This is a genomic window from Mucilaginibacter sp. 5C4 (genome assembly GCF_034345625.1).
Lineage (GTDB): Bacteria > Bacteroidota > Bacteroidia > Sphingobacteriales > Sphingobacteriaceae > Mucilaginibacter > Mucilaginibacter aurantiaciroseus.
Window position 1 is genome coordinate 3739541 of the sequence record NZ_CP133775.1, and the last position, 57671, is coordinate 3797211.

The 57671-nt window shown below is 43.9% G+C and carries 55 protein-coding genes (1 of these 55 cut by a window edge); 29 read left to right on the forward strand and 26 right to left on the reverse strand.

Going from position 1 to position 57671, the window contains the following annotated elements; all coding sequences use genetic code 11:
* The 5 genes from eno to RHM67_RS17590 all read right to left on the reverse strand — a co-directional run.
* Positions 1-468: the beginning of a phosphopyruvate hydratase gene (gene eno, locus RHM67_RS17570; protein WP_322228376.1), read on the reverse strand. It extends 831 nt beyond the left edge of the window; only the first 468 of its 1299 coding nucleotides appear in the window; the start codon lies at positions 466-468; its stop codon lies off the left edge, out of view.
* Positions 469-663: 195 nt separating this feature from the next.
* Entirely contained in the window at positions 664-1401 is a 738-nt protein-coding gene (locus RHM67_RS17575) for a DUF2490 domain-containing protein (protein WP_322228378.1), read from the reverse strand.
* 208 nt (positions 1402-1609) lie between these two features.
* Positions 1610-2728, reverse strand: coding sequence for an ABC transporter permease (locus tag RHM67_RS17580; protein ID WP_322228379.1), 1119 nt, complete (start codon positions 2726-2728; stop codon positions 1610-1612).
* Between the two features lie 116 nt (positions 2729-2844).
* Positions 2845-3609 carry an ABC transporter ATP-binding protein gene (locus RHM67_RS17585; protein ID WP_322228380.1) on the reverse strand — a complete coding sequence of 255 codons (765 nt, stop codon included), beginning with the start codon at positions 3607-3609 and terminating at the stop codon, positions 2845-2847.
* Positions 3610-4000: 391 nt separating this feature from the next.
* Positions 4001-5839, reverse strand: coding sequence for a MutS-related protein (locus RHM67_RS17590; RefSeq protein ID WP_322228382.1), 1839 nt, complete (start codon positions 5837-5839; stop codon positions 4001-4003).
* Positions 5840-5896: 57 nt separating this feature from the next.
* Here RHM67_RS17590 and rlmH point away from each other — a divergent pair, with 57 nt between their 5' ends.
* The 3 genes from rlmH to RHM67_RS17605 all read left to right on the forward strand — a co-directional run bounded on the left by rlmH (position 5897) and on the right by RHM67_RS17605 (position 7850).
* Positions 5897-6370: a 23S rRNA (pseudouridine(1915)-N(3))-methyltransferase RlmH gene (gene rlmH / locus RHM67_RS17595; protein WP_322228383.1), complete on the forward strand. Its 474-nt coding sequence runs from the start codon at positions 5897-5899 to the stop codon at positions 6368-6370.
* 128 nt (positions 6371-6498) lie between these two features.
* Positions 6499-7410, forward strand: coding sequence for a cation diffusion facilitator family transporter (locus RHM67_RS17600; RefSeq protein WP_322228385.1), 912 nt, complete (start codon positions 6499-6501; stop codon positions 7408-7410).
* A gap of 17 nt (positions 7411-7427) precedes the next feature.
* Positions 7428-7850: a Dabb family protein gene (locus RHM67_RS17605; protein WP_322228386.1), complete on the forward strand. Its 423-nt coding sequence runs from the start codon at positions 7428-7430 to the stop codon at positions 7848-7850.
* A 243-nt stretch (positions 7851-8093) separates the two neighbouring features.
* Here the strand turns inward: RHM67_RS17605 and RHM67_RS17610 are convergent, their stop codons facing one another.
* The 3 genes from RHM67_RS17610 to RHM67_RS17620 all read right to left on the reverse strand — a co-directional run bounded on the left by RHM67_RS17610 (position 8094) and on the right by RHM67_RS17620 (position 9701).
* A complete protein-coding gene (locus RHM67_RS17610) occupies positions 8094-8591 on the reverse strand; it encodes a DUF5606 domain-containing protein (RefSeq protein ID WP_322228387.1) in 498 nt (165 codons plus the stop codon).
* 3 nt (positions 8592-8594) lie between these two features.
* Positions 8595-9032 (reverse strand): peptidylprolyl isomerase, encoded by a 438-nt coding sequence (locus tag RHM67_RS17615; RefSeq protein WP_322228388.1) that lies wholly within the window; start codon positions 9030-9032, stop codon positions 8595-8597.
* 159 nt (positions 9033-9191) lie between these two features.
* Entirely contained in the window at positions 9192-9701 is a 510-nt protein-coding gene (locus RHM67_RS17620) for a hypothetical protein (RefSeq protein WP_322228390.1), read from the reverse strand.
* A gap of 70 nt (positions 9702-9771) precedes the next feature.
* On the opposite strand from RHM67_RS17620, the gene RHM67_RS17625 reads away from it, so the two are divergent.
* The 3 genes from RHM67_RS17625 to RHM67_RS17635 all read left to right on the forward strand — a co-directional run bounded on the left by RHM67_RS17625 (position 9772) and on the right by RHM67_RS17635 (position 12339).
* A complete protein-coding gene (locus RHM67_RS17625; protein ID WP_416182861.1) occupies positions 9772-11037 on the forward strand; it encodes an asparagine synthetase B in 1266 nt (421 codons plus the stop codon).
* A gap of 176 nt (positions 11038-11213) precedes the next feature.
* On the forward strand, positions 11214-11723 hold the full coding sequence (locus tag RHM67_RS17630; RefSeq protein ID WP_322228391.1) for a sigma-70 family RNA polymerase sigma factor: 510 nt from the start codon (positions 11214-11216) through the stop codon (positions 11721-11723).
* A complete protein-coding gene (locus RHM67_RS17635; protein ID WP_322228393.1) occupies positions 11710-12339 on the forward strand; it encodes a hypothetical protein in 630 nt (209 codons plus the stop codon). Before RHM67_RS17630 ends, RHM67_RS17635 begins: the two co-directional genes overlap by 14 nt.
* Before the next feature lie 106 nt (positions 12340-12445).
* On the opposite strand, the gene RHM67_RS17640 is transcribed toward RHM67_RS17635, so the two are convergent.
* From RHM67_RS17640 to RHM67_RS17655, 5 genes are all read right to left on the reverse strand, one after another.
* Entirely contained in the window at positions 12446-14554 is a 2109-nt protein-coding gene (locus RHM67_RS17640) for a putative porin (protein WP_322228396.1), read from the reverse strand.
* Positions 14554-15369 (reverse strand): purine-nucleoside phosphorylase, encoded by an 816-nt coding sequence (locus RHM67_RS17645; RefSeq protein WP_322228397.1) that lies wholly within the window; start codon positions 15367-15369, stop codon positions 14554-14556. Before RHM67_RS17645 ends, RHM67_RS17640 begins: the two co-directional genes overlap by 1 nt.
* Complete coding sequence (gene lpxK, locus RHM67_RS17650) at positions 15341-16396, reverse strand: tetraacyldisaccharide 4'-kinase (protein ID WP_322228399.1); 1056 nt, start codon at positions 16394-16396, stop codon at positions 15341-15343. Before lpxK ends, RHM67_RS17645 begins: the two co-directional genes overlap by 29 nt.
* 43 nt (positions 16397-16439) lie before the next feature.
* Positions 16440-16715 (reverse strand): type II toxin-antitoxin system VapC family toxin, encoded by a 276-nt coding sequence (locus tag RHM67_RS20695; RefSeq protein WP_323519435.1) that lies wholly within the window; start codon positions 16713-16715, stop codon positions 16440-16442.
* 98 nt (positions 16716-16813) lie between these two features.
* Positions 16814-17044 carry a hypothetical protein gene (locus RHM67_RS17655; RefSeq protein WP_322228402.1) on the reverse strand — a complete coding sequence of 77 codons (231 nt, stop codon included), beginning with the start codon at positions 17042-17044 and terminating at the stop codon, positions 16814-16816.
* Between the two features lie 48 nt (positions 17045-17092).
* On the opposite strand from RHM67_RS17655, the gene RHM67_RS17660 reads away from it, so the two are divergent.
* Complete coding sequence (locus tag RHM67_RS17660) at positions 17093-18001, forward strand: serine hydrolase (RefSeq protein WP_322228404.1); 909 nt, start codon at positions 17093-17095, stop codon at positions 17999-18001.
* 2 nt (positions 18002-18003) lie between these two features.
* On the opposite strand, the gene RHM67_RS17665 is transcribed toward RHM67_RS17660, so the two are convergent.
* On the reverse strand, positions 18004-18492 hold the full coding sequence (locus RHM67_RS17665) for a VOC family protein (protein WP_322228407.1): 489 nt from the start codon (positions 18490-18492) through the stop codon (positions 18004-18006).
* A gap of 147 nt (positions 18493-18639) precedes the next feature.
* On the opposite strand from RHM67_RS17665, the gene yihA reads away from it, so the two are divergent.
* From yihA to RHM67_RS17695, 6 genes are all read left to right on the forward strand, one after another.
* Complete coding sequence (gene yihA, locus RHM67_RS17670; protein ID WP_322228409.1) at positions 18640-19269, forward strand: ribosome biogenesis GTP-binding protein YihA/YsxC; 630 nt, start codon at positions 18640-18642, stop codon at positions 19267-19269.
* Between the two features lie 131 nt (positions 19270-19400).
* Entirely contained in the window at positions 19401-20255 is an 855-nt protein-coding gene (locus tag RHM67_RS17675; protein WP_322228410.1) for a UbiA-like polyprenyltransferase, read from the forward strand.
* Positions 20243-20851, forward strand: a complete 609-nt coding sequence (locus RHM67_RS17680; protein ID WP_322228412.1) for a Crp/Fnr family transcriptional regulator — start codon at positions 20243-20245, stop codon at positions 20849-20851. The genes RHM67_RS17675 and RHM67_RS17680 overlap by 13 nt, the downstream gene beginning before the upstream one ends.
* Before the next feature lie 159 nt (positions 20852-21010).
* Entirely contained in the window at positions 21011-21940 is a 930-nt protein-coding gene (locus RHM67_RS17685) for an NAD-dependent epimerase/dehydratase family protein (protein ID WP_322228415.1), read from the forward strand.
* Positions 21941-22093: 153 nt separating this feature from the next.
* Positions 22094-23794, forward strand: a complete 1701-nt coding sequence (locus tag RHM67_RS17690) for a M3 family oligoendopeptidase (RefSeq protein WP_322228418.1) — start codon at positions 22094-22096, stop codon at positions 23792-23794.
* Between the two features lie 272 nt (positions 23795-24066).
* Complete coding sequence (locus RHM67_RS17695) at positions 24067-24723, forward strand: GGIII-like transmembrane region-containing protein (protein ID WP_322228419.1); 657 nt, start codon at positions 24067-24069, stop codon at positions 24721-24723.
* 1 nt (position 24724) lies between these two features.
* Here RHM67_RS17695 and RHM67_RS17700 read toward each other — a convergent pair whose 3' ends face one another.
* Positions 24725-25414: a phosphatase PAP2 family protein gene (locus RHM67_RS17700; protein ID WP_322228421.1), complete on the reverse strand. Its 690-nt coding sequence runs from the start codon at positions 25412-25414 to the stop codon at positions 24725-24727.
* 51 nt (positions 25415-25465) lie between these two features.
* Between RHM67_RS17700 and RHM67_RS17705 the strand changes: the two genes are divergently transcribed.
* Positions 25466-27184, forward strand: coding sequence for an amino acid permease (locus RHM67_RS17705; protein WP_322228423.1), 1719 nt, complete (start codon positions 25466-25468; stop codon positions 27182-27184).
* Positions 27185-27552: 368 nt separating this feature from the next.
* On the opposite strand, the gene RHM67_RS17710 is transcribed toward RHM67_RS17705, so the two are convergent.
* On the reverse strand, positions 27553-29520 hold the full coding sequence (locus tag RHM67_RS17710) for a KUP/HAK/KT family potassium transporter (protein WP_322228424.1): 1968 nt from the start codon (positions 29518-29520) through the stop codon (positions 27553-27555).
* 191 nt (positions 29521-29711) lie between these two features.
* Between RHM67_RS17710 and RHM67_RS17715 the strand changes: the two genes are divergently transcribed.
* The 10 genes from RHM67_RS17715 to RHM67_RS17760 all read left to right on the forward strand — a co-directional run bounded on the left by RHM67_RS17715 (position 29712) and on the right by RHM67_RS17760 (position 40485).
* Complete coding sequence (locus RHM67_RS17715) at positions 29712-30215, forward strand: T9SS type A sorting domain-containing protein (protein ID WP_322228426.1); 504 nt, start codon at positions 29712-29714, stop codon at positions 30213-30215.
* 302 nt (positions 30216-30517) lie between these two features.
* The gene (locus RHM67_RS17720) at positions 30518-31129 is read left to right on the forward strand and encodes a fumarylacetoacetate hydrolase family protein (protein ID WP_322228428.1); all 612 of its coding nucleotides are present in this window, start codon (positions 30518-30520) and stop codon (positions 31127-31129) included.
* Between the two features lie 16 nt (positions 31130-31145).
* Entirely contained in the window at positions 31146-32864 is a 1719-nt protein-coding gene (locus RHM67_RS17725; protein ID WP_322228430.1) for a M23 family metallopeptidase, read from the forward strand.
* Positions 32864-33325 carry a thioredoxin-dependent thiol peroxidase gene (gene bcp / locus RHM67_RS17730; RefSeq protein WP_322228432.1) on the forward strand — a complete coding sequence of 154 codons (462 nt, stop codon included), beginning with the start codon at positions 32864-32866 and terminating at the stop codon, positions 33323-33325. The genes RHM67_RS17725 and bcp overlap by 1 nt, the downstream gene beginning before the upstream one ends.
* 122 nt (positions 33326-33447) lie before the next feature.
* On the forward strand, positions 33448-34002 hold the full coding sequence (locus RHM67_RS17735) for an RNA polymerase sigma factor (protein WP_322228434.1): 555 nt from the start codon (positions 33448-33450) through the stop codon (positions 34000-34002).
* 61 nt (positions 34003-34063) lie between these two features.
* Positions 34064-34882, forward strand: a complete 819-nt coding sequence (locus RHM67_RS17740; RefSeq protein ID WP_322228436.1) for a hypothetical protein — start codon at positions 34064-34066, stop codon at positions 34880-34882.
* A gap of 11 nt (positions 34883-34893) precedes the next feature.
* Positions 34894-35367: a hypothetical protein gene (locus tag RHM67_RS17745; RefSeq protein ID WP_322228439.1), complete on the forward strand. Its 474-nt coding sequence runs from the start codon at positions 34894-34896 to the stop codon at positions 35365-35367.
* A gap of 379 nt (positions 35368-35746) precedes the next feature.
* Positions 35747-36946, forward strand: coding sequence for an aspartate aminotransferase family protein (locus tag RHM67_RS17750; protein ID WP_322228442.1), 1200 nt, complete (start codon positions 35747-35749; stop codon positions 36944-36946).
* Between the two features lie 249 nt (positions 36947-37195).
* Positions 37196-39478: a glycosyltransferase family 4 protein gene (locus RHM67_RS17755; RefSeq protein WP_322228443.1), complete on the forward strand. Its 2283-nt coding sequence runs from the start codon at positions 37196-37198 to the stop codon at positions 39476-39478.
* A 2-nt stretch (positions 39479-39480) separates the two neighbouring features.
* Positions 39481-40485, forward strand: coding sequence for a glycosyltransferase family 4 protein (locus RHM67_RS17760; RefSeq protein WP_322228444.1), 1005 nt, complete (start codon positions 39481-39483; stop codon positions 40483-40485).
* A gap of 173 nt (positions 40486-40658) precedes the next feature.
* Here the strand turns inward: RHM67_RS17760 and RHM67_RS17765 are convergent, their stop codons facing one another.
* The 5 genes from RHM67_RS17765 to RHM67_RS17785 all read right to left on the reverse strand — a co-directional run bounded on the left by RHM67_RS17765 (position 40659) and on the right by RHM67_RS17785 (position 46951).
* Entirely contained in the window at positions 40659-42128 is a 1470-nt protein-coding gene (locus RHM67_RS17765) for a glycoside hydrolase family 130 protein (RefSeq protein WP_322228446.1), read from the reverse strand.
* Positions 42129-42309: 181 nt separating this feature from the next.
* Positions 42310-43230 (reverse strand): DUF58 domain-containing protein, encoded by a 921-nt coding sequence (locus RHM67_RS17770; RefSeq protein ID WP_322228448.1) that lies wholly within the window; start codon positions 43228-43230, stop codon positions 42310-42312.
* Between the two features lie 129 nt (positions 43231-43359).
* Positions 43360-44070 (reverse strand): DUF2490 domain-containing protein, encoded by a 711-nt coding sequence (locus RHM67_RS17775; RefSeq protein WP_322228450.1) that lies wholly within the window; start codon positions 44068-44070, stop codon positions 43360-43362.
* 127 nt (positions 44071-44197) lie between these two features.
* Positions 44198-45220, reverse strand: coding sequence for a hypothetical protein (locus RHM67_RS17780; RefSeq protein ID WP_322228453.1), 1023 nt, complete (start codon positions 45218-45220; stop codon positions 44198-44200).
* A 12-nt stretch (positions 45221-45232) separates the two neighbouring features.
* Positions 45233-46951: an ArnT family glycosyltransferase gene (locus RHM67_RS17785; RefSeq protein ID WP_322228456.1), complete on the reverse strand. Its 1719-nt coding sequence runs from the start codon at positions 46949-46951 to the stop codon at positions 45233-45235.
* 91 nt (positions 46952-47042) lie between these two features.
* Between RHM67_RS17785 and RHM67_RS17790 the strand changes: the two genes are divergently transcribed.
* Positions 47043-47495 carry a DinB family protein gene (locus RHM67_RS17790; protein WP_322228458.1) on the forward strand — a complete coding sequence of 151 codons (453 nt, stop codon included), beginning with the start codon at positions 47043-47045 and terminating at the stop codon, positions 47493-47495.
* A 159-nt stretch (positions 47496-47654) separates the two neighbouring features.
* On the opposite strand, the gene odhB is transcribed toward RHM67_RS17790, so the two are convergent.
* The 5 genes from odhB to RHM67_RS17815 form a co-directional block, all read right to left on the reverse strand.
* Positions 47655-49250, reverse strand: a complete 1596-nt coding sequence (odhB, locus tag RHM67_RS17795) for a 2-oxoglutarate dehydrogenase complex dihydrolipoyllysine-residue succinyltransferase (RefSeq protein WP_322228459.1) — start codon at positions 49248-49250, stop codon at positions 47655-47657.
* A 97-nt stretch (positions 49251-49347) separates the two neighbouring features.
* Positions 49348-52152 (reverse strand): 2-oxoglutarate dehydrogenase E1 component, encoded by a 2805-nt coding sequence (locus RHM67_RS17800; RefSeq protein ID WP_322228461.1) that lies wholly within the window; start codon positions 52150-52152, stop codon positions 49348-49350.
* Between the two features lie 98 nt (positions 52153-52250).
* The gene (locus RHM67_RS17805) at positions 52251-52373 is read right to left on the reverse strand and encodes a hypothetical protein (RefSeq protein ID WP_322228462.1); all 123 of its coding nucleotides are present in this window, start codon (positions 52371-52373) and stop codon (positions 52251-52253) included.
* A 54-nt stretch (positions 52374-52427) separates the two neighbouring features.
* Positions 52428-53732, reverse strand: coding sequence for a DASH family cryptochrome (locus RHM67_RS17810; protein WP_322228463.1), 1305 nt, complete (start codon positions 53730-53732; stop codon positions 52428-52430).
* A 47-nt stretch (positions 53733-53779) separates the two neighbouring features.
* Positions 53780-53917: a DUF2256 domain-containing protein gene (locus RHM67_RS17815; RefSeq protein ID WP_322228466.1), complete on the reverse strand. Its 138-nt coding sequence runs from the start codon at positions 53915-53917 to the stop codon at positions 53780-53782.
* A gap of 44 nt (positions 53918-53961) precedes the next feature.
* Between RHM67_RS17815 and RHM67_RS17820 the strand changes: the two genes are divergently transcribed.
* The 4 genes from RHM67_RS17820 to RHM67_RS17835 all read left to right on the forward strand — a co-directional run bounded on the left by RHM67_RS17820 (position 53962) and on the right by RHM67_RS17835 (position 57525).
* A complete protein-coding gene (locus RHM67_RS17820; protein WP_322228469.1) occupies positions 53962-54678 on the forward strand; it encodes an SDR family oxidoreductase in 717 nt (238 codons plus the stop codon).
* A 92-nt stretch (positions 54679-54770) separates the two neighbouring features.
* On the forward strand, positions 54771-55421 hold the full coding sequence (locus RHM67_RS17825; RefSeq protein ID WP_322228470.1) for a TetR family transcriptional regulator C-terminal domain-containing protein: 651 nt from the start codon (positions 54771-54773) through the stop codon (positions 55419-55421).
* 48 nt (positions 55422-55469) lie between these two features.
* On the forward strand, positions 55470-56192 hold the full coding sequence (locus RHM67_RS17830) for an HAD family phosphatase (protein WP_322228472.1): 723 nt from the start codon (positions 55470-55472) through the stop codon (positions 56190-56192).
* 4 nt (positions 56193-56196) lie between these two features.
* Complete coding sequence (locus RHM67_RS17835) at positions 56197-57525, forward strand: AarF/ABC1/UbiB kinase family protein (RefSeq protein ID WP_322228474.1); 1329 nt, start codon at positions 56197-56199, stop codon at positions 57523-57525.
* Positions 57526-57671: the final 146 nt, after the last annotated feature.

Below are 57671 nucleotides of genomic sequence, written 5' to 3' on the forward strand. Positions count from 1 at the left end.
AGAGTGAGAACCACCGTTAACAATATTCATCATTGGGATAGGTAAAGTGTTAGCGTTAACACCACCTATGTAGCGGTATAAAGGCTGGCGGCTTTCTTGCGCTGCTGCTTTAGCAACCGCTAAAGAAACACCAAGGATAGCGTTAGCACCCAGTTTGCTTTTATTTTCGGTACCGTCAAGCGCTATCATAATAGCATCAACAGCATTTTGTTCAAATACATCAACACCTTTTAATTCGTCGGCTATAATGTTGTTTACATTATCAACGGCTTTTAATACGCCTTTGCCCATGTAAACGGCTTTGTCGTTATCGCGAAGCTCAACAGCCTCGTGGATCCCGGTTGAAGCACCAGATGGTACTGCAGCGCGGCCAAGCACACCGTTTTCTGTAATTACGTCTACCTCGATTGTTGGGTTACCGCGCGAATCAAGTATCTGGCGCGCATGAACAGCAATTATTAAGCTCATAGTTTTTTATTGTCGAATTTTGAGTGATATACTATACTAATTTGGTGGGCTAAGTTAAGTGCAAAAACAGGAAATAGCAACGCAAATTTTGCATTTGTAATGATTATTAATGGTTTATTAACATACCGTTGTTTTTAAAACCATCCATTTTTGCTTCAAATTATGAAATTGCACCGTCAGAACTTCGGTATCAGATCAATCGCTTGTGGTTGGCACACGCTCGCCCTCGGCGCTATTTTTTCGGTTTATACGGTACATCAGCGTCAGCATCATGTTGTTTTTGGCGCTACTATTAACTGCGATGTAGTTACGCTGGTTGATCCACCCTGCCTGCAGTATCCACTTTTTATCAAACTGGTAACCCAATGCTGCCGATACCCGGTTGCGCTCGAAGTTTGGCGCTTTGTTATTAAAGAAGATCTCGTCAAACATCGATATAAACCAGGTTTTAGCTACGATCTTTTTATTATTCAGCGGGATAAACATATTTAAACGATAACGGAAGCGGTTGCGGTAGTCGCCGTTTACCCAGCGTTGCTCTACCCTATAACGGTGCTCAAATTTTAACGAGGTGAGGAACTGGTTAATGGTCATCTGCTCCCAAACGCGAAACTCATTGATAAGCGGGCCTTTAGCTACATCAAAATAATCGTAGGTGTGGTAAGTGCCCGTACCTAACAAGGCAGTAAAATTCTTGTCGATATCGTAGCTTACGCCGGCCTTGGCTTCGTAATATTGAAACTGGCTGAAACCCGCGCCGTTTGTACGTGCCTGGAACTCGGTATAACCGCCCCATCTATGAGCGCTGTCGCCGGCCATTACAACGGTTACGATGCCCCATGTACCGGTTTTAGAATCCTGCGCGTTAACTTTAAATGAACACACCGTAAAAACAACAAGCAGTAGTACTAAGCCTGAGGTGTTTTTTAACATTTGTTTAATATTAATTTAATGCAAATGTATTTCCTCATTGTTACCTGCGTGTTAACCACACAAGTGTTAATATTATTAATATGTTAAGGATTGATGCTTATGTTAATTTAATGTTAAGTAAATTTAAAACGAGACGCGAAGTATCGCATCTCTACATATATTCTTTTGTCTTGTCTCTTGATTCTAAAACCCCTGCTTCCATTCTCCCCTATTCCCATTTGAACGTTTTTACCGCTACGGCATAAATAATTACACCCCATATTAACAGGATAAAAAGTTGGTGGGTAACATCGCCAAGGCCGGCACCTTCAAAGGCTACTTTGCGCATGGCATTGTTAAGGTGTGTAAGCGGCAGGGCATTGCTTAAATGCTGCAGCCAGGTTGGGAATGCGGTTACCGAGAAGAACGTGCCCGACAATAAAAACTGCGGCAGCGTAATAATATTAGATAACGGCGGTACCGTGCTTTCATTTTTGGCGATGCCCGATATGGTAAAGCCAAAGCCCATAAATATGATGAGCCCGATGGCACACAGCACCAACATATTCAGCACCGTAACCACGCCATGGATCAGCGTAAAGCCGAACGCGTAATGCCCAACCATAATAATAAACAGCGCGCCTAATAACGAGAAAACGATCCTCGCCAAAGCTTCGCCCAGTACAATGCTGTAGCGTTTAACCGGCGTTGCAAAAAAACGTTTGATAACCAGCGTTAACCGCAAACTGATAAATACGAAAGCTGTACCGAACACCCCGCTGCTTAGCAACGAGAAGCCCAACTGACCAGGCAATATAAAATCAATATACTTATACTCGCGACCGGTAACTACGGTTTCTTTCAGGTTTACGGCATCGGGTATTTTGATGCCTGAGTACGATTGCATTTTGCTTAATTGTACGGACTGTATCCTATAGAAAATATTGTTCAATGCCGATTTTAATATCGACCCTTTATCGCCCGAGGCGTGGCTGTATTGCACGCTCATATCAATGGGTTTCATCGGCGTAAACGGCCCAACATTAATAATAGCGTCTATACTACCTTTCGCCAGGTTTTTGCCCATCTCATTTGCGCTTTGGTCTTTTATCAGATGGACGATCTTGTTTTGGGCAAGCGCTTTGTAAACCGGGTTCAGCGTATCGCAGCCTTTGGCAACACCTACATCTATAGACATACCGCCGCCGCCAATATTGGCAAACACCAGTATAAATATCAGCGGGAAAGCCAAACTAAACACCACCGCCGACGGGCTGCGTAAAATAGAACGGAAGCTGGCTTTGGCAATGGCCAGGGTTGCGCGGGTATTGCTATAATTTTGGTTCATTGGTTCAATAGTTCATTAAGCCTCACCCCAAACCACTCTCCGAAAGAGAGGGGCTTTAAATGAGAAAGTCGTTAATTCATTTTAAAGTCTCCCCTACCGGGGGAGATTTAGAGTGGCTAACTCTCCCGCCACTCCTTGCCTGTCATGTTAATAAAAACATCCTCCAGGTTAGCGCCTTTAGTTTGTTTGGAACGTTCAAAGCCGCTTGCCACCAGTTGGTCAATAAAATGATCGGGGGTATCTATGCCGATGATGTGGCCGCCATCAACAAAGGCTACACGGTCACACAGTACTTCGGCTTCGTCCATATAATGCGTGGTGATCACCACAGTAGTGCCCGCATCGCGGATCTCGCGTATCAGGTCCCATAGGTTACGGCGTGCCTGTGGGTCGAGGCCGGTGGTTGGCTCATCCAGGAAAATAATGCGTGGATTGTTAATGAGTGTTGTGGCGATAGAAAAGCGCTGCTTTTGCCCACCGCTAAGGTCTTTGTATTTGGCTTTTGCTTTATCAGTTAGGGCTACCTTCTCCAGCATTTCTGTAGGAGTTTTGTTTACACCGTATAGGCCCGAGAATAATACGATCAATTCCGACAGGTTCAAATTCGGGTAATATCCCGCAGCCTGCAGCTGCACGCCAATGCGTTTTTTGATATTATCGGCATCAGTTTCGATGTTGAAACCATCTACCGTTATCTCACCGGATGTTTTATCGCGCAGGGTTTCTATCACTTCGAGTGTGGTGGTTTTGCCGGCACCATTGGGGCCAAGCAGGCCGAAGATCTCGCCTTCGTAAACCTCAAAGCTGATGCCTTTTACCGCCTCAAAATCGCCATAGTTTTTAACCAGGTTTTTAACCGTGATAATAGGTTTGTTTGCCATACCGTAAATATGCGTTGTATTTGTTTAATAACCAAAGCCCCCCCAAACGGCGCAGTCCTCATGAACACCATAAAGCAAACAACTGTGAATAATCTCCCCCGGTCGGGGAGACTTTAAGCCCTCTCCTCCGGGGAGGGTTTGCGTGGGGCTTTTAAAAAATCAAATGGCCTAACAAACTAATGAGAACAATAGCTTTTGTAAGCAAAGCCACAATGGTGATGAGTACAGGAAGTGTGAGTAAAGTTGTCATGATGTTTAGTGTTTTAACACTACAAAAGTGTATCAAAACCAAACTTTTTAACAGCATTATTAGGTGAACGGATGCAAAATGTCGGTAAATGTACTCCTATAAGGAATGAGCATCGGTAAATTGGCGGTTGCCTTGTACCGACTACTCCTCCCCCACATTTATCCCTATTTGCTTCAGCAGCAACGACGCGTTAAAGGTTTTACATTCGCCGTGTTTTATCTTGTAATCAAATAGCATTTCGCCATCAATCACCTGTATATCGAAGTAATAATTGCGTACATAATCGGGATACTTATCTTCCAGGCGGGCAATCTGCAGATCGTGGGTGGCAACCATGCCTACCCCTTTTTTGCTGATGAGTTGTTCTATTACCGCTTTGCTGCCCAGGTATTTATCTACCGAGTTTGTTCCGCGCAGCATCTCGTCAATCAAAAAGAAAACACGGTGCTCGTTTTCTACCGCAGCCAATAGCATTTGCAGGCGGTCCAGTTCGGCTTTAAAGGTGGATGTACTTTCGTTCAGCGAATCTTTTATCCGCATGTAACTTACTATCGTGATAACAGAAACCTCCATAGCTGCCGCACACACCGGCGCACCTGCCAGCGCCATTACGGTATTGATACCAATGGTACGCAGGAATGTACTTTTGCCGGCCATGTTACTGCCGGTAATAATGTCGATACTGTAAGCATCCTTCAAATCATAATCATTGTCAACCCGCTTACCGCGAATAAGCGGATGGGCAATATTTTTAGCGGTAACGGTATAACCTTCGGTATCGGCAATAACGGGGTATACCCACTCGGGGTAATTAATAGCCGGGACCGCAATGCTTATCAGCGCTTCAAACTCGGCTATGACATCAAAGGCCTCCTCAAAATTTTGGTGATTGTCGCGCTTCCATTTTTCTATCTGGATGATCTGCTTAAGCGCCCATAAAAAGAATAGGTTCAGCACAAATCCAACTATCATAATAAGGCTGTAACCAAGCTTATTGATGAGTTTTGATAGTTCACCTATGTTTTTTGAAGTTTGGTTCACCCGGAGTTTTTCGTTCAGTTCGGTACACTTATCCGATTGCCATTGTTGGCCTTCTATGGCCTTAAATACCACGGCATAGCTGGCCAGCACACTTCCTATAGAATCGGCAATGGCACCTGCTTTTAGTATGTAGCTACTTTTGGATATTAATATAAACGAATTAAAAACAGCTATCGCTATAGCAACAAGCTTGAAGACCGGATATAAAAATACACCGGCCAACAAAATACCAAATAACAAAAAAGGCGCTATTTTGATATAGGTTTTCAGCCATTGTTCGCCCGGCAATTCTAAAGGTGTGCTTAGGTACACAAAAAGGCGTTTCATCTGGTCGGTGTCTTCTTTGGTGGCAAACAACAGCTTGGTTTGGGTATTAACCTTCCAATCGTTATTAGCGGCTATTTCTTGTACGGCTTGCTGTCGCGACAGCACAGTAGGTTTATCCGCAGGGGTGTTTAACCATTCCGCCAGTTTATCATTCCCGGTAGATGTGGCCGTGCGGTTAATAAGATTATACAGCGATGCATTACCGAAGATATCCAGATCAGAACTATAGAAGTGCTTTTCGTTACTGTACCGTTGCCCGTTGTTGTACAAATTGGAATTGCTTTGCAGGCTGTTTACTTCGTTCAGGTTAATGCGCTCCAAGTCCAGGTAGTAATTGCGCTGGCGCTCATATTCGCCCTGGCGGCCAACCAGCCAGGCAAACGCGGCCAGTAACACCACAAATGCCACGGCCATAATGCTGAAGTTATCCTGCGTAATGGTTAGGTAAACCGAAAAGATCATCAACCCGAAAATGCCCAGCCTAAGCAGCGAATAGGTGTTAGCCAGCTTTTTATATTTATCGGCCTCCTGCTTTGCCAGCGCGGCGGCCTGCGTGTAGTTGTTTATAATATTTTGCTCCATGTAGCTTTGCAGCTTATTAATAGGTAACATTGCGGTCAATGTTACAACAATAAGAGCATATTTCTATTTAATAAGTTACAAGCCTTCATGAAAATAACGTTTATAACCGTTGGCAAAACCGAAGACGCCTATTTAAAGGATGGCATCGAAAAATATGTAAAACGACTGAAGCACTACACCAAGCTTGAACTGGTTGACATCCCCGAGCTTAAAAACACCAAAGCCCTAACCGAAGACCAGCAGAAAGCCAAAGAAGCCGAGCTGATCCTCAAAAAAATAACCGTGCAGGACCATGTGATCCTTTTAGACGAGAACGGCATGGAGTTTACCTCCGTACAGTTTGCCAATTACATCAATAAACGTTCGGTATCCTCGTCGGCCAACCTTATCTTCATTGTAGGTGGCCCCTACGGGTTCGACCAATCTGTTTACCAGCGCGCCAACGACAAGATCTCCCTTAGCCGTATGACCTTTTCCCACCAAATGGTGCGCCTGTTTTTTGTAGAGCAACTGTACCGGGCATACAGCATTATAAAGGGCGAGCCGTATCATCATCAATAGATTTCAGATGTGCCGATTCCAAATATGCAGATATTAGTATACATTCTGGAAATTCTTAAATTCTTTAAATTCAGGTTCAGACATTTATTTGCACATTTGCATTTCTGCATATTCGCACATTTATTAGTATGGCACACGACCACTCCCATCATCACCACGATCACGCTCCAAAATTAGACCACCTGACCGCGGCCTTTATCTGGGGAATAGTACTTAATTCCGCATTTGTAATTGTAGAGGTGATCTACGGTTTGATCAGCGGGTCGTTATCCCTGCTTACCGATGCCGGGCACAACCTGAGCGATGTGGCATCACTCGCGCTTGCACTATTAGCCTTTAAACTTGCCAAAGCCAAATCAAATAAGGATTATACTTACGGCTATAAACGCTCTACCATTATCGTATCGTTTTTTAACGCCATGATACTGATCGTAGCGGTGGGCTTTATCGTTTACGAGGCCGTTGTACGTTTCATCCACCCCGAGCCTGTTGCCGGCGGCACCGTTGCCTGGGTAGCGTTTGTGGGGATTGGCATAAACGGCTTTACCGCATGGCTTTTTGTGAAGGATAAAGACAGCGACCTAAACGTAAAAGGCGCCTACCTGCACATGGCGGTTGATGCCATTGTATCATTGGGTGTGGTAATATCCGGTATCATCATTTACTTTACCCATTTAGCCTGGATAGACAGCGTGGTGAGTATCATCATTGGTGTAGTAATACTAACCGGCACCTGGAACTTGCTTAAAGATAGCCTTCGATTGGAAATGGACGGCGTACCTAAGGAAATGGACCTTAAAAAGATAAAGACAGAGCTGATGAAAGCCAAAGGTGTGGTAGATATTCACCACATGCATGTTTGGGCGCTCAGCACTACCGAAAACGCGCTTACCGCCCACCTGGTGGTTAGTCCGGAGGATATGGGCATTTTCGATGAGATCAAACACGACCTTCGCCACAAGTTAGAACACCTTTCCATCAGCCACAGTACTTTTGAGCCGGAGTTTAGTAATGAAAAATGTGAGCAGCCGGATTGTTAAAAATAATAAAATACCCTATGAGCACAACCAACCGTCGTAAATTCATCGCAACCGCAGTTACCGTTGCCGCCGGCGCCGTTGTAGCATCGGCTATGCCAACCATTATAAAACCAACTACCATGACAAACAGATATCCTATTGTTCACCACGCGTTGTTCTGGCTTAAAAACCCCAATTCAAAAGAAGACCGCGATAAATTGGTTGCCGGTGTAAAATCGCTCGGCAAAATAGAAACCATTAAAGAATTGCACGTAGGCGTTGTTGCCAGTACCGAGAAACGCGACGTGGTTGATAACAGCTGGGGAGTATCTGAAGTAATGTTCTTCGCCGATTTGGCCGGGCAGGCCACTTATCAAACCCACCCCATTCATCAGCAATTTATTAAAGACCACAGCCACCTTTGGGAAAAGGTTATAGTTTATGATGCGGTGGATGCGTAGGTAATTACAGCAATCATATAAAAATCATGTAATTGCGAGCGATAGCGTGGACAACCGACTGTAGGGAGCTCATTAATTCCTTATAGAAAAATCAAACGCATTAATAATCTCAGCATATCCGCTTGTCCTCTGAGATTGCCACGTCGCTACGTTCCTTATAGCAATGACAAATCGTTATAACAAACAAAGCCCCGACAGGACAAAATCCTATCGGGGCTTTAATATTATCAGCAAGAAAAAAACTTATGCTTTTTTAGCAGGAGCTTTTTTTGCTTTGGCTTTTGGGGCTTCGGCGGCTGGTGCTTCTTCTTTTACAGGTTCGGCAGCTGGTGCTTCTTCGGCAACCGGCGCGGCGGCAGGTGCTTCGGTAAACAAAGGCATGTCCTTCAGGATATAAAACCAGCTCAAGATCTTCTTGATATCAGATGAGTAAACTTTCTCATCGTCATGGTCGGCAGCAACCTCGTAGAAAAACTCACGAAGTTTTTTACCATCGTCCTTAACAGCTGGTACGCTTGCCGCAGTTTTCATGCGTTCAAAAACGTCGATAAGTTTAATATCACCCTCAAGGCCAAAGATGGTGATCTCGTTTAAGGCTGCCAGTTTAGCGGTAGATAGGTTTACCACCAGCTTAGTTTTTTGCGCATCAAGGCTTTCTAAAACGTAACCGGTTTTGTTTTGCGCAAGCGCTTTCCATAAACCAGGTTTACCTGATACCGCAACAATTCCCTGTAAATTCATATACTATTCCTCTATTATTTCGATACTTAAAATTTTATCGCCCTGGCGAATATCGTCAACCACGTCAACATTTTCAACCACCTTACCAAACACGGTGTGGTTACGGTCTAAATGCGCGGTATTTTCGCGGCTATGGCAGATAAAAAACTGAGAGCTGCCTGTATTACGGCCTGCATGTGCCATTGAAAGTACACCACGATCGTGGTACTGGTTATCGCCGGTTAATTCACAGTCGATATGCTTGCCGGAGCCACCTGCACCGGTACCTGTTGGGTCGCCACCTTGCACCATAAAGTTAGGGATAACACGGTGAAAAGTTACACCATCGTAAAAACCTGTTTTAGCCAATTCTAAAAAGTTAGCTACAGTGTTTGGCGCATCTTTATCGTAAAATTGAACGGTCATCTCGCCCTTTTCGGTTTTAATAATTGCTTTGCTCATTGTTTTAATTTTTAAACAGGTGGCAAAGGTAAGTATTTGGGGTGAAAGGTGGAAATGGTTGAGTGGTTGATTAAGTGAGTGGTGAGTAGTAAAACTTTATCATTTGAAATTTGGCATCCGGTGTTCGATATTACCAAATCATGATGCCTAACCTCAAATTTAATCTGTAAACGACACTACGATTGCTTTATCCGAAGATTCATATTTACAAAATCCTTTTAGGTTCAAGAAAAATTCTTCTTTTTTATTGATGGGCTTTCGTGAATCTTTTACAAATTCCGACAAACAATCTTCAAGCCATGTCAATCCTTTTTTTCCTGCTAATAAATATGCGAAATATGACATCCTTGTATATTGTAAGCTATTAATATCAAGGTTTGTTGTAAATTTATAAGTGAATACGGCTTTCTTTAATCCATCTTCTTCGCCAAAAAATTCTACGGATGTACCATTGTTGTCTATACCAATATAGTGCGGTGTACCATTAACATCTGCAGTTTGTTTAAAAACCATTGAGCTGTCTGAGGATTTAATACGCATGATTAAATGCGCCCTGCTCACCGGCATTCCTTCTTTTACTGTGGGTGGATCACCTTTCTCTTGGGCAATAGCGTTTATCGATATTATTAATAATATCAGCGTAAAGGACAATCTTAAAAATTTAGACATGGTATAGATTTCAACTTTAAGGGCCTAATATAATACCATTTCCAATTAATCGTTACATTTGGTAACGGCCATGAATAATTTAAAGAAGTTTCTTTTAGCTTTCACCTTTCTGCTTTTACCTATCCTGACAAGAGCGGCTTCCTTACTGATCCCTATGGATGACGAGCAGAAGGACCACCTGAAATCATACGGGATAGCTTTCTGGACTTTAAAGAACGGCGAAACGGTAGACTGGCTGCTTAACTATCGTGGCGGTAGTTTTATGATGAAGTATGATAAACGGCTGGAGGATGAGTGCAAGATCCGTGGGGTAAGCTACCAGGTTTTGGCAGATGCTTCTGCAAACCAGATCCTGAATGAGGTGAGCGATCCGTCCGTTAATATGGACATTGTAAAGCTGGAGAAAGCACCTAAAATGGCCGTTTATTCGCCCAAAAATAAACTCCCATGGGATGATGCCGTTACCCTCGTTTTAAAATATGCCGAGATCCCGTACGATGTTATTTATGACGAGGAAGTTATTCGCGGCGACCTGCCTAAGTACGACTGGCTGCACATGCACCACGAGGATTTTACGGGGCAGTTTAGCAAGTTTTATGGCGCTTACCGCTACGCGCAGTGGTATATGGACGATGTAAAAGGCCAGCAGGCTATGGCTGCTAAGCTGGGCTTTAAAAAGGTATCGCAAATGAAACTGGCCGTTGTAGAGCACGTGCGCGATTTTTGCGCGGGCGGCGGCTTCCTATTTGCCATGTGCAGCGGTACCGATACTTTCGATATTGCCCTGGCAGCATCAAAAACCGATATTGTAGAAAGCATGTTCGACGGTGACCCTGCCGACCCGGACGCGCAGTCTAAACTGGATTTTACGCAAACCTTCGCGTTCCAGAATTTTACGCTCGATCAAAACCCAACCTCGCACCAGTTCGCCAATATTGATGTTACCCCGGTGAGGCAGGTAGAACGCAGCCGCGATTTTTTTACGCTGTTTGATTTTTCGGCCAAGTGGGATGTGGTGCCCAGCATGCTCACGCAGGACCACGACAAAGTTATAAAAGGCTTTATGGGCCTTACCACCGCCTACAATAAAAGCAAATTGAAGCCCGGCGTTACCATTATGGGCGAAATGAAAACCGCCAACGAGGCCCGCTACATCCACGGTGAATACGGTAAAGGCCAGTGGACATTCTACGGCGGCCACGACCCCGAAGATTACCAGCACGCCGTTGGCGACCCCCCAACCGACCTCAAACTGCACCCCAACTCGGCCGGATATAGGCTAATACTTAATAATGTATTGTTCCCGGCTGCGAAGAAGAAGAAACAGAAAACGTAGGCCGGGCATATCTCTCATTTCCTCTTCATCCAAATATATTAAGCTGTAAATTACTGTGGAACTGAATACCTTTCATCGTGTATTTTAAAGCGCAATTAATTTCTTTGCCTCTTTTTTTGTTATTTATTGTAACATATTTTGAGTTTGAATACTAATGGCATATAATTAATTTATAAGTGGAGAACAAAGCCGCCAGGTTTATACAGTTGATTGAAGAGCATAAAGCATTGCTTTTTAAAATATGCCGCATTTACCAGGATGACAGTACAGATCGTGACGACCTAATGCAGGAAATGATACTGCAGCTTTGGCTGGCTTTTGATTCTTTTGAAGGGAAAAGCAAATTTAGCACATGGATGTACCGGGTGGCATTAAATACAGCCATCCTGTTTTTCAAAAAGCAAAAAAGAAGGCCGGACACCGAACAATTGCCCGAGAAACTCGACCACTTAGAAGCCGAGGGAACAGATACCTTAAAAGACGAACAACTCACCCTATTTTACAAAGCAGTACAACAGCTTAACAAGGTTGAAAAGGCGCTAATATTCCTATATATGGAAGATGAGCCGTATGAAGATATTGCGGTCAATCTCGGGATCAGCGAAGTTAACGTAAGGGTACGCCTTAACCGAACTAAGAACAAACTTAAGGATATAGTAAAAAGTATGAATTATGAATATAGATGATTTAAAAGGCGCTTGGAAAAATGAAGAGCCTGGTTTTGCTCATTTGCCCATAAGTGATGCCATGCATGGTAAAACAACATCCGCCATAAACAGGCTTCGCAGAAATATGAAAAGCGAGTTTATTGCCACGTTGTTCTCCTACGTTATTTTTATCTGGTTCTTGTTTTTTAGGCAAACTGATGCTTTTTTGTTTAATATTACCAGCCTGTTGTTTTTCACAATGGTAGTTTTAAACACCTATTACTTTTTTAAATTCTATGTATTCTATCGTTCTATGGCGGGATACAATTCGAGCCTAAGAAATAGTATTACCAAAATAGCTTACGAATTAGAACTTAACATTGAGATATACAAGGCATATAATTTTTGCATAACTCCCATTGCCATAATGGTGGCCATTGGCATCCTTTGTGGCAAACAGGCATCGGCCTATATTCTACAAGGCTTAACAGGTTCGCATAACATTACGGCACATTTGCTAATTATGCTCGGCGTTTTGCTTATTAGTTTTGCGGGCACCTACCTTTTTATCAACTTACACGTTAAATCTAAATACGGTAAGTATCTTAAAGAACTTAAATTAATTATCAATGACTTGGGAGAGGACGCCGTTTAAACAGGCTACCAGATTATTGATATAAAATAAGAAAGCCCAAATTTTAAATGGACTTTCTTGTATATTAAACTCTGTTTCCCCCTTCAGTTAAGGCACCGTTTTCCTATTAATTATAAAACGTCCACGCTACGCCAAACTTTAGCATCTTATCCATTTGGGGGTAGCGGTTAACGGTGTAAAAACCATTGCTGAACAGGCCCTGGTTGGCATAATCGTATTGGATGAACAGGTTTGTTTTCTCCAGTGTGGCTTTAAAAAACACAGTTGCAATTGGGTATGATGTAAATTTAACATCCGGCCCGTTGTAGAACTGGCCAAGGCCAACCGCGTATGATGGTGCAAGGTACTGGCTGTTATAACGTGCACTCACCCCAAATTGCGAGTTTAACACATGAAACAGGTTTGCACCGTAGTATAAGCTACTGTAAGTATAAACCTCTGGCGTGCGCAAAATTGCGGCGTTATCTGTTTTTTGGTAAACAATATAGTTATCAAAATGGAATTTGCGCCACTCCATGTTTTTACCAAGGCTAACCTTTAGCATGTTGATGGTTGAGCCGTACTGCCTCGGGCTGGCATCTATCCCGCCCGGCTGCGCTGCAAAGTACAGGTAATCGGTTATCAGGAAATACTCGGCCTTTAGGTCAAGCTGCAAAGCATCGTTCACATAATTAAACGACAGGTTGGTGGTTTTTTGGTTACTGAACCTATTGTTAAAAATGAAGTGGTTAGAGATCCAATTGGTGTAAACCAAGCCCGGCGAACTGCTTTGCAGATACCCTCCCAGCACTATCTTCCCCGCCTTTTTTCCGCCTGCCAATGCAAGTTTTACATCGTACAAAAGGTCACCAAAATTACGGCCCTGCACTATCTGGCGCAGGTCGGCATCCAATACTACACGGTCGCTAAATTTATAGCCAAGCTTTCCTTTCAGTGTGATATTCTGGAAGCTTTCATTTTGTACCCTTGATGGTTTTATCTCTTTGTTGCCAAACTGATTTATCACCGTATCGGCCACAAACTGGCTAACCTTATAATAATCCTGGGTTAGGCCAACATCAATTTTTAGCTCGTTCTTAACCATCTTAAGCGATTTGCCCCGCAGGTAAAAGCTGTATGAGAAATCATTCTGTAAGTGCGTCACATTCAGCGAATCCCTTGACCGCGCCGAGCTAAAATAATAATCGGGGAACACCCCATAATTATCCAGCCCATTTTGCAGGTAGTTGTACTTACGCTGGTTGAAATACAACGTATAAGATACACGCTGCGTAGGCAAAACCGTTTTTGAGAACGCCTTGCCCTGATTAAGGCTATCGATATGGCCTATATAGTAAAACTGTTTTATGTAGATGCCCGTGCTTTTCCAGTTATTAAAGCTGCCGGGCAGGCGCACCGGCTCCCCGGTTTTATCAAAGGATGATGATGAACTATTAAATATGGTGTCCTTTAATATCGACCCTGTTTCGGGCGCCTTAAGGTTATTGAACAGTACATTTGCCAATAAATTATAACGTTTATTAACAGTATGGTACCAGGTAAACAAGCCAAAGTTAAAGTCGCTTACGTTTTGGGCAAGGATACCATTGGTACTGTAATAGCCGCGCGAACCGTTGAAATTCATCAGCAAACCTACGTTCCAGTTGGGTTTAACGTTTTGGGTATGCACTACTTTAAAAAGCTGCTCCTTTGAACCACCAAGCGAACTAAACAGCGATAGCAAGGTATATGGCGCCCGGGCATTAAAATAATTAATATCCTGTGGGTTTACCATGTAAGCATCAAGCGAATGCAGGCCCTCGTCAAAGCCAATGGTTTTGCGGGGGTTAAAAAGCAGGTCGCGCTGTGCAACGCCAGGGTAGCCCAAACTTATCTTGGGGTTGCGCGGCTGGTTTAGCGGACTATAATTTTCAAAGTTTACTAACCCTGTATCCAAAGGGAAAAGCTGGATGCTGTCCATCAGCAAACGCTCGCTAGTTACCTTAATAAATTTGGAAGTAAATACGATCGAATCCTTCCGGTTTTCCTCCCGCTTACGTATCGAATCGAGGTTTTGCGAATCGCCGCCGGTCCTGCTATTTTTGACGGTATCGCGTTTATAGACCGGATCATTTTTATTTTGACCGGGGAAACGCGTGTTGTTTATCTGCGCAAACAAACCCTGCACAGATGCGCAAAGCAATAATATAAGTAAGTATTTAAGCTTATTCGCCATTAAAGCCCTGCTATTAATTCTTTAAGTATAGTGGTCAGTTTTGGTTCGGCCTCCCTTGCCACGGTCAATATCTCTTCTAACGATACCGGTTTTAACACCTCCGGGAAACCCTCGTCAGTAATTACCGATATGGCAAAAACGGGCAGTCCCATGTGGTTTGCTACAATAACCTCCGGCACAGTGCTCATGCCTACAATGTCTCCGCCTATAATGCGCAGGTATTTGTATTCGGCACGTGTTTCTAAATTTGGGCCTGTAACCGCAACATAAACTCCTTTATGGCAGGTAATATTGTTCGCCTTAGCGATGCTTAACCCTTTTTCTATCAGGTCGTGGCGGTAAGGCTCGCTCATGTCCGGGAAACGGGGGCCTAACTCCTCATTGTTACGGCCTATAAGCGGGTTTAGTGGTTGCAGGTTAATGTGGTCTTCTATCACCATCAGATCGCCCTTTTTAATATCAGGGTTAAGTGAACCACTGGCGTTTGATACAAAAAGCGTTTTAATACCCAGCATCTTCATCACCCTAACCGGGAAGGTGATCTGCTGCATGGTATAGCCTTCGTAATAATGCAAACGGCCCTGCATGGCAACCACTTTTTTACCACCCAGCGTACCAAATATCAACTTACCGGAATGGAACTCCAGGGTCGACATCGGAAAATCGGGGATATTGGAATACATCAGTTGTTTTTCAACCTCAATTTCGTTAACCAAGGCGCCAAGGCCGGTACCTAAAATTATACCCGCCTCGGGCACAAAATCGCCGATGCGTTTCTTAATATATTCAGTTGTGTTTTGTATGCTCTCTAACATAGTTCAATAGTAATGTATCAAATTGCTGCTGCCCGTTATTTAAAAAATTAACCCCAATTGGCTGCACCAAAATGGGTAACTGCGCAAGGGCCGGCAACAACTCGTGTACCCCTAAACGCTGTGCGTCCTTTTCTGTTGTGATGATCAATTTTTTTTGTGATTTGCAGGCAGAAAACTCACCCGCAAGTTTAGCGATATTTTTTAACGTAAACTGATGATGATCGGGATAATTATGGTGAATAATATTTGTGGTTGACTGCCCGATATGCTCAACTAACGGCTTCGAATTAGCTATACCTGTAAGCAGAAAAACGGTAGTATCAGCATCAATAACAATATCCACCGGCTTACCTGCCAGATCCTGCAAGGGTTGATACACTATCGATGTAAAAAACAACGGTTGCCAGTTTAAGGGCGAGATCTGTTCATAGCTTTTAGCCATTTGCTGCTCCGTTAAACCATCAGGGCATTTGGTCACTACCATAATATCGGCCCGCCAGCGCCCGCTCAATGGCTCGCGCAGGTTACCTGCGGGTAATACAAATTTTGGCTTTTGCAGGTGGTTGTACTCGAAAAGTAAAACGTTTAAGCCTGCCTTTACCGCGCGGTGCTGAAAGGCATCATCCAATATGATTAGATTATGATCGGCTTTGAGTTGTTCTATCCCCGCTACCCTGTCCTCGCAAACGGCAACCGTAACATCCGCAAATTTGTGTTTGAATTGAGATGGCTCGTCGCCAATTTGGGTGGCAGTAGCGGTTGCTGTAGCAGTTATAAACCCTTTAGTTTCGCGACCGTAACCGCGGCTTAGCGTTGCCAATTTATAGTCTTTTTTGAACAGGCGCACCAGGTATTCTGTCATGGGGCTTTTGCCTGCGCCGCCAACTTCCAGGTTGCCAACGCATATTACCGGCAAATCAAATTCACGGCTTTTAAACAGGCCGGTATCGTAAAACCAGTTACGGATGATAATCACCAAACCATAAACCAACGAAAACGGTAATAAAAGCCAGCGCAGGTATTGCATAGATGCTGTAAATATAGGAAAAGGGTTTAAGAGAGATAAGCTGTTAATCGATTAGTACCAAATCATCAATACGCTCAAAATACTTCTTGTTTAAGGTTGCTATAGGTAAATTGTTACTTAGCGCAATAGCTGCTATAAATAAATCGGCATTATCAATCTGCTTACTTGCCAATTTTAATTTCTTATAGATATCTACGGCTTGTTCTGATGCTTTACTATCGAATATAAGAATGCTAATGCCCGCTAAGAATTGCTGCCAATATGCTATTTGTGAATCAGGGGCTCCCGAATAGATTTCAAATTCAGTTACAACGGAGATTCGAAATTCATACCCTTGATCCTATAACGCAATAAGCTTGGAGTTTGATTTATTCGACTTTCGGAAGTGGTCGATAAGGATGGAGGTATCAATTAAAATTACTTTGTCCGCCATTGATTAATAGCTTTATGTGCTTCTTCCATTGTTGCAACCTGTTCGTCAGAAAACGTGGGGCCGTTTATTAAAAGTTCTCTAAACTGGTCTTTTTCAACTTTTGCGGGCTTTTCTTCCAATTCCCTTTTTAACTGCAATAGCTTATCCTTGGGTAGATTTTTTACGATCTCTACCAAGTCATTAAAGCCAATATCAACCTGAATTTGCATACTCAAATTTACAAAATTTATTTATATTCGTTTAACTACTCTAAATCATCTATAATGAGATACATCTTTTTATCCATATTCCTCCTCTCCACCCTCACAACCTTGGCCCAAACCGATGCAAAACTTATTGCCCAATTAAAAGCCGCTACCAAAGGTTTCAACGGCGATGTTGGCATTTACGTGCAGAATTTAAAAACAGGAAAAACAGTGGCGATAAATGCTGATACTCTCTTCCCTACCGCCAGCATGATCAAGGTGAGTATTTTAAGCGGGTTGATGGATAAGATAGAAAAAGGCGAAATGCAATACAACCAAAAGCTGGTTTACCGCGATTCGTTGCTTTACGCGGGCGAGGATATCCTGGGATCGTTTAAAGATAAAGATACCATACAGCTGAGTAAAGTTGCCCTGCTAATGATCACCATGAGTGATAACACCGCCAGTGTGTGGCTGCAAAAACTGGTAGGTGGCGAATATATTAACAATTTGCTGGATGCTAATGGTTTTAAAGTGATGCGGGTTAACTCGCGCATCCCGGCGCGCCGATCCTTTTGGGAAAAGTACGGCTGGGGGGTAACCACGCCGCGCGAAATGTGCCGCCTGTTTACCATGATCCGACAGGGTAAGGTAGTTAGCCCGGCCGCCAGCGAACGCATGAGCCGCATGCTCAACCGCATCTTTTGGGACGAAACCTCGCTATCGCAGATCCCGCCATATGTGCAAACCATGTCTAAGCAAGGGGCAGTTGATGCATCCAGATCTGAAACGGTTTTGGTGAACGCCCCGCACGGCGATTATGTATTCTCCGTTATCACCAAAAACAATAAGGACCAGCGTTGGACAAAAGACAACGAGGCTGATATACTTATCAAAAAAGTATCGGCCCTGTTATGGCATTACTACGAACCCGGCAGCAAATGGCAACCTGCCGCCGGTGTAAATAAATATATGCTTAACGAATAGTTTTACTTTAACAAAGCCAATAATCCCGGGAAACCCAGCTGGCGGGTGTACATGGTTAAATTGCCATGCTCATCGGTTGGCCATTTATCTTTTGGCCTGTCCCAATACAATTCAACGCCGTTACCATCCGGGTCATCCAGGTAAAGGGCTTCGGATACGCCATGGTCTGATGCGCCGGTAAGCGGGTATTCATTATCTATCAGTCGCTGTAAAATAGCTGCAAGGTCTTTTCTTTCAGGATATAATATAGCCGTATGGAACAAGCCCGGAGCATATTGCGGCGCGGGTGGCGCACCTTTACTTTGCCAGGTGTTTAACCCTATATGGTGATGATAACCCCCGGCAGAGATAAACGCCGCCTGGTCGCCGTACATGGTTACCAATTCAAAACCCAGCAGGTCGCAATAAAAGGCCATCGATTTTTGCAGATCGCTTACTTTTAAATGTACATGGCCAATGCGGGTTTGGGCCGGGATCTTATAATCGCTCATAAATTACATGTTTAAATGTTGTAAAGTTACAAGGTTGGAATGTTGTTTGTATCAGCAATAAGTAAAAAGATGTTTAAACATTTACTTTGAACTTGTCATAACATTCCAGCTTTACAACCTTTCAACATAATACCCTACCTTTGCAGCATGATCATAAAATCTGCCGACTTTATTTGCAGCAATACCCAGGTATCTAAACTGCCGCCGCCTTTAAAGCCCGAATATGCTTTCATTGGCCGGAGCAACGTTGGTAAATCATCATTGATAAATATGCTGGTTCAAAAAAAGGGGCTGGCAAAAACATCACAAACGCCGGGTAAAACACAGCTCATCAACCACTTTTTGGTGAACGAGAACTGGTTTATTGTCGATTTGCCGGGTTATGGTTATGCCCGTGCATCCAAAACCAAAAAAGCCGATTGGAATAAATTCATCCAAAACTACCTTGACAAGCGAGAGAGCCTGCAGTGCGTAATGGTGCTGATTGACAGCCGCCTGGAGCCTCAAAAAATAGATCTTGAATTTTGCAGCTGGCTGGGCGAAAAAGGCCTGCCGTTTGTTTTGATATTTACTAAGGCCGATAAACAAAGCAACCTTAAAACAGACCAAAATGTAGCCAAGTTCCGCAAAGCGATGCTGGACTTTTTTGAAGAAGCGCCTCAGCATTTTGTAACCTCATCTGAACTGCATACCGGCCGCGATGAAATACTTGGTTTTATAGGCAACATTAACAATAGTTTTGAAGTGCCGGAGTTTGATGAAGAGCACTATAAATAAAGGTTTTTGGTTCCCTTCTTGAGAGGGGAGCACATACACAACAAACCGTACTAACATTAATGGGGTGTGTTTGTTAAGCATATTTTAGAACACACCCCTAACCCCTCTCAAGAGTGGAACTATAAATAACAATGAAAAAATACTTCTCTCTCGTAACGTTTACGCATACCATATTTGCCATGCCGTTTGCCTTCATCGGCTTCTTTTTGGCGGTTACCACTACAGATCATAAATTTGAGTGGCAAAAACTGGTGATGATGCTATTGTGTATGGTATTTGCCCGTAACTCGGCCATGGCGTTTAACCGCTACCTGGACAGGAACATCGACGCTAAAAACCCGCGCACCAAACAGCGCGACATCCCCGCAGGGAGAATTAGTCCCGTGGCGGCATTAACCTTTACCCTGGTTAACTGTGGTTTGTTTATCTTGACCACCTGGTTTATTAATCCGCTTTGCTTTTACCTGTCGCCCATTGCTTTATTAGTGGTATTAGGTTACAGCGCTACCAAACGCTTTACCGCGCTTTGCCACATGGTATTGGGCTTAGGTTTATCGCTGGCCCCTATAGGCGCTTATTTGGTGGTGACCGGTGCGTTTGCGCTAACACCTATCTTTTTCTCGCTATCAGTACTTTGCTGGGTGAGTGGTTTTGATATTATCTATGCCTTGCAAGATGAGGACTTTGACCGCGACCAAAAACTGCACTCTATCCCTGCATGGTTGGGTAAGGTAAATGCCTTAAGGCTATCATCGGTACTTCACGTATTTTCGGCGGCGTTTGTGCTGATGCCGGTATTTTATACCAATGTTGGGTGGCTATACTACATCGGCATCGTATTCTTCTGTGCGATGCTTATTTATCAGCACACCCTTGTAAAACCAAACGACCTGAGCCGGGTAACCTTCGCCTTTATGACCACAAACGGCATTGCCAGCGTGGTATTCGCGGCCTTCTTTTTAATGGATAGGGTATGGATGCGCTAACACAGGCACAGTTAAATCAGTTCCGTGAGCGCATTACGCCCTACGTTACGTTTAACGAGGCCGAGTGGATCGTATTCATTCAACACTTACAGGTAGCAAGTTATAAAAAGAAACAGCATTTTGTTGAGGCCGGTAAGGTTTGCAACTACTTTGGCTTTATTTTGAGCGGCTCTGTACGTTATTACAATGTTATTGATGGTAACGATATTACGGGTTACTTCAGTTTCGAGAATGAATTGGCAAGTTCCTACAAAAGTTTCTTAACAGGCGAACCGGCAATTAATTACATACAGGCATTGGAACCCAGCACCATTATCCTCATCAGCAGGAAAAGTATGGATGCTATGCTTAATAACCCCATGCTGGCCTACAAAATGGAACGTTTTGGCCGCTTGGTAGCCGAGCATTACCTGATGTGCTACGAAGACCGGATAACCGCTTTCCTCACCCAAACACCCGAAGAACGTTACCTAAAACTCCTGCAAACCGGCAAAGATGTTTTGCAGCGCATACCGCAACATTACATCGCTAACTTTTTAGGGATCACGCCTGTATCGCTTTCCAGGATCAGGAAGAGGATATTAAGCCCCTCCTAATCCTCCCCTGTAGGGAGGACTTTCATACAACTTTATTGCCTTCCATATTTAAAGTTTCCCCTACCGGGGAGATATAGAGGGGGCTTTTCTTATCTTTTGTTAACGTTTTGATTTTCAAGGTTACCGTACATTTGCAATATACATCAAAACGAAAACACTATGCACACCATATTAGGGGCCGGCGGGCCGGTAGCAAACGCGCTAACCAACGAATTTTTAAAGAATCATGAACCGGTAAGGCTGGTTAGCCGCCGCCCGGTAGATATACAAGGCAATAACTTAACCTGGCGCAAAGCAGACCTGTTAGATTACAAACAAGTGCAGGAAGCCGCACAAGGTTCAACCGTAATATACTTATGCGCAGGTTTGGTTTACGATGCCGATATATGGCGCGAGCAATGGCCTATAGTCATCCAAAACGTTATTAATGTAACCAAAGAGAACAACGCCCGGCTGATATTTTTCGATAATGTGTACATGTACGGCCTGGTTAACGGCCCCATGAAAGAGGATACGCCCTACCGCCCCATTAGCGAAAAGGGTAAAGTACGTGCCGCCATTGCCGATACTATTATGAAAGAGGTTAACGCCGGCACCCTCAACGCCACCATAGCCCGCGCGCCGGATTTTTACGGCACTACCAGCACCAATGCTTTTTTAGATATGATGGTGCTATCCAAATACGCCAAAAAACAAATCGCGCAGTGGATGGGGGACCCAAACAAGCTGCATAATTTCATCTACATCCCCGATGCAGGCCGCGCCATGTACCTACTGGGCCAACACCCCGAAAGCGACAACCAGATCTGGCACCTGCCAACCGCCCCGGTAATGAAGGGTCAGCAGTTTTTAGAACTTGCCGCACGTATCTATGGCGTTAAACCAAAATTTATGCGGGTACGCAAGTTTATGCTATGGATCCTGGGCTTGTTTGACAAACTCATTGCCGGCACAGTAGAAATGTATTACCAGACAGATCATGACTATATCTTCAACAGCGATAAGTTTGAAAAGGCCTTTAATTTTAAACCCACCAGTTATGAGGATGGGATAAAAGAGGTTGCGAGGACAATATATAAACCGGAATAAAGTCCGAAAAGCCGCAGAAATTGGGAAGTCCGTAAGATAAAAGCTTTCGGACTTTTATTTTTATAACATCTTTACGGCTTAACGGCTTACGGTCTTTCCATCTTCCCAAATAATCTGCACATTTGCATATCTGCACATCTGCAGATCAATTATATGATCCATAAAAAAACAAGAACCTACATCCCTGCCGACCTTGAAATTAAATGGGAAACGCTGGAACCGATATACAAAGAACTGCTTAACCGCTCTATAAATTCTGTTGAAGAGTTGGAGCAATGGCTTAAAGATGGCAGCGAACTACAAGCCGCGCTTGAAGAGGATTTTGCATGGCGCTACATCCGCATGACCTGTGATACCAACAGCGAAGAACTGCTGGCAAGTTTTCAGTACTTTGCTACTGAGATAGAACCACAAACAGCGCCCTACAATAACGAGCTAAACAAAAAACTAGTTAACAGCGAGTTTGTAGACCAGTTGAATGAGGAGAAATTCTACATTATGCTGCGCGCGGTGAAAAAATCTCTGGAGCTTTTCCGTGAGGAGAATATTCCATTGCAAACCGAGATCCAGGTGGAGCAGCAAAAATATCAGTCGATAACCGGCGCCATGAGCGTGCACATCGGCGAAAAAGAATATACATTGGAACAAGCCTCTGTTTTCCTAAAAGATACCGACCGTAGCAAAAGGCAGGAAGTTTGGGAAAAGATAACCGCCCGCCGCCTGCAGGAAAAAACAGTGCTGGATACCCTATTCGATCACCTGCGTGCCCTTCGCCATAAGGTGGCTTTGAATGCCGGGTTTGAGAACTTTAGGGATTACATGTTCCAGGCGCTTGGCCGTTTTGATTACACCCCGCAGGATTGCTACGCTTTCCACGCGGCTATCGAAACCGAGATCGTACCCATCCTGCGCGAGCAGGCCGAAAAACGCAAAGAAGCTTTAGGTCTCGATGCTTTAAAGCCATGGGATATGGATGTTGATATTTCGGGCAAACCTGCTTTGAAACCGTTTAACAGCGGTGCCGAGCTGGTAGAGAAATCTATCCAATGCTTTAGCAACATCAACCGTTACCTGGGCGAGCGTTTAGAGATCATGAAAGATAACAACCTGTTTGATGTGGAAAGCCGTAAAGGCAAAGCGCCGGGTGGTTATAATTACCCGCTATCTGAAACGGGCGCGCCGTTCATCTTCATGAACTCGGCTAACACTTTCCGCGACCTGACCACTATGGTGCACGAGGGAGGCCATGCGGTACACACCTTCCTGACTGCCGACCTGGAGCTAAACGATTTTAAACACTGCCCAAGCGAGGTTGCCGAACTGGCTTCCATGTCTATGGAGTTGATATCGATGGATAACTGGGATGTGTTTTTTGATAACGAGGAAGACCTGAAACGCGCTAAACGCGATCAGTTATTTGATGTATTGAAAACCCTGCCATGGGTTGCCGTGGTAGATCAGTTTCAACACTGGATCTACACTAACCCGAACCATACCGATGCCGAGCGTACCGAGGCCTGGTTAAAGATCTACGAACCATTTGGGGCAGGCTTTGCCGATTGGAGCGAGCACCCGCAAGCCGGGCAAAACCTGTGGCAAAAACAATTGCATATTTTTGAAGTGCCGTTTTACTACATCGAATACGGCATGGCCCAGCTTGGCGCCATAGCCGTTTGGAAAAACTACAAAGAGAACCCCGAAAAAGGCCTGCAGCAATACCTGGATGCCCTAAAACTGGGTTACACCAAAACCATTACCGAAATTTACGAAACCGCCGGTATCAAATTTGATTTCAGCGCGGGCTATGTCAAAGAACTGGCAGAATTTGTAAAAGCCGAAATGGATAAGATCTAAAAATACCATCAGCCCTCTCCAACCCGAGAGGGCTTTTTTTTGCCTGTTCTATAATGTTTTCGCAGGGTGTTCTGAAAAGAGACCCTGCGCCCGTATGCAAGGCAAACGCAGGGCTCACAATTTGACACCCTGCTTGTAATGCCAGATGCTGCTTCAATATCACAGCAGTACGACTATGGCAAGCCTATGTATATAAGCTGTTTACCTATACGCGCAACCCATTATTTTAAAATATGTTGAAACTTATATGTGTTTTTTAAGTTTAACAAACTATGAAAAAGATACTTGTATTGTTCAGCATAATACTGTCGGCAACTGCCGCATTTGCACAGATCCCATTAAAGCCGGTTAAGATAGATAGCCTGGTTACCATCTCCCTTCCGGAGAAATATATAAAGAAAGATACTCTGGGCCAATCCATTTATTCTGGTAATGGTTCTTATGGTTACATGGTGGTTATCCGCGCACCAAATGCCAATAACAACGAGCCGCTAAAAAAGGAACGCGACTTAAATAAAGTACTGCAAGATTATATCAAAGGCATAAAAGGCCAGGCAGATGGTAGCACCCAAAACGTGCGCGATACTACCATCGGCCACTTAAAAGCCAAAACCTTTACACTGGAAACCGACCAGGGCGCGGGCCTGCAGGAGCGTAACTTCATCATCATCTACACACAAGATGTTACCTATACTTTTGAGTACTACTACGAAGAGTTAAGAAAAGACGTAGTGAAAGAGGAATATAAAGCTTACTCGGGTTCCATCAAGGTATCGCCGGAATTGAAACGTACCGACCAATACCTATCTATGAGTAATGGTTTATCGCCGGCAGTTATGTATGGTTTGTTTGGCGGCGTACCGCTAATCATTATCATAATTGTCGTGGTAGTTATCCGCAAGAAAAAGAAAGAGCGCGAAGAAGCGTAATTTAAGACTTTGTAAGCAGTCCCCTATCCCAACGGGGGCTGTTTATAAATTTTTTACGGTCGATAAAGGTTAGCCATGCCAGCGTTATAAAAACGCCTACTACCGAGCCTACCGTTACATCCTCAAAAAAATGCTGGCTCAGGTACATGCGCGAGTAGCCTACCATCACCGCCACAAAAAACAGCAGTAGGCCCCAGCTTTTATTCTTGGCCAGGTAAGTGATAACCACCCCTGCCGAAAATGCCGTTACCGTATGCCCGGATGGGAAACTGTGTACTGCCAAAATGTATAGCCCCTTCACAAAGTGAATTTTATCGAGTTGATCTTCAAAATAAACCCTTGGCCTCGGCATATCAAAACTAAACTTTAAGATCTGCGCGGTTAAAGCCGTTAAAGCGTAACTGGTGATCATCAGGAAAGATGCGCGGTAGTTGAACAGCGCAAAAATCAGAGAGAGTGTTATAACCGTAAACCCATCGCCAATGTGGGTGATGTATGGTTCAATAGCGTCAGCAAAATCGCTGTGGATGCCGTTCACAGCGAAGAAGATCTCCGTCCGGGTGAAGAGCAATTTGATCACCAGGCAGGCACATAACAGGGTTATGTAAGGGATAAAAAGGTATCGTATTTTGTATAAAACATCTTTAGCGCCTGCATTCATCGTTGCCAAAGTTAGCATATACTTTTTCAATGCAAAAAAATGGTTATGTTTGGTTTGGAAAGACCAAACTGATTAAAATACATGTCTAAGAGTATATTTCGCAGAAAATCTGTTTCTAAAATTTTGGCCGATGTAGCCAGCGGATTTAGTGATAGTGAACACCCGGGCAGCGCACCCCAGCTCGAAAAAGCGCTAAATGTTAAGGATTTAACTCTGATGGGGATTGCCGCCGTTGTTGGCGCAGGCATCTTCTCTACCATCGGCGAAGCCGCGTTCCAGGGCGGGCCGGGGGTTAGTGTATTATTCATCATCACAGCCGTTACCTGTGGGTTTTCTGCCCTGTGTTATGCAGAATTTGCATCGCGCATACCCGTTGCAGGCAGCGCTTACACCTATGCTTACGCCTCTTTTGGCGAATTAATTGCCTGGATAATTGGCTGGGATCTACTGATGGAATATGCCATCGGCAACATCGCGGTAGCCATATCCTGGAGTAAATATTTTGTGAACCTGCTGGAGGGCTTTAGCATCCACATGCCTAAATTTTTATATACCGATTACCTGTCGGCATTTAGAGCACACGAAGAAGTGACGAAATTAACGGTAAGCCATAACCTTGCTGCCATTACAGATACGTTAAAAGAAAATGCCCTGGCATGGACCACAGCGCCCATGATAGGCAATATCAAACTGATCGCCAATATCCCTGCGTTGGCCATAGTATGCGCCATAACCTACTTGGTTTACATCGGCATCCGCGAAACCAAAAAGGCTACCAACGCCATGGTTTATTTAAAAATCGCCATTGTATTAGTAGTTATTGTGATAGGCTTTTTTTACGTTACACCGGCTAACTGGCACCCATTTTTACCAAACGGTTTTGGTGGGGTGATGAAAGGCGTATCGGGGGTTTTCTTCGCTTACATTGGGTTTGATGCTATATCTACCACGGCCGAAGAATGCCAAAACCCGCAAAAAGATTTGCCCCGTGGCATGATCTACTCGCTGGTTATTTGCACCGTTTTATATGTATTGATAGCATTGGTGTTAACCGGTATGGTTAGCTATAAAGAACTTAGGGTTGGTGATCCGCTGGCGTTTGTATTCGCTAAAGTTGGGTTAAAAAACATCAGTTATGTAATTTCTATTAGTGCGGTTATTGCTACCGCGAGTGTGTTGCTGATATTCCAACTGGGCCAGCCCCGTATTTGGATGAGCATGAGCCGCGACGGTTTATTGCCGAAAGTATTTTCGCGCATCCACCCCAAATACCACACGCCATCGTTCGCTACTATAGTTACCGGTTTTGTAGTTGGGGTCCCTGCCCTGTTCTTAAACCTTACCGTAGTAACCGACCTAACCAGCATAGGCACCTTATTCGCATTTGTATTGGTATGCGGCGGCGTACTTTTATTACCACGCGAAGCGGCTGTTAAAGGAAAGTTTCACTTGCCATACATTAATTCGCAATTTATAGTGCCGGTGTTATTTATAGTGGGCGTGTTCTTCTTCCGCCATAACATCGTTAACTTAGTTAGCGGCGAAGCGCTGCACCATAAGTTCCCTTACTTTTTGTTTATCATACTTTCCGCAAGTTTGGCCGTGCTATCGTTTGTTAAAAAACTGTCGCTGATACCTGTATTAGGCCTTGCAAGTTGTTTTTACCTAATGGCCGAACTTGATTACGACAGCTGGATCCGTTTCCTGGCATGGCTTATCATAGGCCTTGTTATTTACTTTACTTACGGTTATAAGCATAGTAAACTGGGTAAAGGCGAAAATGCCCATTTAGCGAGGTAGGTAATTACTTCTACAATATTTAAATGCCGATGGAGACATCGGCATTTTTTGTTTGGCGACTTGTCATCCTGAGCGATAGCGAAGGATCTGTTCGTCGTCGTCGCAGGGCCCCTTGAAAAAGGACCTTGCGTTATAATTGTCTGTACATCCGCAGGGTCCTCTACGAGAGACCCTGCGGGAACATAAAATTTCCTTTCGTCCTCGCAGGGTCTCTTGAAAAGGGCCCTGCGTTGCAAGTTACAGATTCGCAGGATTCTCTACGAGAGACCCTGCGGGAACATCATTAACTTATATCCGCTTAGATCAGCATATAACAGCAAAGGCTGCCCATTTTCACAGGCAGCCTTTGCTATATATTTTGATAACGCCTATTGCGGCATTATCCGGTCTATCTTTACACTCTCGGGCGAGGTAAGCATCAACGGTACTTTTTCTACCGTTACAAAACTTAGGTCGAGGCCAAAGTTGCGCTCTTCTGACAGGCTGATCCTTTTAAGATGTCCGTACAGGAACATCACTACTTTCTCGTAAAACGACAGGTTATGCGAGCGCGATAGCACTTTCTCGATCACCACAAACCTAAAGTCGCCCACAATTTTGTGTTTATTTAGAGATTTGTAGGTACTGGTTATATCAACCTCACCATTCTTAACCAAATCCTCAACTACCTTTCGGAACAACAGGTTTATCTGTTGCTCTACACGGAAACCGAGTTTAAAGTCGATCCGGATCAGTTTACCCGGCACCAAAAAGTCTACCTCGTATTCGCTTTTGTAAGGCTCATCCACCACATCAACGTGTACCAACCAATATACATCGGCACGCTTAGGTTGCTTTTGCAGGATAGAGTATATGATCTTCGATTCTACCTCCGAATTAAAGTTAGCGCTGGTTAAATAAACCAGTTGCGAAGCATATTTGGGTACGCTTTCGTCCTCGCTCATCTCTTTAATAATGTTGAAGTAATCGTCTATTTCAATAAACTTAACGTAGCGGTTCTTGATCTTACGGGCATCGTGCCAGGTCCACATGATAATGAACAACACAAAACCGATAGATAACGTAAACCAGCCACCATGGATAAATTTCACCAGATTACCCAGCAGGAAGGTACCTTCGATAACCAAATAAACCAATAGGAACGTCCCGATAATATAAGCAGGCAGTTTTTTCCTTTGCAGGAATTTGGATACCAGTATCGTGGTCATTAACATGGCTACCGTAATACTTAAACCATAAGCCGCCTCCATACGTGCCGAATGCTGGAACAGCAATACCACACCAATACAACCGGCGCATAGCAGCCAGTTAACGCTTGGTACGTATAATTGTCCTTTTTGTTCTGACGGGTAATTGATGCGCACCTTTGGCCATAAGTTTAACCTAACCGCCTCGGCTATCAGCGTAAACGACCCGGATATTAAGGCCTGGCTGGCAATAACTGCCGCGATAGTGGCTATACCTATCCCAAATATCAGGAACCACTCGGGCATTATTTTGTAGAAAGGATTGTTCAGGTTCAGGTTTATCACTTGTCCTTCACGCTGTAACAGCCATGCCGCCTGCCCAAGGTAGTTTAATACCAAACAGGATTTTACGTAGATCCAACTGATGCGGATGTTATCGCGGCCGCAGTGCCCAAGATCTGAATACAAAGCCTCGGCTCCCGTTGTACACAGGAACACCGCACCTAATATGATGAAGGCGTTATAGTCCGACGAGAGCAACTGGTAAGCGTAATAAGGGTTTAAAGCCTTGATGATAGATGGCATCTGCACAATAAACGATACGCCTAAAACGCCCATCATGGTAAACCAAATGAACATGATAGGCCCAAATGCCTTACCCACCAGCGATGTACCAAACTGCTGTATAATAAACAGCACGGCAATAATGGCGATGACTATTTGCACCGTTGGTAATTGCGGATAATAAGTTTGTAACCCCTCAATTGCCGATGAAATGGTGATCGGCGGTGTAATGATACCATCTGCAATCAGCGCGCACCCTCCTATTACGGCAGGCACAACAAGCCACTTTGCTTTACGGCGCACCAGCGAAAAGAGCGAAAAGATACCACCCTCGCCTTTATTATCGGCCCGGAGGGTGATAATAACATACTTTAAGGTGGTTTGTAGCGTAAGGGTCCAGAAGATAAGGGAAACGCCTCCCAGTACCAAAACTTGCGATATAGGTTGCGAATTGCTCGAGTGTTCGGAGCCAATGATAGCCTTAAACACGTACAAAGGTGATGTACCTATATCACCGTAAATTATTCCTAAACTAATAAGCAGCCCCGCGGCTGATAGTTTTTGCAGATCTTTATGATTTGACACTATATTTTAAAAAGATACAAAACTATTAAAAAAAACCATTACAACTTAAACTATCTATAAACGTATAAGTCTTATGAATACAATAACTAACAAAGCCTTTTTTTGTTAAAAATTGTTAAAATTATTTAAATAATCGTTACATTATCACTTGATGAGCGCTTTATTTATACTTTTGTAAAGTTCATAATAATATGGTTCGAAAATCTACTTATCTTAATTCCTGGTTCACCGTAATTGCGCTGGCAATAGCTGTGAATTTTGCGCTTGCAAAAGGAGTTAACGCCCAAAAAAGTGACTCATCGTACCTGCGTTCCATTAAAGCAAAAACCAAAGCATCATATTTAAAGAACGGCCTGCACTTGGCCCTGCCCCCTTTAAAACCAAATGCGGTATCAACAGCCAAGATCAATTTATCGAGGCCCGATGATAAGTTGCTTACCAACGTACAGGTATACCCTATCCCCGTTACCGATATTATTAACGTAAAATACACGGTAGCCCGTAGCGCGTTTGTTAATGTAAACGTAATGGATATACTGGGCAATAATGTACTTACCCTGCAATCGCAAAGGGTGGAGTTTGGCGATCAAAGCATCAGCTACAACGTTGCCAATAAACTAACCCGCGGTTTTTATTTCGTGCGGATAGTGGTCGGTACGGAGTCGGTTAATAAGCGCATTTCGGTAATACTGTAAGCCCCCCAGCCCCCTGAAGGGTGAGTAATTCTTTAACGACATTTTTCAATTTAGGTATTAAAATATTTGACAGCCATGGTGGCACCATTTTGTCAGTTGTCAATTTCTTAAATTACTGATTATGAACACCTCCAGCGTTACCCTTGTGTGTTCACGATCGTGAACGTGAACATTTTGATATATGCGACGGCGTATTCCGTACATCCGGAAAGAAAGTTTCCAATATTTTTTTAGTCCCGATAGCTATCGGGATTAGGTTTTAGAATTTAGAGTTTATAATTTTGGCGTTATAACATTTGTTTATGAAAATAATAGCCATTGGCCGCAACTATGCCGAGCACGCCAAAGAATTAAATAACCCCGTGCCTACCACCCCGGTAATATTTATGAAGCCGGATACCGCCCTGCTTAAGGACAATAAACCCTTTTACCACCCGGAGTTTTCGCAGGATATCCACCACGAGATAGAGATAGTACTAAAGGTGAGTAAAGAAGGAAAGCACATCAACGAGAAATTCGCTTCAAACTATTTTGAGGAGATAGCCCTTGGCGTTGATTTTACCGCACGCGACATCCAATCGAAACACAAAGAGAAAGGCCTGCCCTGGGAACTGGCCAAGGCTTTTGATAATTCCGCCCCCATCAGCAACTTTTTACCCAAACATAAATTTGCCGACCTCTACAACGTAAACTTTAACCTGGACATAAACGGCGAAATCCGCCAGAAAGGCAATACCAAAGATCTGCTCTTTTCGTTTGAGCGTATAATAGCCTTTGTTTCCCAGTACATCACCCTAAAAAAAGGCGACCTGATATTTACAGGCACTCCCGAAGGCGTTGGCAAAGTTGCCGTCGGTGACAGGTTAGAAGGATTTTTGGAGGGTGAAAAGCTTTTAGATTTTTATGTTAAATAGATACAGTACTACGCAATTGTCATTTCGTTTTTTTATAATCGCTGTCACGATTTCTATTACAAGCACTATCACCCGCGCCCAGGACGTTATCCAAAGCAAACAATATCCCAAAAACCAGTTCCGTTACCCTTTAGATCTGCCGCCAACTACGGCTGGTTCTTTTGGCGAGTTGCGGGCAAACCATTTCCACTCGGGGTTAGATTTTAAAACCAACCAGCGCATTGGTTTCCCGGTACATGCCGCATACGATGGTTATATTTCCAGGGTACGCGTGCAGTTTGGCGGTTTTGGGCAGGCTTTGTACATTACCCATCCAAACGGCTACACCACCGTTTACGGGCACATCGAAGCTTTTACCCCCGAGATAGCAAAATACATTCGCGATTACCAATACAAAAACCAAACCTACGAGGCTGATATAGCCATGCCGGTTGGTACGTATAAAGTAAATAAGGGTGATGTAGTAGCGGTATCCGGCAACCGTGGTGCATCAGCAGGGCCGCACGTGCACTTTGAGATCCGTGACACCTTAACCCAAGAAACCATCAACCCGCAACTATTCGGCTTAACCATTCCTGACCAGATCCCGCCGACTATTACGGCAATAGGCATCTATCATTTAAACGGCAACCCATTCAGCGATAAAACGCCCAAAGAATTTTTAGCGGTCATCGGCGCAAACGGCAACTACCACCTAACCAAACCGCAGGTGCTTAACCTTAGTGGCAATACCGGTTTCGGCATATCGGTTATCGATCAAAACAGCGCGTCCATTAACCGCAACGGTATTTATTCGTTGGAGCTGAAACTGGATGGCGCTACCATGTACACCTTCGCGGTAGAACGTTTCGCGTTCGATCAAACGCATGCCATTAACGCTTATATAGATTATCCCGCGTTTATAACCGCCCGCCGCTGGGTGCAAAAGTGTTTTATATTGCCCGGCAGTCGCATCTCGCTGTACCCACAATCTATCAACCGGGGCATTATGGCCTTTAATGATGATAAAATTCATGAGGTGGAATATGTGGTGAAAGATATAGCCGGGAATACGTCAACGCTAACATTAAAAGTGCAATCCAATACCTCGGCGGATAGTGCCATTCCTGAGAAACCTACAGGCACTTTACTGCATTATGACCGTAAAAGCGAGTTTGCCAACGATAAAGTTAAAGTGAGCATTATGCCGGGCAACCTGTATGATGACCTGGATTTCATCTATTCGGCTATGCCGGCAAAACCGGGGGCAGTATCGTTAACACATCGCATCCACAATAAATTAACGCCCATACATGACGGGTACGACCTTTGGATAAAACCCGACGTAAACCTTGGCGCCAATGCAGATAAAGCGGTAATTGTAAACGCGGCCACGGGCAGTATAGGCGGCACCTACGAAGGTGGCTGGGTAAAGGCTACAGCCAAAGTCTTTGGCGATTATTATATCAAGATCGATACCGTTCCGCCGATCATCACCCCTATTAACATTCGCAATGGCAGTAATATGAAGGCTTTAAGGGCCATTAAGCTGCGCATGAGCGATAACTTGAGTGGTATTAAAAGCTACGTAGGTAAAATTGACGGCAAATGGGTACTGGTAGAGTGGGATTATAAAACAAAGGTTTTAAGTTATACCTTTGATAACAGCATCGCCGCAGGCAAACATAAATTTGAGTTTACGGTTACTGATGCAAAAAATAACGTTAGTACATTCACAGCAGAATTTTACAGGTAATGGCAACAGAACTAAAAGCAGGCGACAAAGCCCCGAATTTTACAGCTAACGACCAAAACGGCGCACCCGTTTCATTAGGTGATTTTAAAGGCAAAAAGGTTATCCTTTACTTTTACCCAAAAGATGATACCCCGGGTTGCACGGCAGAAAGCTGCAGTTTTAGGGATAATTATCAATCGTTGCTGAGCAAGGGCTTTGAGGTTATTGGGGTGAGTGTGGACGACGAAAAATCGCATAAAAAATTCGAGACCAAATACCAGTTGCCATTTACTTTGATTGCCGATACAGACCATAGCATTGTTGAAGCTTACGGCGTTTGGGTGGAGAAGAACATGTACGGTAAAAAATATATGGGTACCGCCCGCGCTACTTTCATCATCAATGGCGATGGTATTATTGATAAAGTGATTGAGAAGGTTGATACAAAAAATTCTTCACAGCAGGTATTAGACTTGTTGTAAGCCGCACCCAAGAATTAAAAGTCTCCCCTACCTGGGGAGATTTAGAGGGGGCTTATAGAGGGGGGTTAAAACTTATATCAAACAAAAACGCTTTATATTTATTTAAAGATAAATTTTAATAGATGGCCATTCAGGCAGAAGACGAAGAGATACTCAGTAAGTTTAGGGACGAAAAGACCCGTAACGAGGCATTTAACCTTTTGCTGAAAAAGTATCAGCAAAAAATATACTGGCATGTGCGCCGTATGGTTATTGACCATGACGATGCCGACGATATTGTACAGGATGTATTCATCAAGATCTGGAAGAACCTTCCGGGTTTCCGTAACGATGCACAGCTGTACACCTGGATGTACCGCATTGCCACCAACGAATGCATCACCTTCCTGAACAAGAAAAAAGCAAAGAACAATATATCGCTTGATGATGTGGATTTTGAGCTGGCAGACACACTGTCGAGCTCGGACCAGTTCACCGGCGACCAGATTCAGCGTAAATTGCAGGATGCCATTTTAACCCTGCCCGATAAGCAGCGACTTGTTTTTAATATGAAGTATTTTGATGATATGAAATATGAAGAAATGAGCGAGGTTTTGGGCACAAGCGTAGGTGCCTTAAAGGCATCATACCACCTTGCGGTTAAAAAGATTGAAGCGTTTGTAACCAATATCGATTAATTAGGTAGAATATTTAAATTAGCATTAAACCTTTTGAAAGTTTATTCATCTATAAGAGAGTATGAAAAGCGATATGGAGAATAACGAATGGGCGGGCGATGAAATGTCACTTGAACGGTTTTCGAAAGAAACCCCGTTTACAGTGCCATCCGGCTATTTTGAAGAGGCCGGTAAGCGCATATTGTCCCTTATAAAATTAAATGAATTAAAAAGTGATGATATGGCACAGGGATTTGCTGTGCCAACAAATTACGTTGAAGAATTAAACACGAATATCCAAAGCAGAATAAATATCGAGGCAATTGCAGGTACCGAAGAAAAAAGTTTTGCAGTGCCCACGGGATATTTTGACCAGCTTACCCAAAATATACAAAGCCGCATCAACATTGAAACCGCCGCAAGCAGCGAAGCCGAAAGCTTTAGCGTGCCGGCCGGTTACTTTGATAACCTGCAGCAGCAGATAACCGCCCGCATTGCCGTGGAGGAATTGCTGGAGAAAGAACCTGCGTTTACCGTTCCGGATAATTATTTTGAACAGCTTAACCGCGATATTTTAAATAAAACGATTAACCAGGAGGCTGTAATACGTAAAACTATTGTACGTAAGCTTTGGGCATCAAACACCTTTAAATATGCAACTGCTGCCTGTGTATTACTAATTGTTGGTACAGGCGCATTCCTGAGGGAGGCACAACAACCGGTTGCGCATTCGCAAACGCTTTTGCACAAGCAGGTATCAAACATACCGGTAGACGAAATTAAAGACTACCTTGAATTAAATATAGACGCCAACGATACGCGTGGCTTAATGGATAACGACAAGCAAATTAATACTGATGCCCTGAATGCCGATCTTCAGGATTATATTGATATTAATTAATAATACTTTTAATGAACAGGCTGCTTAGATATATTTTCTTTTTATTAGTATTTGCAATAGGTAACGACGATGTTTTTGCGCAGGTAAATAACTTCCGCCGCCCCTCGCCTGTAACAAAGGCAAGGATTATACGTAACCCAAAACTACAGGCAGCCCGCGATAAATTTATTGGCCAGCAACTTTCACTTACTTCAGACGAATCGCGCAAGTTTTGGCCTATCTACCGCCAGTACCAGGAGGATCTTACCGCTATCAAGATCCTGAAGAAACAAAATAATTCCAGTTCATCTGCCAACGGTATGGAGCAGATTGATAAAGAATTGGAGTACGATAACCAGATGGTACAGATCCGCAAGCACTACCGTGATGAGTTCCTAAAGATCTTACCTCCCGAAAAAGTAAGTGCCCTGTATAAAAGCGAGGTTGAATTTACCCACGAACTCATCAAAACATTCAGCGAGCGCAGCGTACGCGCGGGGAATTAGCGGAGTTGAATCATTGAAGATCAGCAATACATATTATTTCTGAGTTTGGAGTTTTTCAATATCCTTTATTTGTTACGACATAAATTACGTTGCCTGAAACAGATAAATTGAAGCCATAATTTTCTATAGCAGGAAGTAACAGTTTTTCCATGTTTTGCCCATGTCTGATGACCGGAATATACCATCTGAGCGACCACATATTAAATATTTACCCATTTGTTTGATGGATAAAACATTCAATTAAGATTGAAGTAAGCCTATTTTTTTCATTAATAAACTACTCCGGGAAGGCTGCAGTTCTTCACCTATTGCATTCCAGGTTTTCAACAATACTGCTAACTTTGTAACCTTAAAACATTCCAACGTTAAAACAACATCCATGTTAACCCTTCGCCAGCTATTTCTTAATAATAACGCCCAAACAACCCATTTCCCGCTACTGCTGGAGTTTGAACGTGCAGAAGGTGTTTACATGTACGATAGCGAAGGCAAAGCCTATACCGACCTCATCTCGGGCATTGGGGTAAGCAACCTGGGCCATAGCAACCCAAAAGTAGTGCAGGCCGTTAAAAACCAGGTTGACAAATACATGCACCTGATGGTGTACGGCGAATATGTACAAACCCCGCAAGTATGCTTCGCTCAGAAATTAGTGAGCATCCTGCCCAAAACATTAAACTCTGTTTACTTCACCAACTCGGGTTCCGAGGCGGTTGAGGGCGCTCTTAAGCTGGCCAAACGCTTCACCGGCAGGCAGCAGATGTTAGCTTTTAAAGGCTCATACCACGGCAGTACCCACGGTGCGCTAAGCGTAATGGGGAACGAGGAATATAAACAAGCTTATCGCCCGTTGTTACCGGGCATTAACTTCATGAGCCTTAATAATCTGCCCGATCTTGAATTGATAACCGAGCAAACCGCTTGTGTTATTTTAGAAACCATCCAGGGCGAAGCGGGCATCCGTGTGCCGGATGTTGCTTACATGCAGGCCCTGCGTAAACGTTGCACCGATGTTGGCGCGTTACTAATATTGGACGAGATCCAGGCTGCTTTTGGCCGTACGGGTAAACTTTTCGCATTTGAGCATTTTGATATTGTGCCCGATATACTGCTGCTTGCCAAAGCGCTTGGCGGCGGCATGCCTGTAGGCGCTTTTGTATCTTCGGCGGCTATGATGTCGGTATTTAAAGAAAATCCTATCCTCGGGCATATTACCACCTTTGGCGGCCACCCTGTTTGCTGCGCAGCCGGCCTCGCCGCTTTAGAAGTTTTGCTTGATGAGAACCTGATTGACCGGGTTGCTGAAAAGGAAGTGATCATCCGCGAACACCTCGTTCATCCGGCCATCAAACAGATCCGCGGTAAAGGCTTAATGCTGGCCGCCGAGTTTGAAAGCTTCGAACTGAACAAAAAAATTATTGATACCTGTATAGAAAATGGTGTAATTACCGACTGGTTCCTGCATTGCAGTAATTCTATGCGTTTAGCCCCTCCGCTTATTATCACTAACGAGCAATTGATAAATGCCTGTAACATCATTACACAGGCCATTGATTTTCATACAGATAATTTGCAATAACGTAATTTCATCTGCTTTTCATTTTAATTTTAATTAATAATTTAACTGTAAAAAGAAAGTTCAGGTACTTTATTTTGGTTTATTGGTATAGTTTATGCTGTGTGATATGCGCCTGTGCAAATATGCCTTATACCAACATAACTATCGTTTTTGAGGTCAACAGTGCATACTTTTCGGGTCGGTGGGTTTGATTTTTGCTAAAAAATAAGCATTCCACTATTAAAACGATAATAACAGCTACTTTACAATATGAAAATCGCATACATATCTACCTATCCTCCCCGCGAGTGCGGTATCGCTACCTTCAACCATAATTTAATGAACGCCATCAATGCAAACTTTCCCGATAGGAAGAGCCCGCTTGAGGGGGGATTTGTGGTTGCCCTTAACGATTCCGAAAATTTGCAGGAGTACGAATACCCCTCGCATGTTAAATATGTTATCCGCCAAAATCATCAAAAAGATTATATCCGCGCTGCAAACTATATCAATACCAGTACTGCGGATGCTGTTATTTTAGAACACGAATTTGGGATCTACGGCGGCGAGAGCGGGATCTATATTCTACCGCTCATCAACCGTTTAGAGAAACCGCTGATCTCTATACTGCACACCATATTAAAAGACCCAAGCTATGTACAGCGTATCATCATCCGCGAAATTGCCGAGCAATCTTCAAAGATCATCGTGATGAGCAAACGCGCGGTTGAGTTTTTGACCACCATTTACGATATCCCCGAAGATAAAATTCAAATTATAGAGCACGGCGTACCAGACCTGGAAGCACCGGAAATTAACCCGGTTAAAAACCTGAGCCAGTTTAAAAACCACCGTGTAATGCTAACGTTTGGTTTGCTTAGCCGTAACAAAGGTTTGGAAACCGTTGTAAAGGCCCTTCCAAAAATAGTAGAGAAACACCCCGATGTAATGTACGTTGTGTTGGGTAACACCCACCCCGGCGTTATCAAAAACTCGGGCGAGGAATATCGCGACCACCTGAAAACATTGGCCGCGCAGCTTAATGTGTCCAAGCACCTGTCATTCATTAATAAGTTTGTAGCCGAGGATGAACTGATAGACTACCTTACAGCAGCCGAAGTTTACGTAACCCCATATCTGAACGAAGCGCAAATCACCAGCGGTACATTATCATACGCTGTGGGTGCAGGTGCTGCCGTAGTATCAACCCCATACTGGCATGCTACCGAACTTTTAGCAGATGGCCGCGGCCGTTTGTTCGACTTTAAAAATTCGGAAGCCTTGGCTGAAACCGTTAACGAACTTTTGGATGATAAAGAAGTGCTTGATGAATTAAAATCAAACGCTTACGAATATGGCCTGCATTTACGCTGGCCTGCCACCGGCGCCGAGTTTATCCGCGTTGCACAGGAAGCTGCCGCAAAACACGATTTTAGCGACAAGATCTTAAAGAACAGCATTGTTGACCCGGAAGTATTACCAAAGTTTAGTCTTACGCACATATTGCGCTTAACGGATGATACCGGTATTGTGCAACATGCTAAATATGGTATCCCTAACTTAAAAGAAGGCTATTGTTTAGATGATAACGCCCGCGCATTGATCATGGCATTAATGGCATACCAGCGCAGCGGAAGCAATGAAGCATTTAAATTGCTGCCCATATATTTAAGTTACATCCATTACATGCAAACGGATGACGGTAACTTCCGTAATTTCCTGAGTTTTAGTCGCCAGTATTTGGACGAGGTTGGGTCAGAAGATTCATTCGGCCGTACCATTTGGGCATTGGGATATTTAATTAGCTGTGCGGCAAGCAATTCCTATCGCGAATTTGCAATGGAGATCTTCCATAAATCTTACCCGCACTTTAGCGCGTTAAAACATATCCGCGGGCAGGCAAATACCATTATTGGTATCTCTTTGTACCTACAGGCCTTCCCTACAGATGAAGGTATGGTTGCCGAATTGGTACGCTTGACACAGCCATTAATTGATGCTTACGAAACTATCCGCAGCGATGACTGGGAATGGTTTGAAGAAAGCATGACCTATGATAACGCGATCCTTCCATTAGCGTTATTACATTCTTGCGAAATAACAGGTAACCAAAAAGCGAAAGACATCGCGTTAAAAACTATGGCCTTCCTGGATAAACTTACACTATCAAACGGTTATTTAAGCCCGGTTGGTAACGAGGGATGGTACCACCGTGGCGGCAAGTTCCCGGTTTACGATCAGCAGGCTATAGAAACGATGGCTATGGTGCTGATGCATTTCCAGGCTTACCAGATCTTCCGCAAGCCTCAATATATCGAGAAAATGTTCCTGACCTACAAATGGTTCCTGGGCGAAAATTCGTTGCGGGCACCATTGTACGACCACGAAACTAAAGGCTGTTGCGACGGTTTATTGCCAACAGGTATCAACCGTAACCAGGGCGCCGAAAGTACATTGGCGTACATGATATCGCACCTTACCGTATTGAAAGCTTTCGAGCTGGAGTATGAGTATAATAAAATATCCGATGACCAGCAGTTAAAAGTCTGCTAAAGATGAAAGCAGCGATATTAGCACCCGTTGCCTGGCGCACACCGCCCAGGCACTACGGCCCGTGGGAACAGGTTGCCTCTAACATTGCCGAAGGCTTAATTAAACTTGGCGTTGATGTAACCCTTTTTGCCACCGGCGATTCCATCACCGAAGGTAAACTGCAATCCATTTGCAAACAGGGTTACGAGGAAGAACGCACCCAGGATGCCAAAGTTTTAGAGTGCCTGCACATAAGCAACCTGATGGAGCAAGCCGGCGATTTTGATATCATCCATAACAACTTTGATTTTTTGCCGCTGAGTTATACCGGGCTCATCAACACCCCGGTTATCACTACCATACATGGTTTTTCATCGCCACGGATCATACCGGTTTATAAGAAATACAATTCTCGTGGGCATTATGTATCCATCAGCAATGCAGACCGCAGCGCTGAGTTGGATTACATTGCTACCGTTTACAATGGCTTAGATACCAAAGACTTTAAGTTTACTGAACAACCTCAGGATTACCTGCTCTATTTTGGCCGGATCCACCACGATAAGGGCCCTTTAGAGGCGATTGAGATATCAAAAAAGGCGAATAAAAGGCTAATAATTGCGGGTATTATCCAGGATGAAAACTACTTTAAAGAACAAGTAGAACCACAGCTTAACGACCAGATAGAATACATTGGCCCCGCCGGCCCCGATAAGCGTAACGAGCTTTTGGGCAATGCCCTGGCCCTGTTGCACCCAATAAACTTTGCCGAACCTTTCGGCATGAGTGTAGCGGAATCCATGCTTTGCGGCACACCAGTTATCGCTTTCAAAAAAGGCTCGATGCCGGAACTGATCCAACACGAAAAAACAGGTTTTTTAGTAAATACTGTGAACGAAGCGGTGGATATTATAGGTCAGCTTGGTTCCATTGATCGAGCATATTGCCGGGAGTGGGCTAACTCTCAGTTCTCCAAGGAAAAAATGGCGGAGGATTATTTTAGGTTGTATCAGCAGATATTGGGATAATTAAGCTCTATGTCATTGCGAGCGATAGCGTGGAAATCTCAGCATATCCGCCCGCCCTCTAAGATTGCCACGCCACTGCGTTCCTCGCAATGATATAGTTTTTTACCTATAATAAAATAGCGATGAGGTTATCTCACCGCTATTCTTGTTGAAGAAAACCTTTCACCTCAAAATTAATCTATTCCATCTTCCTTAAACTTAGCCAGCAATTCGTCCAGGTCAACCTCAGCAAATGAGGTTGATGAATCGGAGATACCGTAAGGAATAATAAGTTTATTGTTATGCACAATAGCACCGCAAGAGTATAATACGTTTGGTACGTAACCTTCGCGCTCATCACTGTTAGGGACAAGCAAAGGCTCTTTCAGGCGGCCTATCTCTACAGTCGGGTCATCTAACTTCAGTAAACTTGCACCAAGTACATAACGGCGCATTGGGCCCACACCGTGAGTGATCACTATCCAGCCATCTTTGGTTTCAATCGGCGAACCGCAATTACCTATCTGTACAAACTCCCATGTAAATTTGGGCTTTTGCAGCAAATCTGGCTTTTCCCAAATGTTTATCTTATCGGAGTACATGATATAGTTATTGCACCCGTCGATACGGGAGATCATGGCATATTTGCCGTTAATTTTACGGGGGAACAATGCCAAGTTTTTATTCTGCGCACCGGCACCATACAAAGGCATTATTTTAAAGTTGTAAAAATCGGTGGTTTGCAACAGCTTAGGCATTATCAGCGAGCCATCATATGCGGTATACGTGGCATAATAAGCGTAAGTGCCGTCTTCATTAAAAAACTTAACAAAACGGGCATCCTCAATACCTTTTCGCTCATATTCTGAGATCGGGAAAATAACCCTATCGGAGATATCCGTATCTAATGAGAAAACGATCTCGTAGTAGGAGTCGGCCAGCCAAAGCACTTTATCGTATTCCAGGCGCATATTATCATTCTCCTGGATCTTTTGCGAATCGAGGATAATGCGGCGCAGGTTAGAGTATTCAAAGTGATGGTCGAGTTTATCTTCCAGCTCCTTCAGCACACTGATATCTATCTGGGTGATGGCAGCCTTATCCAAAAACAGTTTTTTATTGTAAACCGCGTTTCTTACAATCTCGGCCTCATCAATATAACTACCTGCGGGTAATACCGTAATTTGATTATTCTTATCGATCAAAGCCCTGCGGAAGGTAATTGAGGAGATGTGCCCCTCGCCCACTGCCCTAAAGCTGATAATAACGCGGCGTTGCCCATCTTCCATTTCGGTTTGATCGGGGTCTTCTACGATAGATGGGTTGAAAAATGCCGCCGATTCGATAGAGTACTCGTGCGTAAAGTACGAGCCGATAAGCAGCTTGCGGTACACGGTTAGGGTATCAAAATCTATCCCCAGTTCGGCAATAAGCGGTTTTAGCTTACTGCAATGGCGGTTAAGCACACGGGTTATATTACGGTGGCGTTTAGAATATTCTTGCAATAAAGGCGAAACAATGCCAAAGGCCGTTTCTTCACTTATGCCCATTACACGCTCCAGGACTTCCTTGGCCCGGTCGTTTCCATTGAAAAAAAAGCGCGCTATTACACGTTTTGGATCGGGATTTACTCTTATTGGTTTTCGTTCTACAGAAAGTCTCATACTTAAAATATGCGTTTAGTCATTAAAACTATGCCTGCTAAATTGATTTGAGCAATTTAATAAAGCTTGTTAAAGGCTGTAAATATTACAGTAACTCACCAAATAACCGTTTAAAATTTCAGATTTGGCCGATTATTATTCAAAGGTGCACAAATACCAGACCGATAAAAAGCACGGTAGTTTAAATCATGCTGTTTCTTTTGATAAGATAGGTTTTCAGGATCTCGTTATAACCCTGTTCAATATCGGCATCCACTAACTGGATGTGATGCTGGGCGCACTTTAGCTCCAGTTGATGACGGTATTCTTTTAGTGCCGATTGGTAGCTGTCGCGGATCTTGTTTGGATGCACGCGCACCTCGGTACCGGTTTCGATATCTACAAAATGGTGCGGGCGGTTATCAAAGTCAAAATCAATCTCTTGCCTTTTACTGGTAACGTTAAATATCACTACTTCGTGTTTTTTATATTTCAAATGCTGAATGGCCGCGAAAAGCTGTTGCATTTTTTCGGGGTTGAGGCTATTCTCCAGCATATCGCTAAAAACAATCACCATAGATCGTTGGTGGATTTCGCCGGCGATATGGTGCAGTACTTGTGTAATATTGGTAGGCGTGTTTTGCCTAGGGTTATCGTAAGCCTTTTCCAACTCCGCATACAAACGGAACATATGGCTTGATGTAGATCTCGCCGGGCTCATCCAATCCATCTTATCCGAAAATAAACACAACCCAAACGCGTCCCTTTGTTTCTTAAAAAGGTATATCAGCGAAGCAATGGCGTATACTGAAAATTGCAGCTTATTGATCCCATCTGCCGGAAAGTTCATACTTGAGGAAGTATCAAGCAGCAAATAACAGCGCAGGTTGGTTTCTTCCTCAAACTGTTTTACAAAAAGCTTATCGGTGCGGGCAAGTAGTTTCCAATCGATGTTCTTTACAGATTCGCCGTTATTGTATAGCCTGTGTTCGGCAAACTCTACCGAAAACCCATGAAACGGGCTTTGGTGCAAACCGGTTATAAAACCCTCTACTACCTGCCGGGCAAGCAGTTCCAGGTTGGCCAGCTGGCGAATATGCTGATCGGTACTAAGCTGCGGCATAGTGCAAGTTAATAAAAAAATCCCCTCTTGAGAGGGGTTAGGGGTGTGTTATTCGCGCGAAAAACACACCCCTTCCATCACACATTCCCGCGCGCGCCCTCTCAGGAGGGGAACTGAACCAAAACTCATTTATAACCTCGTATAAATAGCGGCTTGCAATACATGGTTAAAATAGGTGGCTGATGCCTGCTGTACAAACTGGTTAAGGTAGCCAAACTCAATATCCGCTTTTTTATGCAGGCGGTAACCCAAGGCTACATAAGCACGATTTTGGTCGAAGAAGTGCTTGTTTACTTTTTGGTTGTTTTGAACGTTAACCATAATCTCGTTCTGCAAACCAAGGAACATGCCTTTAGTAAATGCATCTGTTTTTTTAAGTGGCACTACAGCCCTTGCAAAATAACGCAGACGCTGGGCAAAATAATGGTCGTTTTTTGCGGTGGTATTGCCAAGGAAACGCTGCTCTAACCTAAAGCGGTGCTGCAATGTAGTTGCTTTACTTATTTTGGTGTTGATGATAAGCTGTTCCCAAATACGGCTCTCGGGCCTAAAGGTTTCCACACCGGCAACTTTATTATTGGTAGCGATATAGGCATAACCCAAAGCCGCCATTTTATTATTATCGAAATAATAATTTACAGATGGGCGAAGTAACACGTTCTGCAAATAATCGTAATGATTAGCCGACCGAAACTGCGCATCAAACGACATCCCCCATTTATCAGAAAACTTCTGCGAATGAAACAATGCCGCCCATCCCGAAAAACGGTTATCCTGCGCGAAGAGCTTGCAAGGAATTAATATGGTGATGAGTAGAAGTACGGTTAATGCTTTTTTCATAGGAAATAGTGTATGACCGCGAATATAAAAAACTTTGCCATCCTGAGCGATAGCGAAGGACCCAATGTACATCATATAAGGCGGCCAATAGATGCTCGCTATAGTTCAGCATGACAAAAAGGATACCCTAATCCTTAAACTTCACCAAATTCTTCCTGCCGATATCATATATCAAACGGAAAGCTTCCTGGTTGCTGCTGTAGCCCGGGGTATTGTGCAGGCTAAATACAAACTGGCCTTTTAAGCCTTTGGCGATGAATGGGGTGTAAATAATATCTAAACGGTTGTAAGTGCTTTTCTCATAAAAGGCGTCACCAAAAAGGATGCGATGGCCATCCCCTTTGTAAAATTCATCAAACAGGGCAAAACGTTTGTAACTCAAATACGCATTGGCAACAAAACCTTTAGGCTTTTGGAAATCGTCCACGCCCCTTGTGCGTTCTAATGACAGCATACCACCGGCCTCAATGCTTAAGGAATCAAGAAATGTCCTATGGCTAAGATCGGCTCCAATTTTTACCTGGGCAGCGCCATTGTCCTGGATATGGTCATTAGGCAGTAGTATAGCCGCGCCGGCATCATGCAGTAAAAAGAAATAATGCGATACATAAAACGGACTATTTAATGATGGTTGATACTTACCAGAGAAGCCGAAAAGGAACTGTTCCCTATCAGTATTGGTTTGCCGGCTCACCCAGTCTATCCAAACGGTTTCGGTAACGTGGTTACTCTTAAATCGCGTTAGCAAACCCTCTACATTGGGGCGAAAGTAACGCAGGGTATCGTTCAACATAGCACGCGGGTAATCTGTCAGTAAACCTTCCCGACTAAACGCACCTGCATTAAATAACCAGTTTTTACCGGTATAGCTATAGTAAGCAACCGGGTTTACACGCACAAAAAACGGGTTACCCCCAAACTCGTGCAGGGCATTTGCACCAAAAATAAAGTGGTTATTGCTATCGATATTAAACCCAACATCCGCTGCGATACGCACACCCGAATAGGTACGCGAACGTGCGACAAAATCCTTGTATTCGCGGTTATCAAAAAAGCCCATCCCGTTCAGGTGGAAATCTACATTTTGGGCGCTTAACGCACCGGCAGCTAAAATGGTTACTAATAAAGCTAAGTATATCTTTCTGATCATGCTATATCGTTGTTATTCAACTACAAATTTTATTATCCGGCTGTTCCTGCTACCTGTAAACGGCTCGGTACGTAGCGAAAAGAACAGGTCAAATGTACCTTTTTCTGTTGGCGCTGTCGCTATTACCTTATAACCGGTGCTTTGATTTTTCTGTAAGGCTATTTTATTAAAAGTACTGTCGGCAGTCTGTACTTTCACCTGCGTAGTATGTTCAAAAAAGCAGGTTTCAAAATACACCGGGTGTTTGTAGCCAACGTTGGTAAAATTAACCGCAAACGGATAAGGGTTGGTTATAGAAAGGTCAAATTCCACTTTTTGCCCCGGTTTGGCAGTAATAGTTTTTGGCTTGGTGTCTATTATGATCTTTTGATAGGTACGCACATCATCAACCCAGCCGCCATACCAGGTACCGGCCTCGTTCTGGATGGTATCTTTAACTACACCTTTGTTGTAATAGTTCAGCACCAGGTATACACGTTTACGCTGCAGGCTATCCTCAATTGGCCAAATGCTGAACTGCGTGCGGCGATAATCGCGGGCGTCGTAACTGAAACCTTTAGTAGTGTTATTATAAAAATCGTACTTGCTTGGGTTTTGAAAACCTTCACTGAATACTACATAGCTGTCGCCGGCTTTCTCCTTTATCTTGTGCGCCCAATCTTTAAAGCCATAATAACTGCGCAACTGTAAAGGTTTTTTCAGTATCGCCGGGCCAAACATTATGCCTATCCGCAGACCTACAATAAAAACAATGTTGATGATGGCTAAAATGCTCAACCATTTGTATGGCTTGTTTTGTTTGGTAATATAGATGAGCGCCAACATTACCAGCGGTACAAAGGCTATAAGTGTCCAGTGCGCTTCTACCCCGCCTTTAATTGTGCTTAGCAGAAAGAAGATAAATGTACCTGCAGCATTCACTACCAGTGTGCGGGTAAACACATCGGTAATGCGGTTCCTAAAAGCGGCATAAAAAACAAACCAGCCAATAAGCGGGCCGCCCATAGCCAATTGCGCTGGAATGTAGTCGCCCACACGGGCAAAGCTATAATCAGAACCATTACGCTCGAAAAGATGATATTTTACAGATGGGTAGCCATGACTAACCTGCCACCAAATATGCGGGATGAACAGCACAATCGCACCCAAAACAATCAACCAAAAGGATCTGCGTTTTAACAATAATATATTGGATGCAAGCGTAAATACAATAAGTAAAACTCCATGATATTTACTGTATAATAAGCAGGCGATGATGATTGCCAGCAGCAAGGCATATTTTAAATCATCATCCTTCAGGTACTTTTTGTACACGTAGTAAAACAGCACGGTGAATAAAAACAGCGGCACATCCGGCGTGGTGGTAAACCCATAAATATGGAAGATGAACAGCCCCGAAACCAGCAGGATAAACCACTTCGCTTTTACACCGTATTGCTTCACCATCAGCCACATTACGTAAATGCATACGCTGTTGCTTAAAATGGTGAGTATGCGTACACCGAACTCGTTATGGAACAGGCTATAACCTGCCTTTATAAATAAAGCCACCATAGGTGGGTGGTCGAAATAACCCCAATCTAAAAAGCGGGAATAAAGCCAATAATAGGCTTCATCTGCATGGATCTCTAAGGTGTAGGCTTGTATGGCGTTCAGCAGCGTCCAGCACAGCATAAAATACCAGATAGGTTTATTAGACTGGATAGGATGAATTGCTGTTTTGGCCTGCATTGTTGCAAAGGTAAAATAAAAGTGGCAAGCACAATATGCCAAATCAGCGGGGTTATGTAGATTTGACCTCAGAAAATTAATTCATATACCCATGCTTGATAAACAATTAGAATTTATCCGTCAGCCCCGCCTGATGGTGTTAAACATATTAAAAGATTTTACCCTTGAGCAGTTAAACACCATCCCACCCGGTTTTAATAACAATATTGCCTGGAACCTTGGGCATTTGGTAGCCGCACAATTAGGCATTTGGTACAAGCGCGCGGACCTGGAAGTGGACGAGCGATTTTACCAACTCTACAAAGCCGACAGCAAACCCGAAGGCCCAATAACACAGGAACAATTAGATGATATAAAAGAAAGATTGATTACCAGCCTGGATGCTTTTGAAAAGGATTACGCCGCCGCCATCTTCACCAATTACCCCACCTGGACCACCCGCTACGGTGCCGTAGTTAGCAGTATTGATGAGGCAATTGCTTTCCTGCCGTTTCATGACGGGCTGCATATTGGGTATATGATGAGTTTGAGGAAGTTGGTGTAGGAACTTCTCCCTCGTGTTATTGCGAGCGATAGCGTGGCAATCTCAGATTACAAGCGGATATGCTGAGATTGCCACGTTGCTACGCTCCAATGACATATTATAGAAAAAAAAGCCCTCCGATGTATCGGATGGCTTTCAATTCTATATAAAAGGAAACGCTTAAACGCCTAACAACAATCTCGCAGGATCTTCCAATAGTTGTTTAACTCTTACCAGGAAGCTTACCGATTCGCGACCATCAATGATGCGGTGATCATATGACAAGGCAAGGTACATCATCGGGCGGATAACCACTTGTCCGTTTACGGCAACCGGGCGTTCGATAATGTTGTGCATACCTAAAATGGCCGATTGTGGCGAGTTAATGATTGGTGTAGACATCATCGAGCCAAATACGCCACCATTGGTGATGGTGAATGTACCACCGGTCATTTCTTCCAAAGTCAGTTTGCTTTCGCGGGCTTTGCCTGCTAAAACAACAATGGCTTTTTCAATTTCGGCAAGGCTCATGCTTTCCGCGTTGCGGATAACCGGAACCACCAAACCTTTTGGCGCAGATACCGCGATAGAAATATCAGCAAAGTTGCTGTAAACTACTTCTTCGCCTTCTATACGGGCACCAACTGCAGGCCATTCTTTTAGTGCCTCGGTAACCGCTTTGGTGAAGAACGACATAAAGCCTAAGCCAACGCCGTGTTTCTCTTTAAATTTATCTTTGTATTTGCTACGCAGTTCCATTATTGGCTGCATATCCACTTCATTAAAAGTGGTAAGCATGGCGGTTTCGTTTTTAACGGCTACCAAACGCTTGGCAACTGTTTTACGTAACGACGACATCTTTTCTCTGCGGTCGCTTCTTGGGCCTTGCGGTGCAGAAGGAGTTGCAGCGGCTGCCGGTTTAGCGGCTGGTGCCGGTGAAGCAGCGGGTTGGTTTTGCGCATTAAGTGCATCACCTTTTGTAATGCGTCCATCAACACCTGTACCGTTTACAGATGCAGTGTCGACACCTTTTTCAGCTAATATTTTCGCGGCAGCAGGCGATGGCGTACCTGATGCATAGGTTGTTCCTTTTGACGGAGCGCTTTGTGGTGATTCGTTAACCTTATCGGCAACAGCCGGGGTAACCGATGTAGGAGCAGTTGCCGAAGCGCCGCTACCTTCAATGGTACAAACTACCGCGCCAATGGCTAAAGTATCGCCCTCTTTGGCTATGGTTTTTAACGTACCTGCTTTTTCGGCGGTAAGTTCAAAAGTTGCTTTGTCAGATTCCAGTTCGGCAATGGCTTCATCCATTTCAACGGCATCGCCGTCTTTTTTCATCCAGTGTGACAACGTCACCTCGGTGATTGACTCACCTACCGGTGGTACTTTAATTTCTAATGATGATGAACCGCCTTGCGCAGGTGCAGGGGCAGGCGCGTTAGCAGGTGCTTCGGGGCTGTCTGCTTTCGCAGGTTCATCCTTAGCGGCAACAGGTGCTGTAGGTGCTATATCAGCAGCTACGGCAGGTGCAGCGGCACCGCCATCTTCTATACTGGCTACAACCGCGCCAATAGCTAATGTATCGCCCTCGGCTGCAACAATTTTCAAAGTCCCGGCTTTTTCAGCGGTAAGCTCAAAAGTTGCCTTGTCTGATTCCAGCTCGGCTATTACTTCGTCCATTTCTACCTGGTCGCCATCCTTTTTTTTCCAGGCTGACAGGGTTACTTCGGTAATGGATTCGCCTACCGGCGGAACTTTTATTTCTAAACTCATATTGTATTAGTTGTAGTTTTTTATTTGTGAGTGATGAATTGTAAAAGGAAATATGAACGGTAACTAATCTCTAATCACCAATCTCTATTCTCTTACCTCAATCAGCACCAGCATTAGCCATTTGTTCTGTTGTTTTTTTGATGGTTTCTTTAATCGCTTTGCCTGCAGGTGCTTCAAACGCTTTTGAAATAATGTGTAACTGCTGCGCGGCATGCTGTTTAGCAAAACCTGTCGCGGTACTGCTACCCTCTAAACGAGAGATCACATTCAGGTTCATCAACTTATCGTTATGAAACTTGCGGCAAATGTACGGCCATGCGCCCATGTTTTCCGGCTCTTCCTGTACCCAGAAAAACTCAGTAGCCTTATCGTATTTGGCTTTAATTTTCAGGATCTGTTGTACAGGTGTAGGGTATAATTGCTCCACACGTACAATGGCAACATCTTTACGTTTGTCGGTTTGTTGTTTCTCTAACAGGTCGTAATAAATTTTACCGGTACAAAGCAGTACGCGTTTAACCTTTTTAGGGTCAACAAAGTTATCGTCTATCAATTCATAGAATTTACCATCGGTAAAATCAGCAAGTGGCGATACACAATTAGGGCTGCGCAATAAGCTCTTCGGTGTAAAAATGATCAACGGTTTACGGAAACTGCGTTTCATCTGCCTCCTTAATATGTGGAAGAAATTTGCAGGCGTTGTACAGTTAGCCACCTGGATATTATCATCAGCGCAAAGCTCTAAGAAACGCTCAACACGTGCCGATGAATGCTCTGGGCCCTGGCCTTCGTAACCGTGCGGTAACAACATTACCAAGCCATTACCACGCTGCCATTTTGTTTCGGCACTGGCAATGTACTGGTCAATAATGATCTGTGCTCCGTTAAAGAAATCGCCAAACTGTGCTTCCCAAATGGTTAATGCATTAGGGTTAGCCAGGGCGTAACCGTATTCGAAACCTAATACGCCGTACTCAGATAATAACGAGTTAAAGATGCTCAGTTTTGCTTCGGTATCAATGGTTTCCAGCGGAGTGTACTCGTCCTCAGAATCGGCCAGGGTTAATACCGCATGGCGATGCGAGAATGTACCGCGTTTAACATCCTCACCGCTTAACCTTACCGGGAAACCATCTTTCAATAGTGTACCGTAAGCAAGCAGCTCGCCCATTGCCCAATCGAATACGCCGGTTTTGTTAACCATGGCGTTACGGTCCTGGAATAATTTCTCAATTTTTTTGAAGAACTCTTTACCCTTAGGCAATACCGTTAAATTGTTACCTATTTCGGTAATAGTTTCTTTTGTTACCGATGTATCAACTGCGCTTATCAATTCGCTGTGGTTGGCTAAATGTAAGCCACTCCATGCGCCTTCAAACATCGGGATGGTATCGGTAAACCTGTCTGATGCTTTTGCATCGTCCAGCATTTTCTGTAATTCGCCACGGAAATCTTTTTCCAGCGTTTTTACATATTTATCGTCTATAGTACCTTCGGTTATTAATTTTTTACTATAGATCTGTAGCGGATTAGGGTGCGCTTCGATAGCTTTGTACAATACCGGCTGGGTGAACTTAGGCTCATCCGCCTCGTTGTGGCCATAGCGGCGATAACAAAGGATATCGATAAATACATCTTCGTTAAATACCTGGCGGTATTCCATGGCCAGGTTAACTACATAAACCAATGCCTCAACATCATCCCCATTTACGTGGAACACGGGCGAAAGCACAGTTTTTGCAACATCTGTACAGTATGTGCTTGAACGGGCGTCTTTATAATTGGTGGTAAAACCTATCTGGTTGTTTATCACCAGGTGAATGGTACCACCGGTGCGGTAACCATCGAGTTTCTCCATCTGTAAAACCTCGTAAACAATTCCTTGCCCGGCTACAGATGCGTCACCATGTATTAATATCGGGGCGATCTTTGAATGATCCCCATTGTATTTAAAATCAATTTTTGAACGGGTTATACCTTCAACAACGGGGTCAACCGCCTCTAAGTGAGATGGATTTGGACAAAGGCTCAGGTGTACCTTTTTACCCTGTTTGGTCTCGATATCTGTTGAATAACCCAGGTGATATTTAACATCGCCACCAAAAGGAGATTCCGAATCGAAGTTTTTGCCTTCAAACTCGGTAAACACTTCCTGGTAGGTTTTTTCCATGATGTTGGTCAGCACGTTCAAACGACCGCGGTGAGCCATACCAATAATAAATTCCTCTAAACCCAGTTCAGATCCTTTTGTGATAACAGAATCAAGCGCGGGGATCAAAGCCTCGGCACCCTCTAACGAGAAGCGCTTCTGTCCCAAGAATTTTGTTCCTAAAAAGTTCTCGAAAACAACAGCCTCGTTCAACTTGGCAAGCATTTGCTTTTTTTCGTCGGCGTTAAAGCTTGGGGTATTGCGTTTACTTTCCATCCTGTCCTCAAACCACTTCAGTTTTATAGGGTTGCGGATGTAAGTATATTCGGCACCAATGGCCTGGCAATATGTTTGTTCTAATAATTCGCGAATGTCGCGCAATTTGGCGGGGCCTAAGCCAACTTCAACACCTGCATTAAATACGGTGTCCATATCGGCTTCGCTTAAGCCAAATGTTTCTAACTCTTTACCCGGAAAGTACTTGCGGCGTTCGCGTACGGGGTTTGTTTTGGTGAATAAATGGCCGCGTGTGCGGTATCCATTTATCATGTTCATCACATTGATCTCTTTTAGCAAATTTTCAGGTGTGGCAACTGCTACTACAGGGGCCACATGGTTATCTTTACCAAAATCAAAGCCTTCAAAAAACTTTTGCCAGCCAAAATCTACCGATTCAGGGTCTTGTTTATAAGTTTCGTAAAGTGTGTCAATGTAAGCGGCGTTGGCGCTATTTATATAATTTAGGCGATCCATGAGAAACCAATGTTGTGAAACGGTAGCAAAATTAAGCATAATACATTCAAATGCTGAAATAATATGCAATTAGTTTTAGACAAAACCTTCAAAAGAAACTAACCGGTATGTTTTGAACCTGAATGAAGAATTTTACGCGCAAATTCGCGCAGATATGCTATCCCCTCGAGCAAAGCTGCAAGCAGGCCGATAATGATCGTGAATTGTTCGAATGAGTTCATAATATATAGACGGTATATTTCGCGCTTTGTTGCGTAAAATATACCGTCTATATATTATGCTTTAATTTTAGCGGCGTTAACGGGTAGCCAGGTAGCTATAAAATCGCTTTTGCTATCCAGTTGGTCGGTTGGTTTGGTCGCATTAAAGAAACGGTTGCTTTTAGTATCGTTACCTACCCCAGCTACAAAAGCCCAATTGCCCCAGTTACTGGCAGGCGAGTAATCTATCAGCTTTTCTTCAAAATACAACGCTCCTTTTGTCCAGTCGACTTTCAGGTCTTTGGTTAGGTAATTGGCAACGGCTTGCCTGCTGTAATTGTTAATGTAGCCCGTGGCATTTAGCTTATGCATGGCAGCATCAATAAAAGACACACCGGTTTCGCCATTCTTCCACTGTTCAAAAAGCTCGTCCTGGTTATTGGCGGTATCGGGCACATCGCCAAAACCTTCGGAACGGAAAAACTTCTGCCCATGCTTTTTAAACATAAAGCGAAAGTAATCCCTCCACAAAAGCTCCAGCATTATCGGGTCGGTATTAGTAAGGTGGTGATCTCGGTGATAGTTCACCACTTCCCAGTACACCTGCCTTGGCGAGATACACCCAACCGCAAGACATGGGCTCAAACCCGATGAATTACAGTCTGCGCTACGCACATTTTTTCCCTGATTTTGAATACAGTTCTCTAAGTAGGTATGTAATTGTTTTAAAGCGGCTGTTTCGCCGCCAGTAAATTTTTCTTCGGCACGGGCATCGTCTATTGCATCGGGCACGCCCAATCCTGCAAGGGTTGGTAATTCGCCGGCATCGGTAATTTCGGGGATAAGGATTTGCTCCGGACTAACCACACTTGGCCTTACCGTGCTATCGCGCTCCACCTTCTTTTTAAAGGTTACAAAACTATCAGGGATATCTTTTATGGGGAATGGCAAGTCTTCCTTATGATACATGGTGTGGCCGATGAAATGCTTCAGGTTAAGCTTCATTTTCCATAAAGCGGCCTCCACCCTTTCAGAAACATCGGTCTCATCGGGTGCAACTTCGCGGTGATGGTATACTTCGCTCACCTGGTATTCTTCGGCTATTTGGGTAAGTACTTCGGCAGGATCACCTGTGCGGATCAGCAAATCGGCACCAAAAGCCTGTAGGTTTTCCCTTAGATCTGCAACAGCTTCTAAGAGGAAACGGGCACGGAAACTGCCGGTTTTTAACGCGCCTAAAGCACTGGCTTTAAAGTAGAACGGATCAAAAACATATACCGGCAATACTTTATCAGCCCTGCGCACGGCTTCGGATAATATTTCATTATCGTGTATGCGCAAATCATTTCTAAACCAAACCAATATAACTTTATCACTCATATGAACATCTGATCTAAACTTATTTAGATTGATTACAAAAATGGTAATTATTTATTTCCCTTGCACCGTTCGCTGCAATATTTGACATCGTCCCAACATTTTGCCCACTTTTTACGCCACGTAAACGGCCTTTTACACACGGGGCAAAGCTTTGTGGGGAGGTTTTCTTTAAGTATCCGAGCCATATTATTATTTATAACAAATAGTACTGCTTAGTGTTATGTAATATATGAATTTAAAAAATAAAAACATCCTGATAGTAGGTGGCAGCAGCGGAATTGGCCTTGCATTAATAAAGCATTTAGCCATACAGGAAGCAAACATATTTAATATATCGCGCGGCCCGGCAACCGATTGGCCCGGGGGCGTTACTCATATCCAGGCCGATGTATTAGATAATTTGAGTACTATTGAAAATCAACTACCGCAAACTATCCATGGATTGGTTTACTCAGTTGGTAGCATCAACCTAAAACCTTTTCAACGTTTAACGCAGGAAGATTTCTTAAACGATTACAAATTGAATGTGCTTGGCGCAGCAGAGATCATCAGGCTCAGCCTTAAGGCTTTGAAGAACGCGGGTGGTGCAAGTATTGTACTTTACAGTTCGGTAGCCGCAAAAGCGGGGATGCCTTTCCATGCCAGTATCGCGGCGGCGAAAGGCGCTATTGAGGGGTTAACCTTATCATTAGCAGCCGAGCTTTCTTCTAACCAAATAAGGGTAAATGCCATTGCGCCATCGCTAACCGATACCCCGCTTGCCAAAAACCTGTTAAGCACCGATGAGCGGCGGGAAGCATCAGCCAAACGGCACCCGCTTGGTAAAATTGGTATGCCGGATGATATTGCCTTTGCCACCCAGTTTTTACTAAGCGACCATAGCGGCTGGCTAACCGGGCAGATCATAGGTATTGATGGTGGGCTTGGCAACTTAAGGCCTTTGTAAAATTAAGGTTGTAAGCCAACCGTTTAATTGTAGATAGTAATGACAAATCAGATTAAGATTATATTTAATTTTATATCATAAAACCCAATAGTATGGCAACTACCGAAAGTATCCAGAAAGCGTATATAGATTATGTATTGACCGACGGCCAACAGCCAAAATCGGTGTATGTATTTGCGAAAAAGAACAAAATGGCCGAAGAAGAATTTTATCGTTTCTTTGGATCATTTGACGCTGTTGAACAAAGCGTATGGGCCGACCTTACACTTAAAACCTTAAGCGAAGTACGCGCGCAGGAGGTTTGGTCGCAGTATTCATCGCGAGAGAAGGCATTATCATTTTTTTACAGCTTTTTTGAATTATTGAAAAGCAACCGCAGTTTTGCTGTGTACAGCATTAAAAAGCACCGCAGCCTGGGCACACCTAAGGTTTTAGAACCAACCAAAGACGTGTTCGAAAATTTCGCCGAAAACATTTTGAACGAAGGCATTGAAACACAAGAACTAACAGACCGAAAATTCTTTAGCAAACGCTACAAGGATGCCCTATGGGTGCAGTTTGGCTTTGTATTGAATTTCTGGATCAATGATGATTCTGTAGGTTTTGAGAAAACCGATGAAGCCATTGAGAAAGGCGTTAACGTAACGTTCGACCTGTTTCAGCGTTCGCCGATAGATAACCTGTTTGAGTACGGCAAGTTTTTGGCTAAAAATGGCGGATTGAAGGAGAAAATGGGGTTTTAAGGAAGCCCCACCCAAACCCTCCCCGTGAGCGAGGGCTTAAAAATATAAATGATCTATAAGCAAATCCCAAATAAAAATAATAAAGTCTCCCCTATCGGGGGAGATTTAGAGGGGGCCACCGCCATATTTGATATGGATGGCACCTTAGTAAACAATACCCCATACCATTACCAGGCCTGGCAGCAGCTTTTTAAAAAGTATGATATGCCGGAGTTGAGCAGGGAAACTTACCTGACCAACATTAGCGGTGTACCCATTTTAAATACCCTGAAAAAGTATTTTGGTGATGATACCGATGAGGCCAAAATGAAGCAACTGATCAAGGAAAAAAAGGACTTTTATGAGGCAGATTTCACGCCTTTTTTACGACCGATAAACGCCCTTGAAACGTTTCTTTTAGACCTTAAAAACGCCGGGGTTAAGATCGCGTTAGCCACCTCATCAAGTATGGAAGATGTGGACTTTATTTTCGGGACGATGCATATTCGCCAACACTTTGATGCCATAATTATCGGTAGCATGGTGAGCGAACCTAAACCATCACCACAGATATTTTTAAAAGCCGCCGAGCATTTAAATGCACTACCCGAAAAGTGCGTGGTGTTTGAAGATTCCATTTCGGGATTAAAGGCGGGCCGAAAAGCGGGTATGAAAGTAGTTGGCATTACCACCGCCCACCCCGCAGAAACCGTTACCAAACTGGCCGATTTGGTAATTAATGATTATGCCGACATAGATCTGCATAAAATGGCCGCACTATTTGACAAGTAATAACATGAGCGAGAATACCTCTAACGAACAGAACAGCATCCCCACCAGCAAGATTGAACGCAGCGCCAAGTTTGTGAAAACAGGCTTTAAAATTGGCGGCAACTATATTAAACATTATTCAAAAAAGCTGTTCAATCCAGAAATGGATAAATCGCAACTGAATGAGGATAATGCTACCGACATCTATCAATCCCTCAGCGAATTAAAAGGCAGCGCGCTTAAAGTAGCACAGATGCTGAGCATGGATAAAAACCTGCTGCCGCAGGCGTACGTAGATAAATTTACGCAGTCGCAGTATAATGCGCCGCCGCTATCGGGGCCACTTATTGTGCAAACGTTTAAGAAATACTTCGGTAAAAACCCCGATCAGATCTACGATAAGTTCAACATCCGTTCTACCAACGCGGCGTCTATCGGCCAGGTGCATAGGGCAGAGCTGAACGGTAAAAAACTGGCGGTTAAAATTCAGTACCCGGGCGTGGGCGATTCCATCTCATCCGACCTTAAACTGGTAAAACCCTTCGCGTTCCGCATGCTGGGCATGAGCGAAAAGGAGCTTAACGTTTACATGAGCGAAGTGGAGGAACGCCTTTTAGAAGAAACCGATTATGAGCTGGAAGTACGCCGCTCGATAGAGTTTTCTATCGCCTGTAAACACCTGAACAATGTAGTGTTCCCGGGATACTATCCCGACCTATCGAGAAAGCGCATTATCACCATGGATTGGCTGGAAGGGCAACATTTAAAAGAGTTTTTAGCTACCAACCCATCGCAGGAACTGCGCGACCAGATAGGCCAGGCACTTTGGGATTTTTACAACTACCAGCAACACGAATTGCGCGCCGTACATGCCGACCCGCATCCCGGTAACTTCCTGATAACACCCGAGGGCAAACTGGGCTGTATAGATTTTGGCTGTATAAAGGTGATGCCCGATGATTTCTATTACCCTTTCTTCTCGCTCACCTCAACCGACCTGTTCGAGAACAAAGAAGAAACCATTAAAGCGTTCCGCAAACTGGAAATGATATTGCCTAATGACACCCCGGCGCAGATCCAGTTTTTTTACACCATGTTTAAGCAAATGATAAGCCTGTTTGCCAAACCATACATCACTAACACATTCGATTTTGGAAAGAAGGAATTTTTTGATGACCTGTTTGGCTTTGGCGAAAAAGTTGCCAAAATGCCCGAGTTTAAACAAGCACGTGGTGTAAAGCATTTCATCTATGTAAACCGCACAAACTTTGGCTTGTACAATATATTACATGAGTTACAGGCCCGCGTTAAAACAGATACGTACAAGCCACATGTAGAAGAGTTGGTTGGATAAATTAGCCTTAGGGAAATTTAGATAAACCTGAATACCAGCGCAAGCGAAAGGCAGGCTGTAGATACCCACGCTATATTTGCCCGCAAGTACCAGGCCTCAATATTTGTTACCCGGCCTGTGCCTATGTAAGAGTTTGAGCGATGGCG

Excerpts from the sequence above, each read along its gene's own strand:
- RHM67_RS17575 (WP_322228378.1), bottom strand. The coding sequence starts at position 1,401 with ATGTTAAAAAACACCTCAGGCTTAGTACTACTGCTTGTTGTTTTTACG.
- RHM67_RS17580 (WP_322228379.1), bottom strand. The coding sequence starts at position 2,728 with ATGAACCAAAATTATAGCAATACCCGCGCAACCCTGGCCATTGCCAAA.
- RHM67_RS17585 (WP_322228380.1), bottom strand. The coding sequence starts at position 3,609 with ATGGCAAACAAACCTATTATCACGGTTAAAAACCTGGTTAAAAACTAT.
- RHM67_RS17590 (WP_322228382.1), bottom strand. The coding sequence starts at position 5,839 with ATGTTACCTATTAATAAGCTGCAAAGCTACATGGAGCAAAATATTATA.
- rlmH (WP_322228383.1), top strand. The coding sequence starts at position 5,897 with ATGAAAATAACGTTTATAACCGTTGGCAAAACCGAAGACGCCTATTTA.
- RHM67_RS17600 (WP_322228385.1), top strand. The coding sequence starts at position 6,499 with ATGGCACACGACCACTCCCATCATCACCACGATCACGCTCCAAAATTA.
- RHM67_RS17605 (WP_322228386.1), top strand. The coding sequence starts at position 7,428 with ATGAGCACAACCAACCGTCGTAAATTCATCGCAACCGCAGTTACCGTT.
- RHM67_RS17610 (WP_322228387.1), bottom strand. The coding sequence starts at position 8,591 with ATGAATTTACAGGGAATTGTTGCGGTATCAGGTAAACCTGGTTTATGG.
- RHM67_RS17615 (WP_322228388.1), bottom strand. The coding sequence starts at position 9,032 with ATGAGCAAAGCAATTATTAAAACCGAAAAGGGCGAGATGACCGTTCAA.
- RHM67_RS17620 (WP_322228390.1), bottom strand. The coding sequence starts at position 9,701 with ATGTCTAAATTTTTAAGATTGTCCTTTACGCTGATATTATTAATAATA.
- RHM67_RS17625 (WP_416182861.1), top strand. The coding sequence starts at position 9,772 with ATGAATAATTTAAAGAAGTTTCTTTTAGCTTTCACCTTTCTGCTTTTA.
- RHM67_RS17635 (WP_322228393.1), top strand. The coding sequence starts at position 11,710 with ATGAATATAGATGATTTAAAAGGCGCTTGGAAAAATGAAGAGCCTGGT.
- RHM67_RS17640 (WP_322228396.1), bottom strand. The coding sequence starts at position 14,554 with ATGGCGAATAAGCTTAAATACTTACTTATATTATTGCTTTGCGCATCT.
- RHM67_RS17645 (WP_322228397.1), bottom strand. The coding sequence starts at position 15,369 with ATGTTAGAGAGCATACAAAACACAACTGAATATATTAAGAAACGCATC.
- lpxK (WP_322228399.1), bottom strand. The coding sequence starts at position 16,396 with ATGCAATACCTGCGCTGGCTTTTATTACCGTTTTCGTTGGTTTATGGT.
- RHM67_RS17660 (WP_322228404.1), top strand. The coding sequence starts at position 17,093 with ATGAGATACATCTTTTTATCCATATTCCTCCTCTCCACCCTCACAACC.
- RHM67_RS17665 (WP_322228407.1), bottom strand. The coding sequence starts at position 18,492 with ATGAGCGATTATAAGATCCCGGCCCAAACCCGCATTGGCCATGTACAT.
- yihA (WP_322228409.1), top strand. The coding sequence starts at position 18,640 with ATGATCATAAAATCTGCCGACTTTATTTGCAGCAATACCCAGGTATCT.
- RHM67_RS17675 (WP_322228410.1), top strand. The coding sequence starts at position 19,401 with ATGAAAAAATACTTCTCTCTCGTAACGTTTACGCATACCATATTTGCC.
- RHM67_RS17680 (WP_322228412.1), top strand. The coding sequence starts at position 20,243 with ATGGATGCGCTAACACAGGCACAGTTAAATCAGTTCCGTGAGCGCATT.
- RHM67_RS17685 (WP_322228415.1), top strand. The coding sequence starts at position 21,011 with ATGCACACCATATTAGGGGCCGGCGGGCCGGTAGCAAACGCGCTAACC.
- RHM67_RS17690 (WP_322228418.1), top strand. The coding sequence starts at position 22,094 with ATGATCCATAAAAAAACAAGAACCTACATCCCTGCCGACCTTGAAATT.
- RHM67_RS17695 (WP_322228419.1), top strand. The coding sequence starts at position 24,067 with ATGAAAAAGATACTTGTATTGTTCAGCATAATACTGTCGGCAACTGCC.
- RHM67_RS17705 (WP_322228423.1), top strand. The coding sequence starts at position 25,466 with ATGTCTAAGAGTATATTTCGCAGAAAATCTGTTTCTAAAATTTTGGCC.
- RHM67_RS17715 (WP_322228426.1), top strand. The coding sequence starts at position 29,712 with ATGGTTCGAAAATCTACTTATCTTAATTCCTGGTTCACCGTAATTGCG.
- RHM67_RS17720 (WP_322228428.1), top strand. The coding sequence starts at position 30,518 with ATGAAAATAATAGCCATTGGCCGCAACTATGCCGAGCACGCCAAAGAA.
- bcp (WP_322228432.1), top strand. The coding sequence starts at position 32,864 with ATGGCAACAGAACTAAAAGCAGGCGACAAAGCCCCGAATTTTACAGCT.
- RHM67_RS17735 (WP_322228434.1), top strand. The coding sequence starts at position 33,448 with ATGGCCATTCAGGCAGAAGACGAAGAGATACTCAGTAAGTTTAGGGAC.
- RHM67_RS17740 (WP_322228436.1), top strand. The coding sequence starts at position 34,064 with ATGAAAAGCGATATGGAGAATAACGAATGGGCGGGCGATGAAATGTCA.
- RHM67_RS17745 (WP_322228439.1), top strand. The coding sequence starts at position 34,894 with ATGAACAGGCTGCTTAGATATATTTTCTTTTTATTAGTATTTGCAATA.
- RHM67_RS17750 (WP_322228442.1), top strand. The coding sequence starts at position 35,747 with ATGTTAACCCTTCGCCAGCTATTTCTTAATAATAACGCCCAAACAACC.
- RHM67_RS17755 (WP_322228443.1), top strand. The coding sequence starts at position 37,196 with ATGAAAATCGCATACATATCTACCTATCCTCCCCGCGAGTGCGGTATC.
- RHM67_RS17760 (WP_322228444.1), top strand. The coding sequence starts at position 39,481 with ATGAAAGCAGCGATATTAGCACCCGTTGCCTGGCGCACACCGCCCAGG.
- RHM67_RS17765 (WP_322228446.1), bottom strand. The coding sequence starts at position 42,128 with ATGAGACTTTCTGTAGAACGAAAACCAATAAGAGTAAATCCCGATCCA.
- RHM67_RS17770 (WP_322228448.1), bottom strand. The coding sequence starts at position 43,230 with ATGCCGCAGCTTAGTACCGATCAGCATATTCGCCAGCTGGCCAACCTG.
- RHM67_RS17775 (WP_322228450.1), bottom strand. The coding sequence starts at position 44,070 with ATGAAAAAAGCATTAACCGTACTTCTACTCATCACCATATTAATTCCT.
- RHM67_RS17780 (WP_322228453.1), bottom strand. The coding sequence starts at position 45,220 with ATGATCAGAAAGATATACTTAGCTTTATTAGTAACCATTTTAGCTGCC.
- RHM67_RS17785 (WP_322228456.1), bottom strand. The coding sequence starts at position 46,951 with ATGCAGGCCAAAACAGCAATTCATCCTATCCAGTCTAATAAACCTATC.
- RHM67_RS17790 (WP_322228458.1), top strand. The coding sequence starts at position 47,043 with ATGCTTGATAAACAATTAGAATTTATCCGTCAGCCCCGCCTGATGGTG.
- odhB (WP_322228459.1), bottom strand. The coding sequence starts at position 49,250 with ATGAGTTTAGAAATAAAAGTTCCGCCGGTAGGCGAATCCATTACCGAA.
- RHM67_RS17800 (WP_322228461.1), bottom strand. The coding sequence starts at position 52,152 with ATGGATCGCCTAAATTATATAAATAGCGCCAACGCCGCTTACATTGAC.
- RHM67_RS17805 (WP_322228462.1), bottom strand. The coding sequence starts at position 52,373 with ATGAACTCATTCGAACAATTCACGATCATTATCGGCCTGCTTGCAGCT.
- RHM67_RS17810 (WP_322228463.1), bottom strand. The coding sequence starts at position 53,732 with ATGAGTGATAAAGTTATATTGGTTTGGTTTAGAAATGATTTGCGCATA.
- RHM67_RS17815 (WP_322228466.1), bottom strand. The coding sequence starts at position 53,917 with ATGGCTCGGATACTTAAAGAAAACCTCCCCACAAAGCTTTGCCCCGTG.
- RHM67_RS17820 (WP_322228469.1), top strand. The coding sequence starts at position 53,962 with ATGAATTTAAAAAATAAAAACATCCTGATAGTAGGTGGCAGCAGCGGA.
- RHM67_RS17825 (WP_322228470.1), top strand. The coding sequence starts at position 54,771 with ATGGCAACTACCGAAAGTATCCAGAAAGCGTATATAGATTATGTATTG.
- RHM67_RS17830 (WP_322228472.1), top strand. The coding sequence starts at position 55,470 with ATGATCTATAAGCAAATCCCAAATAAAAATAATAAAGTCTCCCCTATC.
- RHM67_RS17835 (WP_322228474.1), top strand. The coding sequence starts at position 56,197 with ATGAGCGAGAATACCTCTAACGAACAGAACAGCATCCCCACCAGCAAG.